This window comes from Kribbella catacumbae DSM 19601 (assembly GCF_000372465.1).
In the GTDB taxonomy this organism is placed as follows: domain Bacteria; phylum Actinomycetota; class Actinomycetes; order Propionibacteriales; family Kribbellaceae; genus Kribbella; species Kribbella catacumbae.
Map to the genome: position 1 here is coordinate 1 of NZ_AQUZ01000010.1, position 56724 is coordinate 56724.

Below are 56724 nucleotides of genomic sequence, written 5' to 3' on the forward strand. Positions count from 1 at the left end.
GCGGCGGAACGGGGCGTCGCTCGTACCGCGGCGGAACGGGGCGTCGCTCGTACCGCGGCGGAACGGGGCGTCGCTCGTACCGCGGCGGAACGGGGGCGATGCGTGCTGCGGGCACCGGCGTCCGGCGTACCGGCTGGCTTGTCTTCGTGGGGGAGGTTATCCACAGGTGGTGGTTGGCGGGGTGCGGGGGCGGGGTGACTTGGGTCAGGGTTGGGGGATGGATCGGCTTGCGGATGAGGTTCGGCAGCGGCTGGAGGTGGTCTGCCGGCTGCCCCACAGCCGGCGTGAGCTGCGCGAGCTCGGGTTGAACGACAACGACCTTCGACGGCTGGTTCGCAATGGGCACCTCCAGCTTGAGCGGAAGCAGTATCTCGATGGCACGGTCGAGCCCGAGATCGCGCGGATCGCCTGCGCCCAAGCGGCGTACCCCAAGTCCGTGATCAGCCACTTCAGCGCTGCCACGCTGGCCGATCTGCGGATCTGGGTCGACACAAAAAGGCGTGATCGCCCACTCGTCGATGCCGTCTGGCTCACCCGCCCTCCGCAGGCCAACAGGAACCAGCGTCGCGACGACGTCGTACTGCGCCGTGCCGGGCTGCCGGCCGCGCATCTGGTCCAGTACGACGGACTCGTGGCCACCTCGAATGCCCGAACGGTTGTGGACCTGGCCCGCGAACTCCCCCTGCGCGAGGCGGTCGTCACCATCGACCACGCTCTCCGGACCGGTACGCCGGTGGAGGATCTCCAGACGATGCTCGACAGCCAGCACCGATGGCCGGGCATCCGCAGAGCCAGGCAAGCCGTCGCCATGGCTGACCCTGGAGCTGAATCGGCACTGGAGTCCATCGCCCGGCTCGCATTTGTCAGCGGCGGGCTACCGGCCCCGGTCCTGCAGGCACAGTTCTGGAACGGCTGGAGATGGCTGTCTGAGCGGGTCGACTTCTGGTGGCCGGCGTACCGCACGATCGCGGAGGCGGACGGACTGGCGAAGTACGAGGCGGACAGTGCGAGCGAGCGGCGGCGCCTGCTGCGACAGAGCTACGAGCGCGATCAGCGCTTGAGTGATCTGGATCTCGAAGTGGTCCGTTTCGGCTGGGAGGACGTCGTCCGCGACTCCAACCGACTCGTCCGGCGCCTCCGCGAAGCCTTCATCCGCGGCGAACGTCGTACCGGCGAACCCCCCACCTGGCGCACGGCCCCTCTCCCCCTCACCCACGCCGCCTGACCCACAGCCCGTCCCCCACCCGACGCACCGCGTCCCCACCCGACGCACAGCCCGTCTCCACCCGACGCACAGCGCGACCGACGACGCCGTCGCACTCGGTTCGGAGTAGTCCCGCCGGTCGACCTCGTCGTGGGTACGCCGCTCGGCCAGGCCCGCCTGCTCGGCCCGGCCGACGCGTTGCGAGACCGCGCCGGCGTGACCGCACACCCGACCCCGACCCACCACCTTGGGCGCCGGTCAGTCACCGCTTCGCCCAGCCCATGCCCACCCCGTGCCCAGAGTCACCCGCACCCTCCGAGGACGGCGACCTTGGGCACGGGGTGGTCAGGCGATCGGCGGGATCGCGGCTGGTGGGTGCTCAAAGTGGGGGGTTGGGGTGGGGATGTTTGTGGATTTGGGGAAGGGGCACGGGGCGCGTTCAACGGAATCGATGCTAGGAGAAGCAGTGCTAACCCTGACTGAGAACGCCACTCTGGTGATCAAGAGCATCACGGGCGTCGAGGGCGCTCCCGAGGGTGCCGGGGTCCGGATCTCGCAGGAGAATCCGGCCGATCCCGCGCTGGCCGTGACGACGACCGAATCGCCGCTGCAGGGTGATCAGGTGGTCGAGGAGGGCGGTGCGCGGGTGTTCCTGGAGTCCAACGCGGCGGCTGCGCTGGACGACAAGATCCTCGACGCGGCTGTCGACGACAAGGGCGGCGTCGAGTTCCTGCTCGTCCCCCAGCCGGGCACGGGACGAGAGAACGGTTCCGCCCAGGCCAAGTAGCTGGGGCGGGCTCTGGCCGGCGTACCAGCTGAGGTGCGCGGGCCGGTGGGCTGACTGCCCCTTTTCGCCCGCCGGTCCGTGCCCTTGCGGGCGCCCATCCGCCGATCCTCCCACGGGTGGGCGCCCGCAAGGCGCCGGTTCTCGCCTGTACTACGAAGCGCAGGCGACCTGTACTGCGATGCACAGGCGACCTGTACTGCGAAACGCGCCTCGGCGAAGTCGCGACCCCGGGATTCCTGCGCCGCGCCGGCGCCGTTCCGGTCGACCTCAGTGGCAGACCGGGCCCTGGTGGGGTGTGCCGCCGTGGGCCCGGTTACAGGGCCGTGCGTTGGGCTATCCAGCTGGCGTGCAGGTGGGTGTAGATGCCGTTCGCCTTGACCAGTTCGGAGTGCGGTCCGCGTTCTACCACCTGGCCGTTGTCGAAGACGAGGACCTCGTCGGCGGCTTCGGCTGTGGAGAGGCGGTGGGCGATGGTGACCGAAGTGCGGCCGGCCATCAGGCGTTCCAGTGCTGCGTTCACGCGGACCTCAGTGCCCGGATCCACAGCCGACGTCGCCTCGTCGAGGACCAAGAGGTCCGGGTCGGCGATGTTCGCGCGGACTAGCGCGACCAGTTGGCGTTCACCAGCGGACAGCGATTCACCACGCTGACCCACAGGTGAGTCCAGCCCGTCCGGCAGCGACTCCAGCCAGTCCGTTAGACCAAGCGACTCGAACGCGTCCAGTAGTTGCGCGTCCGTCACCTCAGGCCGCCCGAAACGGACGTTCTCGGCTAGCGACGAGTCGAACAGATAGCCATCCTGCGGCACCATCACCACCCGCTCCCGCAGCGACGCGAACGCGATCTCCCGAGCATCCACCCCGTCCAGCAGTACTGCGCCCGCAGTCGGATCCATCAACCGTGTGAGCAGCTTGGCGAAAGTCGTCTTGCCCGACCCTGTCTCGCCGACCACCGCCACCCGCCGATGCGGTTCGAGCCGCACATCGACATCGCGCAGTACGAGATCGCCGTCGGGATAGGCGAAGTTCACGTCGCGGAACTCCACCGTCACCGGACCGCGCGCCTGATGCACGCCCGCCTCGCCTGGGTCGACCACGTCTGCCGGTGTCGCGATCACGCCGAGCACACGCCGCCAGCCGGCGAAGGCGCTCTGCGCATCGGTGAGGACCTGCGTCGCGATCTGCACCGGATCGGAGAACAGCGCGACCAGGAACATGAACGCGAGGATCTCCCCCAGCGTCGCCTTCCCGTCAACGCCGAGCAGCACACCCGCGGTCAGTACGCCGGCATTGGCGAGCCCAGCCGCGAGGCCACCGATCGAGAACGTGATCCCGGTGATCGCCTGCGCCTTCGTCGCCGTCTTGCGGTAGTCCTCGATCGAGGCGTCGATCCGCTCCTGCGTGCGCTTCTCGATCGCGTACGCCCGCACGACCTGCGCGCCGACGACCGGCTCGGCGATCGCGGACAGCATCTCGCCGACCTTCGCCCGCACCACGCCGTACGCCGCGGACATCATCCGTTGCAGGAACTTGAGGCTCGCGAACAGCGGAATGAAGCAGATCAGCACGACCAGCGCGAGCTGCCACGAGTAGACGAACATCACCACGGTCGCGAGCACCATCTGCCCGATGCTTACCAGGAAGATGAACCCGCCGAACTGCAGGAACTGCGACACCGTGTCGACGTCGGACGTCACCCGGCTGACCAGCGCACCCCGGCGCTCGGTGCTCTGGGTCAGCACCGGCAGGTCGTGCACGTGCCGGAACGCCTTGATCCGCATCGTCGCCAGCCCGCGCTCGGAGTTCGTCGCGAGCCGCACCGTCGTCAGGTACGACGCGAAGGCCGTCACGAGTACGCCGCCCACACACGCCAGGCACATCCACGCCACGAACGACATGTCCGGGCCAGCAGGACCCGACAACCCCTTGTCTATGGTCTGCTGCACGGCGATCGGTACGACGATCCGCCCGCCCGTCATCGTCAGCGCGAGCAACCCCGTGATCCACCAGCCGCGCGCGAGCTCGGGTGAGACCCGAATCCCCTGCCGCAGCGTCTCCATGCCACCGGCGTTGTCTCCGGCATCGAGCCGGCTGGCCTCTGCGGCGCTCACGCGGACGCTCCTTCTGAATCCAGATCATCAAGCTCTGCTTCCAGCGCGGCCTCTTCCTCACGCCGCGCCGCGTCCTTCTCGTAGGCGTCGACCAGATCCCGGTACGCCGCCGACCGCTCCTGCAACTCGAGATGCGAACCCTGGTCCGCGATCCGCCCCTCATCGAGGAACAACACCTCGTCCGCCAGCGCGATCGTCGCCTTGCGATACGCGATCACCAGCACGGTCGTCGCAGCGTCAGCCCCCTGTACTGCGGTCCGCAGCCCGGCCAGGATCCGGGCTTCGACCTGCGGATCCACCGCGCTGGTCGCGTCGTCGAGGATCAGCAGTCGGGGCCGCCGGACCAGCGCCCGGGCGAGCGCGATCCGCTGCCGCTGGCCGCCCGACAGCGTCGTACCGCGTTCGCCGACCTTGGTGTCGAGCCCATTGGGCAGCGACTTCACGAAGCCGTCGCCCTGCGCGATCCGCAAGGCGTCCCAGACGTCCTCGTCGGAGTATTCCCCGCCGAGCGTGATGTTGCCGCGGATCGTGTCGTCGAAAAGCCAGGCGGTCTGGGCGACCAGCGCGACCGAGCCGGCCAGCTCATCGCGTGCCAGCGTGCGCAGGTCGAGCCCGTCGACCGCGACCGAGCCTTCTTCGGGATCGACCAGCCGGGTCAGCAACGTCGTCAAAGTCGACTTGCCGGAACCCGTCGGTCCCACGAGAGCCACAGTCCGGCCAGGCTCGACAGCGAAGTCGACCCCGGCGAGCACCTCGCGGTCCGGGAGATATCCGAAGCGCACATCGGATACGTCGAGCCGAGCGGCCGATGACGCCGTGAGCCGCTGGTCGCCGTACTCGATCCCGCCCTCGGCCGTGAGCACGCGCTGCACGCGATCCCAGCCGACCACGGATCGCGGCAGCTCGCCGAGCACCCAGCCCAGCGCCCGGATCGGGAACCCGATCAGCGTGAACAGGAAGGCCACCTGCACCACGTCACCGGCATCGGCGGCGCCCGAGCGGACCCGGCCGACGCCGACGAGCAGGACCGCCAGGACGCCGACCCGCGGCAACCCCTCGATCACCGGGTCGAAGGCGCCGCGGGCCCGCATGACCGCGATGTTCGCGTCGCGCAGCGCGTTGGTCGGCTTGCGGAAGCGCTCGGTCTCGGCGGCCTCGCGGCCCAGCGTCTTGACCACCAGCGCGCCGTCGAACGACTCGTGGGCGACCTCGGAGACGTCGGCGCGGAGTTCCTGGGCGCGGGTGGCGAGCGGCTGCAGGGTGCGCTGGAAGATCACGTTCGCGATGAAGACGAGCGGGAAGACCAGGCAGCCGACCAGCGCGAGCCAGACGTCCGCGGCGAACATCGCGGCGGTGGCGAAGGCGAGCATCGCCAGCACGCCGATCGCCATCGGCAGCGGAGCGATCACGAACCAGATCGATTCGACGTCCGCGTTCGCGTTGGACAGCAGTTCGCCGGTCGGGTGCTTGTGGTGCCAGCTCAACGGAAGTCTCAGGTACTGCCGGGTGACCCGGCGCCGGTACGTCGCCTGCAGCCGGTACTGCATGATGCCCGCACCAATCCGCCGGCCGACCACGCCGATCGCGCGCAGGATCGCGATCCCGAGGAACAACGAGACCAGCGCCGCGATCGCCCCGAAGGTGGTGTCACCACGCTCCAGGGCCGGCCGGATCACGTGGTCGGTCGACCAGCCCAGCGCCCAGCCGTCGGCGACCGTCATCGCGCCGTACAGCGCGCTCGCCGTGACCGAGAAGGCGAACACCCACGGCTCTTCCCAGATCGCCACCCGCAGGACCGCGAACCCCCGCCGGGTCACACTCCCCTTGCTGGGAACTTTCGGCTGCGGCACGCAAACATCCTTAGGACGACACTGTCAGGGGCGTAGCCAGCCACGAGACTGACAACGATTGACATTCTGCCACTGGTCTCCGACAGTTACGATCGAGTTGTGACCGACTACGGCAAGGTAGAACGACTCGCCCTGTGTGATCTGTTCGACCAGGTCGGGCCCGATCAGCCCACGCTGTGTGACGGGTGGACGACGTATGACCTCGCGGTCCACCTGTATGTCCGGGAGGCTGATCCGCTCGCGGGGCCGGGCATCATGATTCCGGCGTTGTCGGACACCACCGAGCGGCGGATGGCGCAGGCGAAGGCGAAGTACAGCTTCACCGAGATCGTCGGCAAGGTGCGCAACGGACCGCCGACCTTCTCGATCTACTCGTTCCCGAAGCTCGGGCACAACCTGAACACGACCGAGTACCTGGTGCACCACGAGGACGTCCGCCGGGCTCAGCCGGACTTCACCGTCCGCGAACTGCCGACCGACCAGCAGAAGGGCTTGTGGAAGGCCGTCAAGCTCGCCGGGAAGTCGATGACCCGCAAGGCTCCGACCGGACTCGTACTTCGCCTGCCGGGCGGCTCCGAGTCCGTCGCCAAGAAGCCGACCGAGCTCGGCTCCGTCACAGTGACAGGCGAAGCCGTCGAGCTGGTGCTGTTCTGCTTCGGCCGCCAGGCGGTCGCCCAGGTCGAGTTCGACGGCGACCCGGCAGCGGTCGAGCGGCTGCGCTCCGCCTCATTCGGCGTCTGAAAGCTGAAACCTCACTCGGCGTCTGAAACCGGTTCTCCAGCAAGCTGCTTCGCCGAGGAAGACTTCTTCCGGAGGCGCTGGACCAGACTGCTGATCACCGTCGTCAGCAGCACCAGCACGATCGCCGCGACGACGCCCTGCCACGGCTTGTCGAACAGCGCGTAGCCGAGCAACCCGATCGCCATGTAGACAGCCGCCCATAGCGACGACGCCGCCAGGTCGACAACCGCGAACCGATGCCAGCGATACCCCGCCAGCCCAGCCGCGAGCAGCACCGGCACTCGCCCGCCGGGGATCAATCGCGAGGTCAGCAGCACAGTGATCTCATGCTCGGCCAGCCGCACCCGCAGCGCGTCGAGCGAGGCGTTGTCGCGCAGCCACCCGATCCGTTTGGCGAGCTTCTCCCCGCCCGCCCGGCAACCGGCGTACACGATCAGGTCGCCGAGATACGCCCCACCCGCACCCGCGATCAGTACGCCGACCAGCCCGATCGGGTTGCTGTGAGAAGCCAGTACTGCGCCCGCGGACACCGCTGCGCCCGTCGGCAGCACCGGGAGCACGGCGCCCAGCAGCACGGCCCCGGCCAGCGCCGCCAAGTACACCCAGCCGAAGTCTTCACCCACCATCGGACACCTCGGTCGACTCTCCTGGCATCAGCAGGTCCACCCGCACCGCGGGATCCACCTCGGCCATCACCTTCTTGAACTGCTCCCCCGGCGGCAGGAACAACTCGGGCTTCAGCCAATCGCACCCGATCGGCCAGAACGTCCCGAAGTGCACCGGTACTGCGGCCCGCGCCCCAACCCGCCGGACCGCCTCGGCCGCCCGAACCGGGTCCAGATGTCCAGGCCCCAGCGAAGGACCCCAGCCGCCGACCGGCACCAGCGCCAGGTCGACGGGGCCGGCCTCGGCCGCCAGGTCGTCGTACAGGTCGGTGTCGCCGGCGAACCAGACGCTCGGCGCACCCTCGACGCGGAAGCCGAGCGCCGGCGCACTGTACGCCGACCAGGGCAGCCGGCGGCCGTCGTGGGCCGCGGTCACGACGGTGATGTCGAGACCGCCGACCCGGATTTGGTTGCCGGGGGCAACCTCGATGCAACGGTCCGCGTAGACCGCGCCGCTGTGGACCTGGATCAGCTTCGCGGCGCCCCGCGGGACGACCAGCGCAGCGTCCGGCGCGATCAGCGGCAGCGAGGTCAGATGCAGATGATCAGCATGAAGATGCGACACCAGTGCCGCGTCGCAGCGGCCGGCCTCGGCGGTCGGCGCGGGCCCACGGCGGCGCCGGACGTGCGCGATCCGGGAGGTCAGCACGGGATCCGTCAGGAGCCGCGTGCCGTTCTCCTCGATGGTGGTGGTGCTGTGCCCCCACCAGGTGATCCGCACGGTCAGGCCTCCAAGTTCGCATCCGTCGAAGCGGCGACCCGGGCCGCAGGAGACTCTTCCGTGCGCTGGCCGAGCTGGTCGAGCCAGCTGATCAGGAGGTGGTGCACCGCGTCGGAGCCCACCGGCGGCTCGTCGACCTGCCAGCGGCGCGGGTGCACAAGGACCGCCTCGGTCTGCCAGCCGCCGATCCCGCCGTGGCAGCCGACCAGCTCCTCGAACGCGGCCACTTCGTGCGTGTACTCGTCCAGCCGGCTGATCAGCACGATGTCGCCGTTGTGCGGCATCTCGGCCTGCCGGAGCATCGACGCGGCCGCCTTCGGGCCATAGGTGCTGAGCGGGTCGACGCCCTCGACCCGGCCGGAACGCAGGACGTGGACACCGGCCCGCCCGATCGCGACCGGCCCCTCGGCGAGCGTGTCCACCACGACGAACCCGATTCCCGGGTGCATCGCCAGTCCGGGGATCAGCTTCGGGTGGAGCAGCTCGATCTCCTCCAGCGGTACGCGGCCGGGCGTCCTGGCGAGGTAGATCAGGGCCAGGTTGCCCGAGGCCGTGACGACCATCTGCTCGTCGGCCGCCATCGGCGGCTCACAGTCGGCCGGGCCAAGCTCGACCTCGCCGCGAGCGGCCTTGCCGTGCAGTGCCCGGCGGGTCACCGTGCCGGCCACGCTGCGGCGCAGACTCAGCTCGGTCAGGAACGCGTTGACCGGACCCCAACCTTCAGCCCTGCTGGTCGCCGCGACCGGCTCCTTGGTGGTGTCGACCAGGTCGTCGACGACCTGAGTGAGAGTCCGGCCGAAGCGCTGCAGGAAGGTCGCGCCCTGGCTCTGGCCGTGGTCCGACAGCACGACGATCTCGTACGAGTGCGGCAGCGTGTCGATGATCCGCTTGAGCGCGCCGAGCACGCGGTCGAGGCCTTCGAGCGTCTGGAGCGACTCCGGCCGGGTCGGGCCGGCGTGGTGAGCCACCTCGTCGTAGTCGACGAAGTCGCAGTAGATGACCGGGGTGCCCTTCACCAGCTCGTCGGTCACCAGCGAGACGTTCAGATCGCGCAGCAGGACGTTGGAGATCGCCCGGAGGAAGATGTACGAGCCGCCGCGATTCACTCGCGGTACGAGATTGCGGCGGCGCTGCCGGCGAGCCTGATGCAGCTCCTTGACCATCTCGGCGACGCACAAGATGAGCCCACGGGCGGCGCCCTGCGGGCTGGAGAAGAACCGCACGTACCCGCGGCTGCGGCCGGTCGGCAACGCGGCCCTGCTGAACACGAGCTCCGACTGGGGAGCGTCACCGGACCAGTTGTTGCTGATGCTCGCGCCACCGTCGGCCAGCAGCCCGCGTCCGGTCGACATCCGGGCCTCGATCTCGGCGGCGTCGCGGGCCCGGTTCGTCACCATCACCCGGCCGGCTTCCTTCTCGTACCACCGGAAGGCCGGGATCTGCCCCGATCCACCGTGCAGGATGCCCGCCTGGCTGGCCGGCGTCGTCGCCGGTACGCCGGTATGCCACTCGACCATCGAGTGGCTGCCGTCCCGGATCCAGCCACCCAGGTGCGGCAGGTTGCCCGACATCACCATCCAGTTGAGCAGCGGCGCCGACAGCCCGTCGATCTGGATGATCAGCATCCCGGTCTTCGGGGCGGCCTGGATCTTGCGGGCCCGGCGGCGGACGACGCGCATGATCTCGGAGACATAGGCGTCGTCGCTGCCGGCATACGCGACCCAGCCGACGAACGCGCTCACCGAGGACATCACGATCGAGACCAGCCAGACCGCCTCGACCCCGCCGTGCAGGTTGACCCCGGGATCGAGCGTGACCCCGAGGTAAACGACGCCGAACTGGCTCAGCAACCCGCCCACCAGGACGCCGACCGAGCCGATCAGGACCGCGATCCCGGCCAGGATCCAGCGCATCACCAGCCCGATCACCGCGAGCAGCACCACCAGCCGCAGGATCGGCAGCCGGCCGTCGCTGCTGATCTGCGGCAGCGTCCAGAACGTGATGATCAGCGAGATCAGCGACGCGAGCCCACCGAGGAACATCGCCTGCAGACCCCGGGTGGTCCGGCGCAGGTCCAGCCAGACCGGCCGCCGATGCGGCGGCCGGTCGGCGGAAACCTGTTCGGGTGGTTTTGCCATCAGGTACTTCGAACTCCCCGTTCGCGCGTCGGTGCCACCCCCGAGCCTACGAGCCCCGGCACAGTAGCGGCGTACTGCGCCACGCAGCGAGCGGGTGGATCCAGGGTTCACCCGGACCACAGACCGGGGCAAACCCCATCCGTCGTCCTATCCGTTGTTCATTCGCCCCCTTTTCACCCTCCAACTCAGCGGCTGAGTGAACGCGGCGATCGGTGAGGGTGAAAAGGGGGCGAATGAACACAGGGTTCGGGGGCGCAGGTCCGGGGGACGCAGGATCTGGGGGCGCAGGATCCGGGGCGGCTAGCTCACTGGAGCTCGAGATAGTCCACTTCGGCGTACAGAGTGCCCTTGGTCAGCCGGACGGTGTTCCAGCCGGCGTTCAGCGTGATCGGGACGGAGCTCTGGCGCCAGTTGTCCCAGCCGGTCACCGGGTAGCTGACCGAGCCCTGACTGTTGCCGTTGACAACCACACCGTGACTGGCGGTCGATCCCATCCCGTTCGCATAGCCGACCCAGAGGGTGTAGCCGCCGGCCGACGGCGCGAACACCGAGACCTGGACCCAGGAGTCCGCGTGGTCGATGTAGGCGGCGACCGCTCCTCCCGAGGCGCCGGCGGCTCCAGTGCGGACCACGCAGTGGTTCAGCGTGCCGCGCTCGGCCTCGGTCCGCACCCGGCTACCGCGGACCACCGGGAAGTCGTTGGCCCAGCCGAGATCGGCGACGTACAGGTGCCTCGAGCCATTCACCCAGCCGTGCAGAAAAACCTTGTTGCCGACAAAGTCTGCACCGCCCGGGCCGCAGATGTGGTTGTCGAAGCTCGCGGTCGTCATCAGCGGCCGGTAAGCGATGGTCCACGGGCCGCTGAGGCTCGGCGAGGTCGCGTACGACGTCAGGTAGTTGCAGTCGTTGTAGCCGCCGCCGGAGTAGAAGAGCACGAACTGGCTCCCCCGCTGGACCAGGTCGGGCGCCTCGATCACGCTGCTCGAGGTGAGCATCGCCGTGTTGCCGCCGGTGAGGCTCGTGCCGTTGTTCGCCGTACGGGTCAGCCAGAGAGTGGATGGCTGGCCGAACGCGTTGCCGTCGTTCTTCCAGGTCAGGTACCGGGTGCCGTCGTTCGCGACGAAGGTGTTCGCGTCGATCGCGCCACCCTGGCTGAGCGGGCAGATCAGTGGCTGGGTGCCGACCGGGGCGAACGGCCCTAGCGCCGAGCTCGCGGTGGCGACGCCGACGCATTGACGACCCGAGGCCTTGTGCCAGGCGGTGTAGGTGAGGGTGAAACTGCCATCCGGGTTCGGGTGGACGTCGGGAGCCCAGGTGCGGCCGGACTGCGCCCAACTCGCCGACGGACCGCCAGGCATCGCGTCGCCGCGGATCGTCCACGGACCGTTGGCGCTCGGCGCGGAGGCGACCGGGACGTGGCCGCGGCCGTTGTTGGTCGAGTACGCGTACCAAGTGCCGTTCTTCTCGAACACATCCGGATCGGGGAAGTCCTCGCCGATGATGTCGGCTGGGAACACGGCGGCTGTAATGCGCTGGACCTCTGCCTGGGCGGGTGCGTTGAGCAAGGTGAAAGGCAGGACCAGGGCAGCGACAGCCGCCAGGATTTTGCTGCGCATGGTGTCTCCTCAGGTGGGGCGGTACCTGTGCGCCCCACTTTTACATCGATTCACCTGAGAATCGAGAGCTGGACCGAAAGGGCAGTGGGATGGAGACTCCTGGGTAGTTGGTTTCCGCCTGAGGGTTGAGGGGTTCTTGTGAGAAATTTACCGAGAGTGTCGGGCCGGGGGTTGGTGGCGTTCGCCGCAGCGATGGCGGCGACGGCCGGGCTGGTGGGGCAGTCGGCCGGTGCGCCGGCCGGAGTACAGCAGGTGCAGTCGACTGGGTTGCAGCAGCAGTTGGACACGTTGCTGTCCGATCCGCGGTTCCAGGGGTCCCAGGTGGGCCTGGTGGTCCGGGACGCGACCAGTGGCGAGACCTTGTACGACCGGAACGGCGGAACGCGGTTCCTGCCCGCGTCCAACACGAAGTTGTTCAGCTCAACGGCCGCGATGCACACGTTGGGGACCGGCTTCAGGTTCCACACCGACGTACTGGCGACTGCGCCGGTCAAGGGCGGGAAGCTGCGGGGAGACCTTTATCTGAAGGGATTCGGGGATCCGACGGCACTGGAGGCCGACTACGTCGCCCTGGCCAAGCAGGTCGCCAAGGCGGGCATCAAGCGGATCGACGGCAACCTGATCGCCGATGACACGTACTTCGACCAGATGCGCCTCGGCGACACCTGGGCCTCGGACGACGAGTCGTTCTACTACAGCGCTCAGATCTCCGCCCTCACGCTCGCGCCTGACACCGACTACGACTCCGGTACTGCGATCGTCGAGAGCCTGCCGGGCGCGACGGTCGGGGCGCCGGCGCAGCTCAAGATGATCCCGGCGAACGGCATCCTCAAGCTCATCAACACCGCCACGACCGGGGCCGCGGGTTCGAGCAACACGCTCAGCGTCGAGCGCGACCACGGCACCAACCTCGTCCGGATCACCGGTTCGGTACCAGCCGGCGCCACCGTCGGCCAGGACTGGGTCACCGTCTGGGAGCCGACCCTGTACGCCGCCGACGTGTTCCGCCGGGCGCTCATCGCCCAAGGAGTCCGCATCGACGGTCGCATCCGTACTGCGGCCGCTCCGAGCGCTGCCCGGCAGCTCGCTCGCGACGAGTCGATGACCGTCGGCGAGCTGATGAACCCGTTCATGAAGCTCTCCAACAACATGCACGCCGAGACGCTGGTGAAGGCGATGGGCGCGGTCGCTAAGGCGAGCGGCAGCTGGTCGGCGGGACTCGCGGTCACCACGGAGTACGCGAAGAGCCTCGGCGTCGCGACCAACACGATCCGGCTTTCTGACGGCTCCGGCCTGTCCCGCAAGGTGAACGTGACGGCGAAGAGCGTCAGCGACCTCCTGATCGCCACGCAGAAGGAGCCTTGGTTCCAGCAGTGGTACGACGCGCTGCCGATCGCGGGCAACCCGGACCGGTTCGTCGGCGGCACGCTGCGCAGCCGGATGCGCAACACCCCGGCGGCGAACAACCTGCGCGCCAAGACCGGCTCGCTGACCGGCGTCACGGCGTTGTCGGGTTACGTGTCGACCAAGGACGGCCGCAAGCTGGTCTTCTCGATGATCTCGAACAACTACCTGACCACCACGCGCCCGGTCGAGGACGCGGTCGGCGTCACGCTAGCCTCCTGGACCGATCAGGCACCAGTCGCGGCCGTGCGGGCAGACACCAGCCGGACCGCGCAACTGGCCGAGGAAAGTTGCGGAAACGACTGGCTCAAGGGCTGCTAAACGGTTCGACAGTACGGCGGTCGTTCAGGACTATGTGGGAATGACCGCCGAACTGCCCACCGGGCTCACCTTCCGCCGACCCACCAAGGACGACGCGGAGGCGATCTACGGGCTCGTCGCGGCGCACAACACCGCGGTCGTCGGGTGGCCCGACTTCACCTTCGACGACATGGTCGACGAACTCACCGAACCCGGTTTCGACCTCGACCAGGACGGCTGGCTGGTCTTCGCCGGCGAGACCCTGACCGGCTACGGCACTGTCTTCGGGCAAGGCGATCATGAGCTGCTCGACATCGATGTCTACGCCGCCGACCGCGCCGTCGCCGATTGGCTGCTGGCCAAGATCATCGCGCGGGCCCAGGAACTGGCCGGCTCCCACGGACAGACCGAGGTCAAGCTCGACACCGGCACGTATCGCGAGGACGTCGCGAAACGCGAACTCCTCGCCGGCAACGGTTTCGCCGCCGGTACGACGTACCACCGGATGCGCATCGATCACACCGATGCGGTGCCGGCGCCCGAAGTACCGGAGGGCGTGGTGGTCCGTCGTGGTGCGGCTGACGAAGAGACTCGGCGCGTGCTGCACGCGGTGTTCACGGAGTCGTTCACTGGTCAGTTCGGATTCACCGCACGCTCGTACGAGGAGTGGTTCACGGCGCGCGAGTCCAAGTCGACGTTCGACTGGTCGCAGGTGACGCTGCTGGAGCTGGACGGCCGGGTGGTCGCGTTCCTCGAGGACACCAACGAGTTCATCGAGGACGAGAACTGCAACTACGTCAGCCGGCTCGGCGTGCTCGCGGAGGCGCGCGGTCGCGGTCTGGCCAAATTCCTGTTGCGTGACGCCTTCGCCGCCGGTGCCGCAGCGGGCCGGACCGGCACGATTCTGCACGTGGACACCAACAACCCGACGCCGGCGCTCGGGCTCTACCTCTCGGTGGGCATGAAGCCGACCCTCGTCATCGACGTCTGGCGACGCACCCTGCCGGTCAGCTGATGGCCGGTCAGCCGGCGGGCGGTCAGCCGCTCGGCGGTCAGCCGGTGGATGGCCAGTCGATGGGTGGTCAGCCGATGGGCGGCCTCCCGGCCGGCGCGATGGTGCGGCCGATGCGGCTCGACGACAGCGCTGCGATCCAGGCCCATCTGGCCGGCCACAGTGTCTCGCTGATCGGCATCCACCAGTACAGCCCGGAGGGCGTTGCGAACTTCCTCCGCGATCCAGCACTTAACCTCGACACCGACACCTGGCTGGTCAGCATCGGCGACCAGGTGGTCGGGACCGCCGCCACCGTTCAGGCCAGCGACCGAGCTGGCATCGAGGTCACCTCGGCCGACCGAGCAGTCGCCGACTGGCTGCTGGGTACTGCGATCGAGCACGCCACCGAACGCGCCCGCGAAGCCGGCCAGACCGAACTGAAGGTCAGCCTCGGCATCCTCCGCTCGGACCGCCAGCTCGCCGAACTGGCCGAGTTGCACGGCCTTGCCCTCGACACGTCCACCGATCGGATGAAGATCGAGCACACCGCCCCGGTGGAGCCGCCGGCCGTGCCCGCCGGGGTGACCGTGCATCGAGGCGCCTCGGACGAGACGACCCGGCGAGCCGGTCATCAGGTGATCGCCGAGTCGTTCGCCGATCAGCCCGGCTCGACGCCGCGCCCGTACGACGACTGGGTGGAATCGCGGGAGAGCCGGTCAACCTTCGACTGGTCCGGGCTGACCGTGCTCGAACTGGCCGGGCGGCCGGTCGCCGTCCGCGAGTGGGACCGCAATTTCGTGAGCTCTGACAACTGCGGGTACATCGGGCGGATCGGCGTACTGGCTGAAGCGCGCGGCCGAGGGCTGGCCAAGTTCCTGCTGAGGGATCAATTCGCCCTCGACTCAGCCGCGGGTCTCGCCGGAACGCTGCTGCACGTGGACACCTCGAACCCGACCCCGGCAGTCGGCCTCTACCTGTCCGTCGGCATGCGGACAGACATCGTCACCGACATCTACCGGGCCCGGCTGCGTCCGTAGCCCTCCTCAAAGGATTCTCGCCGGAACCTGAGGCGGACCTGGCCCCCGATCACGGCGAAAATCCTCCGCACCCCGACCAACTCGCGTCCCACCTCGGCCCCTTGTCGATGGCTGCCCTCGACCACCCCGTCGGGCTGGGCCGGGTGGACGTCCATGCATGCCTCGCCTTGGCGGCAATCGTTTGCCTTCGGCGTGTCGACGGGACGGCGCGGGGTTGTGCATGCGTGGCGGTCCAGGCGGTAGCTCGCATCGAGAGCTTTCGCTGCGCACCGGCATGGGCAGCGAGCGTTGCCGCCAGGTTGACAGTCGCTGAGGTCAGGGGGTGGGGATCATGCCAGGTGTGCGCAAGCTCGTGGGCCGTTCAGCCAGGCTCTTTCCTTGCTCGCTTCTGGGGCGATCGGCTGGCGCGTTTCGTCGGACAGTTCGGTGAGGATGTGGTTCCGCTCGACTGCTGTGCGTCGCGGCCAACGGCGTTGCGACGTACGCCCCGGCCGGCGTACGGGCCAGCTCTGGCGTACTGGCCGGCTCTTGCTCCGGCGCACAGACGGGCTCTTGCTCTCGAGAGATGTGAGAGATTACTCTCGAAACATGTCTCTCAGAAATCCGTACGGCGATTTCGAGATCACCGACCCGCAGGCAATGCGTGCGTTGGCGCATCCCGTCCGGCTGGCCGCGCTCAGCTATCTGCAGAAGAACGGGCCGGCCACCGCCACCCAGCTGTCCGTGCACGTCGGCGCCTCGCCCTCGGTGACGAGTTGGCATCTGCGCCACCTCGAATCGTTCGGGCTGGTCAGCGACAGCCCTCCCCCGGAGGGCGGCGCCGACAAGCGGCAGCGTTGGTGGAAGGCGGTCGCGCGCGGATTCCGCTTCGAGATGCCCGAGACGTCCGAAGGCGCCGAGGCGGGCCGGCTACTGCGGACCGAGATGATGAGTCAGGCGCTCGACCACGTCCAGCAGTGGATCTCCGACACCGAGCCATCCCTCGATCCCGAGTGGAGCCGGTCGGCCGGTTCGTCGAACACGCTGCTGACCGTCACCCGCGACGAAGCCGAGGCGCTGGAGAACGCGATCCAGGACCTCCTGGCCCCCTATGTCCAACGCGGCCAGGGTGGCGCCCCGGACGACGCGAAGCCGGTCCGGCTGATCCGCATGGTGTTGCCCGAGGCAACTAACTGAGCTGGTGAGGAACCCGTCATGACAAGTCGTGCCCTCGCCCCGCCCGCCACCAGCCTGTGGCGTGACCGCCGGTTCCGGACGTTCTGGTCCGCCCAGGGCGTCTCGGAGTTCGGCGACCGGATCAGCGAGCTCGCCCTGCCGCTGATCGCGGTGACGCTGCTGAACGCCTCCCCCAGCCAGGTCGGCTTTCTGACCGCCGCGGTGTGGCTGCCGAACCTCGCTTCGCTGTTCATCGGCACCTGGGTCGATCAGCATCGCGACAAGCGTCCGTTGATGATCGCGGCCGATCTGAGCCGTACCGCGCTGCTGTTGTCGCTGCCGGCGGCGTACTGGCTCGACGTGCTGAGTCTCGGCCACCTGTACGCGATCGCGATTCTGGCCGGTACTGCGCACGTCGTTTTCAACACGGCATACGCGTCCTTCTTCGTGCGGCTGGTCAGCCGGGAGCAGTACCTGGAGGCGGGCAGCAAGCTGTCGGCGACAAGGTCGATCTCCTTCATGGCCGGCCCGGCCGTTGGCGGTCTGCTGATTCAGTGGCTGACGGCACCCATCGCACTCATCGTCGATGCGTTGTCGTTCGCGTTCTCCGCGGTACAGGTGAGCCGGCTGAAGGTCGCGCCGGGGGACGCCGATGGCGGTGAAGAGTCGTTGCTGTTCAGGGCACGAGCGGGGATGCGGTACCTGTTGCGGCATCCGTATCTGCGGGTGAGCCTGGGCTGCGCGACCACCGTGAACTTCTTCACCATGATCGGGATGGCGTTGCTGGTGCTGTTCGCCAGTCGCAACCTGGGCCTGCCCGCTGGCGTCATCGGCATCGCCCTCGGGATCGGCGCGTCCGGCGGGCTGATCGGAGCACTCGCCGCCAAACCGCTCGCCGAGCTGATCGGCGCCGGCCGGCTGATCGCGATCGGCTCCGTCGTTTTCCCTGCGTCACTGGGGATCGTGGCTGTGGCCGACGGACCGGTCTGGATGCGGGCGGGCATCCTTGCCGCTGCGGAGTTCGTGGGTGCGTTCGCGGTCATGTGCTTCGACGTACCGCTGAACTCGCTGCAGGCGGCGGTGATTCACGACCACATGCGAAGCCGGGTGGCCGGTGCGTTCAGCAGCATCAACTACGGCGTACGGCCGCTCGGCGCGTTGGTTGGTGGCCTCCTCGGTACCTGGCTCGGTGTCCGGGAGACCTTGCTGATCTCCGCCGCCGGCGGCCTGTTCGCCGTACTCTGGCTGGTCCGCTCCCCCATCATCCACACCCACGACCTGGCGGGCCTGGAACCTCCGGCGATGTAGTTATTCGCCATCGACGTCGGTGAATCCCGTGACGACGACGCAGGAGCGGCGTGCTGGGGTGGGTGGGTCGAGCCTCGACGGAGGAGGGGCGATGCGGGATCGCCATACCCGCAGCCGGTCACCGACGGCCACCGCCGCTGCTCTTCCGGCCGCGCACGCCATCATGGGCCGCGGGACTGTCCCGACCGACAGGACATAGTCCCCGAATCGGTCCGGGCAAGCGTTTGCGCGGCCCGATAATCGCACTATGTCCTGTCGGTCGGGACGGCATCCGCGACTCGCTCACCTCATCAGGAGCGGCGTCCTGGGGTGGGTGGGTCGAGCCTCGACGGAGGAGGGGCGATGCGGGATCGGGGCTAGCTCAGGTCCAGGTTCAAGCGGGTGAGCAGTCGGGCCAGGTCTGACAGGTCTTGGGGTTCCCAGCGGTCGAGGATTGCTCGGAATTCTGCCTGGCGTTGGGAGCGCATGGCGCCGAAGCGGGTGGCTCCGGAATCGGTTAGGCGGAGTAGGCGGGCTCGGCCGTCGTCTGGGTCGCCTACTCGTTCGATCAGGCCGAGGGTTTCCAGCTGGGTGAGGCCTCGGCTGACGGTGGATTTGTCGAGGCCTAATGCCTGCGCCACATCCGACGCGCGGACGCCGGGGCGGCTTCCCGTGGTGCCCAGGTCGATCTGGGAGATCAGGGCGTAGCCGGCGGCGTCCATTTCTGGGTGGACTCGGCGGGCCAGTTGCATCTGGGCGGAGCGGGAGCGGCGGAAGAGGTTCGAAAGCTGGTGCTCGACGTCGGCGACCAGCTGCGGGTTGTCCTGCGCCACCAGGTCGTTCATCGGACCACGATGCCGGCGTCGCGTAGAGCCTTCTTCACATCGGCGATCCGCAGTTCACCGAAGTGGAAGACACTCGCAGCCAGTACTGCGTCCGCGCCCGCCTCGACAGCCGGCGGGAAGTGCTCGGGTAGCCCGGCTCCCCCGCTGGCGATCAGCGGTACGTCGACCACCGCGCGGACCGCCCGGATCAGCTCCAGGTCGAAGCCCTTTTTGGTGCCATCGGCATCCATCGAGTTGAGCAGGATCTCCCCGGCGCCGAGCTCGGCACCCCGTCGCGCCCACTCGATCGCATCCAGGCCGGCCGACTTCCGGCCGCCGTGGGTCGTCACCTCGAAGCCGCTCGGCTGGTCGGCGGATCGGCGTACGTCGAGGGACAGCACCAGCACCTGGTTGCCGAAGCGGTGCGCGATCTCCTTGATCACGTCCGGTCGCGCGATCGCGCCGGTGTTGATGCCGACCTTGTCCGCGCCGGCCCGCAGCAGCCGGTCCACGTCACCCACCTCGCGCACCCCACCACCGACGGTGAGCGGGATGAACACCTGCTCGGCCGTCCGCCCGACCACCTCGTACGTCGTCTCGCGCGACCCCGACGACGCGGTGATGTCGAGGAAGGTCAGCTCATCGGCGCCCTCGGCGTCGTACAGCCGGGCCATCTCGACCGGGTCACCGGCATCGCGCACATCGACGAAGTTGACGCCCTTGACCACCCGGCCCGCGTCGACATCAAGGCAGGGGATCACACGCACGGCGAGGCTCACACAGCCAAGCGTACCGAGCCGGGGATCCCGGCCCCGTACGCCGGTCCGTCCATTCTCAGAGCAAGGTCGTCACGATCGGCCAGGCGATCAGGACGCCGACGGCCACGGCGCCCACCAACACCGCCGTGTATATCACCGGGCGTTGCTTGAACGCCGGGTCGACGCCGAACTCGCGGAGCAGTTCGAGTTGACCGGCCGACGGCCGGCGTTCGAGCGCAACCCGATCATCGGCGACGGCGGCGACCACCTGATCGAGGACGCCCTGCCCCCAGAGCCAGTGCGCGGCCCCCAACCGCGAGCCGTCCGCGGCGACGAGCATCAGCACACCGCCGGGCAACGAACCTCGTAGCCGGTCGATCGCGATCATCCGCACCAACTGCGAACGGTTCAAGACCGCCGACCGCCGTGAGGCGTTGATGTAGGCAACTGTCTCGCTGCCGACCAAGATCCGGGTACGCCGGAAGGTCCGCGCGAACACGGCGGCGATCACCAGCACCAATACTGAGAACAGCACCGCCGCGGCGACCCAGCTGATCGCCCAGGTCGCCAACGAGCAGCACAAGGCGGCAGCGAGCACCCCGTACGAGCCCGCCAGCACCCAGAACGGCAACCCGGCCAAATCGAGCCGCGGCCGGAACTCCAAGGGTGTCACTTCCAGGCTCGGTGTTTCTGGGCGGAGGACTTGATGGGGGTGGTGGATTCCCAGACTCGGCGCCAGCGGGCTGCGTCGGGGCCGGACTGGGACGGGGATGCGCCCGTGGCGACTCGGCGGCGGGCTTCCCACCAGGTGGTCGACTCTTCGTCGAGCAGGGCCGACACGGCCGCGGAGATGCGGGGCGCGAAGTCGCGGGCGCTTTCGCCCTCGGCCGGGTACAGCGGGTCGCCGTACCGTACTGCGACAGTCGGGCGACCGGGCACCGGCCAGCCACGGCCACGCGGCATCGCGGCGAACGAACCCTTGATGCCAACCGGCACCACCGGTACGCCGTGCTCGACCGCGATGTACGCCGCGCCCATCCGGAAGCGCTCCATCCACCCGTCGGGTGAACGCGTGCCCTCGGGGAAGACGACCACGTTCCAGCCGTCGTCCAGCAGGTCGCCCGGCGTCGAGCTGAGCTTGCCGCCCCGGCGCTCGATCGGGAACGTGTTGAACACGATCGCCGACGCGGTCGCCCGCCACCAGGTGTCGAAGAAGTAGTCGGCAGCCGCGGCGACAGCGGTCTTGCGGCGCATGTCGTCCGGCAGCGTGCAGAGCACCAGCGGCGTGTCCAGGTGCGACGAGTGGTTCGCCACGATGACCGCCGGCCCGTTCACCTTCCGCAGCGAGTCGATCCCGCTGACCTGCGGGTTCACCTCGAACCGCAGGACCGAGTTGAGCGCGCCCTTCTGCAGTACCTCGCGGACCGCGATCGCCGCCGGCGTGCGGGCCCACTTGGTCGGGAAGACCGAGGACTCCTTCTTGATCACGTACGGCTCGGCCGACCGCGGTACCTGCGGCCGCCGGCCCCAGCGCCAGCCCCGGGCCACCACCCGGACGTCCCGCGCGGTGTCCCGGCTGAACTTGACCAGGTTCGTCCCCATCAGCGGACGTCCGCGAGCAGGTGCGGCGGGTTGTGCAGGTAGGTGATCGACGGCGACCGGCCGACCGAGTGGCTGACCATCTCGAGCGCGTCCTGCAGCGTCGAGGCGGACCGGAAGCCCATCCGCTCGACCGTCTTGCGGTTCCCGCCGACCCAGACGATGTCGCCGCAGTGGTCCAGCGCGTGAGAGATCCAGTACCACATGTAGAACGGGTGCACGCCGTGGTACGCGTACGACGTCCGGTACAGGTGGATGTACCACGGATCCTCGGCGTACTGCTTCTCGAACTTCGCCTCGATGGTGGCCGGGTCGGTCGACTCCGACAGCACCTCCTCGAAGAAGTCCACGTACGACGGGTGGTGCAGCTGGCTGAACTCGTAGTCCACCGGGTGGTACAGGATCACCGCGCCGTCCTTGCGGACGATCGGGTTGCCCCGGTAGGAGTTGAAGTAGTAGCCCAGTCCCATACAGGCGGCCAGGATCGGGTTCATCACCGAGTTCACGTTGTACGGGCCGACGAACGGCACGCCCATGATCGCGACGTCGGACTGCCCCTGTACTTCGACCAGGTGCTGCTTGTGCACGTTCTCGATCGTCTTCTCGTGCACCGGCTCGATCGCGCCCGCGTGGATCCCGGTCAGGCCGTAGTTCGACCGGACGTCGGTGAAGATCTTGTGCCGTACCTTGGCCGGGGCCAGGTCGAGGCCGCGCTTGGTGGCCAGCATCGAGGCCTGGTCCTTGATCGACCACTCCCACTCGCGCTTCTGCAGGAACTCCAGCGGGCCGCCGAAGATGTCGTTGTTCAGCGTGGTCTCGATCTGGAAGACCTTGACGTGCTCGGTCAGCACCGCGCCCATCCGCCAGGCCGAGTGGTGCATCTTCGAGGCCTTGTGGTCCATGAAGGACCGCGAGTGGATCATCGTGTGGCTGTTGTGGTGGTGCTTCAGCGACTTGTACGACGCCAGCCCGATCGACGTCGACTTGTGGCCGCCGTCCATCGCCACCAGGTTCACGTTCACGTAGACCAGCAGGTCGGACTCGGCCGCCCGCTTGGAGATCTCGACGTCCTCGCCGTGCTTGGTCTGGCCCAGGTGGGTCAGGTTCTCAGCGTCCTCGGCGTCGAAGTTGTAGAGCTTGCCGTCGGGGAAGAACGACCGGAAGACGCGCTCGCCGACGATGTCGCGCAGCTCGTTCGGGGTGAGCCGGCGGTGCAGCGCGTTCGCGGAGATCAGCTCGACGTCGTCGACACCGGCGTCGGCGGCCATCGTCAGGACGGCCTCGATCACCCGCTGACGGATGTCCGGCTTCTTCATCGGCGGCAGCGGCAGCGAGATGTCGTCGAACGCGATGGTCAGCCGCATCCCTGCGCGCAGCAGTTCCGGCAGGGGCTCGGAGTCGATCGGATTCAGCAGCGCGTTCTGGATCGCCTCCTCCACGTCCCGGACCGGCGGCAGCGCCTCCGGCGGGTACACCACCCGGGTACCGAGCGGGAACCGCTCCAGCAGGAAGCCCTCACCGTTGTGCACGAGCAGCGGCGGCGTCCGGTCGTCCACCTCAAGCACAAACCCTGGCCGAGACATGTCAGAACCTCTCTCGTCGTACGTTCAACGGGCCCGTCATCAGGAAGCCCTCACATCGAAGGCGACCTTGACGGTCCCCAGGCGGCCGGCGGACTGCGCGTGGTCCAGCGCCTCACGCCACCGATACAGCGGATAACGCGCCCCGACGATCCCGTCCAGCGGGGCCTTCGCGGCGATCTCGAGTGCGGTCTCGAAGGCGGGGCGCTCGTTCGGCTCCTCCCGCGAGGACGCGTACGTGCCGGTCAGCTCCAGCTCACGGAACCACACCGGCGACAGGTCCGCACCCGTTGACGGCATGCCGGACAGAACCACCCGGCCACCAGCCTTGGTGACTCGGAGCACGGTGTCGATCGAGTCCTTGCTGCCGACCGCGTCGACGGCGATGTCCACACCGCCGAGCAGGAACTCCTTGGCCATCTCCGGCTTCAGCCGGAAGGCGCCCGTGGCCCGGCGTACGCCGCGGAAGACCTCGTCGGGCGCGACCACATCGCTCGCACCGAACGCCCGGGCCAGCTCACGCTGCTTGGCGTGCTTGGCCACGACGGTGATCCGGCCGGCCTGGGTCAGCTCGCGCAGCGCGAGCGTCGCGAACAGCCCGACCGCGCCGGCGCCGCTGACCAGTACCGACTGCCCCGGCTCGACCTTCGCCTTGAGCGCGGTGTGCACGGCACACGCCAGCGGCTCGGTCAGCACGGCCCGCTCATCCGAAAGACCATCCGGTACGGCGTACAGCTGGCTGCGGTGCGCGACCATGACGTTGCCCCAGCCGCCACCGGTGTCCTGGCAGAAGCCGGTCTGGAGGCCGGGCGCGACGTGGCCGACGGTGATCCGGTCGCAACGGTTCGTGTGGCCGGATACGCAGCCCTCGCAGGGCTCGACGCCACGCGCGGCGCAGGTGAGGACCGAGTCCATCACGACGCGAGTGCCCTTGGGCAGGTCCTCGCAGTCCTCCAGCAGCACCCCGACGATCTCGTGGCCGGGCACGAACGGCATCGACACCATCGCCGAGAAGTACAGCTTGGTGTGGCCGGTGACCATGCCGAGGTCGGAGCCGCAGATGCCGGACAGGATCGGCCGGATCTTCGCCCAGCCGTCCCGGTCGGACCTGGGCTCGTCGATCGTGACGAGTCGCAGCGGCGCGGCCGGGCCGGTCAGGATGCCCGGGATCCGGCTGCCCATCGCCTTCGCGGCCAGGTACTTGGCCGGCGAGCGGTACATCTCGAGCGCGAGCATCATCGGGCACTCACCCCAGGGATCTCCAGACGCGAGGAAGTGGACGGGGTCTTCCAGTCGACGATCTGCCAGCGCGCGGTCCGGGCGGCCCGGAACAGCGACACGTCCGGCGAGACGGCGACGGGATTGCCCACGGTGGTCAGCATCGGCAGGTCCGAGTGGCTGTCGGCGTAGGCGTACGACTTGGACAGGTCGATGTTCGTCCCGCGGGCGCGGTGCTTGATCCACGCGGCCCGCGACTCACCGACCAGCGGCGGCCCGGTCAGGAAGCCGGTGCAGCGGCCCCGGTCGTCGACGGCCAGCTCGGCCGCGACGATCTCGTCGAACAACGGCTCCAGCGGCCTGGTCAGCGGCCGGACCGCGCCGGTGATCAGGATGGTCCGGTGACCGGCCGCCTTGTGCTCGCGGATCCGGCGTACGGCGGCGCCGCTGAGCCGCTCGAGCACGTGCTCGGCCAGTACCTCGTCGACGATCCGGTTCAGCTCCTCCAGATCGGCGCCCTGGTAGCGGCGGTAGATCGTGCGCAGGAAGGTGCCGCGGTCCTTGCGCTCGGCCGAGATCAGCTTCGGCAGCTTGCGCAGCATCGCGCCGATCTCACCGACCCGCTGGTGGCTGTCCAGCTCCGGCAACCGCATCCACAGATAGGTCTCGATCACGTTCGACGACAGCAGCGTGCCGTCCATGTCGAAGGCGGCGATGATCTCGCCCTCGTCGGACGGCTGCACCTTCTTCAGCGTGCCCGCGGTCTCGGCCAGCGCCTTGTTCCGCTTCTTCCGGACGACGTCCAGCCGGCGCAGCGAGTCCGTCACGCTGGGGCAGTGCACTTCCTGCAGGTAGTGCTGCCAGTCGACGATCGAGGTGTCGCACCAGAACTTCTCCCGGTCGTCCCCCTCGAGCGCGTTGTGCAGGGCGAGCACGTTGTCGTCGATGAACTGCAGCTCGGCCTGCGCGTACTCGGAGTACAGGTCCATGTAGCGGCGGAGGAAGTCGATCCGGCGCTTCTGGACGTCGAGTTCGCGCGCGTACTTGCGGGTGCGCTCGCTGCGCGGCACGTGCGTGATGATCTGGTCGGCGATCTTGTGCGCCTTCTCGCCGTACCGCAGCATGCTCTCGACCGAGTCGCCGCCGGGGAACTTCCAGACCGGCAGCCGGACCGCGCCGCGCTCGCCCAGGTCGAAGGGGTGCTTGGAGAAGTACGCGCGTACGCCGGCGTACAGCTGCTCGAAGGTCAGCGGGTTCCGGGCGCCGGAGCTGACGTGGTAGTACTCCGGCTTCGACAACTCGGGCTCGGTCGCCATCACCGCGCAGATCGCGCCGACCACATGGTCGACCGGGATGATCTCGACCACCGAGTCGGGGCTGGCCGGGAACTCCGGCAGCTCGCCGCGGCCGTAGGCCAGGATCAGCGGCTCGGCCATCTTGAAGCCCTCGATCCAGCCCGGGTACGGGCTCTGCACCGCGGACTCGATGATGGCCGGCCGGACGATCGAGGTCGGCAGCTTGGCCGCGAACTCCTCGACGACGCGCTCACCGAGCGCCTTGGTGAAGGTGTAGCAGTCGGTCCAGCCGAGGCTGCGAGCGCGCTCGGTGCCGGTCTCGACAAGCTTCTTGGCGACCCACTCGGTACGCCGGCGCTCGGTGTCGGCCGCCGCGGTCAGGTGACCGGCCCGGCGGTGCAGCTTCTCAGACTCCTTGCGGAACTTGATCAGCATCGCGGCACTGCGCGAGGCCTCTTCGATCCGGGCCTTCATAGCCATCCCGGCCTCGGCCTCGGTGCGCCAGTCGACGTTGTGCTCGACCGGTGCCTCGGGGATCGCGCCGCGGCGACGGCCGGCAGTGTAGGCGGTGGAGATGTGCACGTAATGGACCGGGCGCTCGGTCTCGACGATGCGCTCGAGCAGGCTCTTCGTGCCCAGCACGTTGGTCGTGAACGCCTCGTGGATCGGCGGGTCGAAGGAGACGTCGCCGGCACAGTGCACGACGATGTCGAGATCCCGCGGCAGCGCCGGTACGTCGGACAGATCGCCTTCGACGACCTCGACCCGGGCGGCGGTCAGCTCGGCGGCGTCGGCGTACGGGGTGCCTTCGCCGTAGAACGGCTTGAAGATGTCCTTCTTGAGCATCTGCGCCATCCGGTCGGTGCCCTTGAGGGACCCCTTCGGACGGATGATCGCGACCACGGTGGTGTCGGGCAGATCGCCGATCATCCGGTGCAGCAGGGCCTCACCGACGAATCCGGTGACGCCGGTGACCAGGACCTTCTTGCCTGCCAGCTTGTCGGCAAGACTCACTTGTCGCCTCCACGGGTGAGTTCGAGTGCCTCGGTCAAGGTGAACGCGCCGGCGTACAGGGCCTTGCCGACGATGACGCCCTCGACGCCGTCGCTCACCAGCGTGCTCAGCGCGCGCAGGTCGTCCAGGCTGGAGACACCACCGGAGGCGACGATCGGCTTCTCGGTCCGCGCGCACAGGTCGCGGTACAGATCCAGGTTGGGCCCCTGGAGCATGCCGTCCTTGGTCACGTCGGTGACGACGTACCGCTCGCAGCCGGCCCGCTCGAGCCGCTCGAGCACCTCGTAGAGGTCGCCGCCGTCCTTCGTCCAGCCGCGCGCGGCCAGCGTCCGGCCACGCACGTCGAGCCCGATCGCGACGCGGTCGCCGTACTGCGCGATGATCCGGTCACACCACTCCGGATCCTCCAGCGCGGCCGTGCCGATGTTCACTCGGCGGGCGCCGGTCGCGAGGGCGGCTTCGAGGGAGTCGTCGTCGCGGATGCCACCGGACAACTCGACCTGAACGTCGAGCTTGCCGGTCACCTCCGCGAGCAACTCCCGGTTGCTGCCGCGACCGAACGCGGCGTCCAGATCGACCAGGTGGATCCAGTCCGCGCCGGCCTCCTGCCAGGCCATCGCGGCGGCCAGCGGGTCGCCGTACGAGGTCTCGCTGCCGGCCTCACCCTGTACCAGCCGGACAGCCTGCCCATCCGCCACATCCACGGCAGGGAGCAGCACCAGGTTCTCAGACCGGGGCGGTGGGGTGGGGTTCGAAGCCATTGCTGCCATGGGCCACACCCTAGATGGCCGAGTCGCGTCTTTCGTAACCCACCGCCCTGCTGAGTCGTTGAGATCGGATCTGTCGCAGCAATACCAGTACCCATAGTGGTCCTAGCCAGTCGGCGCCTGTTTGTAGGCTGCTCCGCATGACCACGGTGGCTGAACTGGAGCAGGATCCGCATGCGTTCCTGGCTCGGATCCGGCCGGTTGGGTGGAGTGAGGCGCTCGGTGGCTGGGTGGTCTGTGGCCGGGAGTTGGCGATGCAGGTGATGCGGGATCCGGAGACGTTCACTGTGGACGATCCGCGCTTCTCCACCGCGCAGGTGGTCGGGCCGTCGATGTTGTCGCTGGACGGCGGGACGCATGCAGAGCATCGGGCGCCGTTCGAGCAGCCGTTCAGCCTGGCTCAGACGCGGGCGCGCTTCACCGACTTTGTCGCGGAGGAGACCGATCGGCTGGTGTCCGCGATCGAGTCACTCGGCTCGGCCGACCTACGGCGTACCGTCGCCGGGCCCTTGTCGGTGGCGGTCGTGGCCTATTCGCTCGGTCTCACCCGGACTGACGCCGCGACGGTGCTGGACTGGTATCAGGACATCTCGTCCTCGGTCAGCGGTGTCGCGGCCGGTCATCCCGTCACGGCCGAGGGCGCCGCCGCTTTCGCCGAGCTGCACCAACATGTTGCCGGGAGCATCGATCAGGCCGACTCGCTGATCGCCGAGGCGGCGCACGCCGGGCTCGGGACGGATGAGGTGGTGGCCAACGCCGCGGTACTGATGTTCGGCGGCATCGAGACTACCGAGGCGATGATCACCAACTGCCTTTGGCATCTGCTGACCAACCCGTCAGAACTGGCTCTGGTACTAGCCGACCATTCACTGATCCCGAACGCGATCGAGGAATCCCTCCGGCTGGAACCAGCCGCCGCTGTGGTCGACCGCTACGCGACGCGTGACGTCACGTTGGCCGGCGCGTCGATCAGCCGGGGCGACTTCGTCACCGTCTCGCTCGCCGGCGCGAACCGCGACCCGGCCGTCTTCACCGACCCCGACCTGTACGACGTACGCCGCGCCAACGCCCGTCGCCATCTCGCCTTCGCCAGCGGGCCGCACATCTGCCTCGGCATGCACCTGGCCCGACTCGAAGCGGTCAGCGCGATCACCGCCCTGCTGACGCGGCTGCCCGACCTCCGGCTCGACGCGACCTCTCCCCCGCCGTACGGGCTGGTCTTCCGCAAGCCGTCGGCAGTCGATGTCAGCTGGGTCGCCTAGACCTCACCGCCGGGTTCGGGGAGCGTCGAGGAGGGCTATGCCGACCGGGCTGATCTCGTGGATCACGCAGCGGCCGTCGCGCCGGGTGCTGATCAGGCCGGCGTCGCGCAGTACGGTCGCGTGCTGGCTGGCGGCGGCTGGTGATACGCCGAATCGCCTGGCGAGGTCGGTCGTCGTGCAGCCGACAGCCGTGGCTTCCAGCATCGCGCCTCTCGTCCGGCCCATCAGGGCCGCAACAGCAGCGGATGAATCTCCCGGACCAACGGTCGCGTCGGCAGCTTGGAGCATGCCCGGCGCCAGCTCGATCGGATAGACAAGGACCGGGGCCAGTTGGTCATCGCGGAGCTTGGTCGGTGTCTGCCAGCAGAACAGGGAAGGCTGGAGGCGCAGGCCGCGTCCGTTCAGATGCAGGTCGGTGTCCGCGAAGTCCAAGATCTCCAGGACTGGCGACCGCCACCGCACGCGCGGGTTGAGTCCGGACAACAGCCGGTCCGTGCCACCGGCGAGCAACTGGTCCACACGCCGTTCGTGGTCGACACGAACCTGACTGCGGATCGATGACCAGTACGGCGCGATGGCGGCCCGGTGATAGCTGTGCACCGATCGGCCGAGGCGGCGCATGCTGTCCGCACCCCCCTCGGCGAGCTGTCGGGTCCATCGTGAGGCGGCCGTGCGGGCCGCAAGGATTGTCAGGTCGTGCCGGACTCGATGGCGTGGAGTGGTCAGCAGACTCTCGATCGCCGCCCGCAGACCCTGACCCGGCTGAGTCATGGTCGGAGTCAGGAAGTCCGGAGAGTAGCCATGGGCCGGTGTGAGTTCGAGCAGATCCTGGATCGCGCGGCCTCGCAGCCGGCTTCGCGCGTGCTGCCGCCAGCGCCCGTAGTGCAGCGGCCCGAGGGGCAGCTGCAGCAGGTGCAGGCTGAGGAGTACCTCCCAGAGTGGATCCGGCTCCGCCGCGACAGTGATCCGGGCAAGGTCGTCGTTCGTGAAATGAATCCGAAGCATCGTGTCCCCCACGTTTGCGATGTCCTGGACCCAGTCAACCGGTGCCCGCTTTCAGACGGCTTACATTTCCCCACGCCGGCCAGGGGCGACCGGTCAGCACCGGCCACCCCTGCCGGGATCACCAGTTGCGCGTGCGGTCGTAGTACGACTGGGCGCCGTTGTCGAACCACCCCTCGGCGAACGACGTCACCCCGGAGTCGTTGACCTGACGGGTGTAGCACGACGTGTTGGTACCGGCCGGGGTGTAACAGCTGTACCGCTGGCCATCGCTGTTGCGCACGATGTCGGCAGAGCCGCAGCGATCTTCACCCGGCACGCACCGGGTGCCGTTCTGGAGGGTGATCCGCGCCCAGGCGGTCCGGCAACCACTGCTGTATCGCAGCTCGATGCGGGCATTTCCGCCGTCGAGGTTGCGGGCGTCGATCGTGCGGGCAGTACTGGCACACCCGGTCGCAGCCGGGTCGGTGCCGTCGTAGGGCGCCGCCACGGCCGACTGGGTGTTCACCACGAGACCGCCTGCGGCCAGCGCGACGATCATCGCCGCCGCTCGTACGACGCCACGTGGCCGTACCCCGAGATTCCTGACCATGAGTGCCCCTATCCATTCACTGGTGGTTCCGCGGCCATGCATGACCGCGGCTGCCCACCAGGCTGGCGTCGCCGGATTGAGGCGCGCGACGGTTTAGGCCCTGCCTGAACAGGTTGCGCGTACGTGCGACCACCAGACGTCGACCGACGAGGTCAGCTGGAAGGTCGCCTGAGCAGCAAGACGCCCGCGGGGACGACCGGGAGCTCACGCTCGGGATCAGCCGCCGCATCCCGCTCGAACTCGGCGAACCCACGATCGAGCTCGTCCTCGGCGAGGTGCTCGAAGGTCGAGAAGGCCCGCAACTTCACCCGCTCGTACGCCGCCCGCAGCGTCCGCGGCTCGGATGCCTCCACCCAGCGCGGCTGCTCCTCGGCGACGAGACCCGCCTGCGCCGCCAAGGCCCGGACCTCATCGAGCGGCAGGTACATCGAAGCGTCGACCTGGCGCGCACTCGGGAAGTACCTGTACCAGTAGATATCCGGCATCCGGTCGCCGAACTGGGTCCGCAGGAAGACCACTCCCCCGGGCCGGAGCACTCGCCTGACCTCGCGGAGTCCCTGCAGCGGGTCCGCCCAATGGTGGATCGTCAGGAACAACCAGGCCAGGTCGCACGACTCGTCGGCCAACGGGATCGACTCGGCCGAACCTTCGAGGTAGGTCACCGCAGGATGCTCAGGTGCCTGCTGCAGCATCCTCGTCGACGGCTCGACGCCGTACACAGGACCGCCGAACGTCTCGGCCAGAGCGGGCGTGAATCGCCCGATGCCACAGCCGAGGTCCAGAACGGTCAGCGGTCGCTCGATCGGCGCGAGGTCCGTGACGGCTCGCATCCAGGTGCCCAGGCTGTCGGCCGGCAGCGCGCGTCCCTCGGCGTACACCTGATGAAGTCGCTCGTCGTAGTCCACCATCAGCCGAGCCTATCGGCCGGAAAGTAGCCGGTCTCCTGCTTTATCGCGGCCGCCTCAACGGTCAGGTTCTCGGCCTCACTGGAGTTTCCGCTCTGGTGGTTCGCCTCGGCGAGCAGGATCAGCGCCCGGCACTCAAGGATCCGGTGGTGCATGTCCCGGGCGAGTTTCCGCACCTGGGTGGCCAACTCCCGCGCGTCGGACAGCTGCCCTCGGGTGAAGGCCACGGTCGCCAGCCCGAGCAACGCTTCGGCTTCGGTCGCCCGATGACTGAGCCGGGCCGCGATCTCGCGGGCTTCGGTGTGATGCCGAGCCGCCTCGTCGCAACGACCGAGGCCGAGGACGGCTGAACCGAGCGCGTTGAGAGAGGCGGCTTCGTGCCACTCCATCCCGTCCCGACGGCTGAGTCTCAGGGCTTCGGCGGCCTCCGACTCGGCTTCGCCGAACCTGGCCAGGTCCGCGTAGAGCCAGGACAGTTCGTAGAACCCCGCGACGGCAGGGCGGTCGGTCATCGTGAGGGCGATGGTGAGGTCGGCTTCCGCCTCGGCGAAATACCCTTGCAGGCGAAAGGCCGCACCACGATTGATCAACGAGATATGGTCGTCGTAGTCCCTCGGCGTGACCTCGAGTGCCTCGTTCGCGACGGCTACCGCGGAATCCAGCTCGCCGAGGTTGTAGTGAACGTTGCTGAGGCTGTGCAGCCCGGGCGCCAGCATGGCCGTCTCACCGAGGTCGCGGAAGAGCTTGATCCCGCGGGTCAGCAGCTCGACCGCTTCCGCCGGCCGGCCGGCGTCGTCGATCGCCATCCCCAGATTGCACAGCAGGGCAGCCTCACCCAGTCCGAACCCGACCGCGGCGTAGCGTTCGCGCGCGATCGTCGACGCCTCGACAGCCCCCTCGAGATCACCGATGGTGTGCAGCAGTGTTGCCAGGCTGTGCCGCATCGCGCCCTCGCCGCCGCGATCGCCGGCGGCCAGCGCGGCCTTCAGGCCGGCTGTCGTGGTGTAGCGCCAGGGCACGACCCGATCGGTCCTCACGAAGTAGCCACGCAAAACGTCCGCCAACCGCCACGCGACGTCGTACGGGCCGATCTCGGCTGCGCTGTTGATGACGGCGACCAGGTTCGGCTCCTCGGCTGCGAGCCAGGCTTCGGTCTGGTTGGCATCGGCGAACGGGTTGTCGTCGAAGAGGCGGCCGGTCAGCCGGACGTAAGGCCTGAACGAAAAGTCAGCGGCTGCGTCGGTAGTGCGCAGGTACCAGCTCGCCAGCCTTAGCCAGGCATCGTCGGCACCCGGCTCGGAATCGGCGCGAGCTGCGGAGTACAGGCGGATCAGGTCGTGCATCCGGTACCGGCCGCGCTCGCGCTGGACGAGGTTGATGCTGACGAGCGCCTCGAGCAGTGCGCCGACCTCGCGCGGCGGGCAGTCGAGCAGCGCGGCGGCCGCGGGAGCGGTGAAGTCGCCGCCCGGGATGACGCCGAGCAAGGCGAAGAGGCGGCGTACCGGTGGCTTGAGCGACTCATAAGACAAGGCGAAGGCAGCTGCGACCGCTGTGTCGGGCTCGTCGCCGATCGCCAGGCCGGCCAGGCGATCGCCGGTGCGGAGTTCCTCGGCGTACTCCGCGATCGACTGATCCGGCCGGCCTTTGAGCAGACCGGCAGCGATTCGGAGGGCCAGCGGCAGGCGCCCGCAGATTTCGGCGAGATCGACTGCGGCGGCTGGTTCGGCCATGACTCGCTCGGCGCCGAGCATGCCCGACAGCAGATCGGTGGCCTCGATCGGGTCGAGCATTGCCAGCCGCGTACCGCGGGCACCGACTGCGACCGAGAGGGCGGTGAGTTCGTTGCGGCTGGTGACCAGGACAGCATTGCCCGCCGTACCGGGGAGCAGTGGGACCACTTGCCGCGCGTCTCTGGCGTCGTCGAGCACCAGGAGGACACGGCGATCGGCGAGGGTCGACCGCAGCAGGGCGGCTCGGCGTTCGAGGTCGGCGGGGGTTTCGTACGGGTCGATACCCGCCAGGCCCAGCAGTTCACCGAGTACGTCGAGAGGCTCGCGAGGTGACCCGCTGGCACCGGCGAGCCGGACATGCCAGTGGCCGTCCGGGAAGTGCGCTCTCAGCTGGTGACCGAGGTGGACGGCGAGCGCCGATTTCCCGACGCCAGGCGCGCCGGAGACGATCGCGACGGGCACGGAGCCGGTGTCCTTCAGACGGGCAATGATCTCGCTGATCACCTGGTCACGACCGACGAAGTCGATCAGGTCCATCGGGAGTTGCCAATGCTGGTGCCAGCCATCGTCCTCCGGTGCCTGCGGCGGCTCCGCTGCCAGGCCGACCGCAGGCACGTCACCGGTGAGGATCGCCCGATGCAGTTCGCGCACCTCGATGGCCGGTTCCACACCGAGCTCCTCGGCGAGGATCTTGGTCAGCTCGCGGTACGCCGCCAAAGCGTCTGCCTGGCGGCCGCTTCGGTACAGGGCGAGCATCAGGTGGATCCATCCCCGCTCGCGCAGCGGATGCTGTTTGGTGAGCAGGGTCAGTTCGGCGATCACGGCCGCGTGTTCGCCGAGCGCGAGCCGTGCATCGACGAGCTTCTCCATCGCGCGCAGGCGGTCCTCGATCAGCCAATCCCGGCTGTCGTCCGCGCTGCCCAACCATGGCACATCACGCCACAGATCCAGCGCCCTGGTGAGGATGTCTGCGCGCTCGCGCAGCTGGACTGTTGCCTCGGCCGCTGCCACCAGCGCCCGGAACTCGGTGAGGTCGAGCTGCTCCTCGCTGACCTCGATCCGATAGCCGCCGGGCACGGTCTTGATCAGCTCGGCCGCGGGTCCCAGCGCTGCCCGAAGTCTCGAAACGGCTGTGTGCAAGGCCGGCTCCGGATTTGCCGGCGGCTCCCCTGCCCACAGTTGCTCGATCAGGTTGTCGATCGTCACAACCGTGTTCGGCTGGACGAGAAGCGTGGTCAGCAAGGCCCGGAGCCGCTTCCCCTTGAGCGGCAGCACCACCCCGTCCACGCGCACCTCAGTGGGCCCGAGCACCCGAAACCGCAGCTCCATACCTCGCCGCCACCTCCCGTGCAGGCGAGACTAAGGCATTGCGAGCGGTGTCACTGCCAGAAGACGTCGTACGCGAGACGGAGAATGAGGGCCGAGACGACGACCAGGAAGATCACCCGGACGAAACGAGAGCCGCGGGCGACCGCGGTACGAGCGCCGAGCAGGCCGCCGACCATGTTCGCCAGGCCCATGATCAGGCCCAGTCGCCACAGCGGAGCACCGTGTGCGGCGAACACGAGGATCGCGCCGAGGTTCGTTGCCACGTTGGCGATCTTGGCCTTGGCGCTGGCCCGGAGAAAGTTGTAACCCATCAGACCGACCAGCGCGAAAATCAGGAACGAGCCGGTGCCCGGACCAACCGCGCCGTCGTAGAAGCCGATCAGCAGGCCGACCAGACTGGCCGCGACGTAGTGGGCGCGCCCGTCGAAGCGCAGTACGGTCGCGGACCCGAGGTCGGGCTTGACCCAGGTGTAGATCGCGACGCCGATCAGCAGGACGAGCACGATCGGCTTGAACCAGGACATCGGGATCTGGGTCGCCACCAACGCCCCGGCCGCCGAACCGATCGCGGCCAGGATGGCGAGCGGGAGCACAGTCCGCCGATCCGGCTTCACCTTGAGGCCGAAGGTGACCGCGCTGGTCGTCGTACCGAAGAGTGAGGAGATCTTGTTGGTGGACAGGATCTGGGCGGGCGAGGCGTTCGGCAGCCCGAGCAACATCGCCGGGAGCTGGATCAGCCCGCCACCTCCGACCACCGCATCGATCCACCCGGCCGAAAAGGCCGCTACCACCAGAAAAACGAGCGTCCACAGGGAAATATCAGGCACAGCGGCACCGCGGGCGGGAATGATCGGACATGACTCCATCATCAGGTAAGGTCATTGTCCCGCTCTACCCTTACATGATCGGTCCGGTTGTGACATTGCCCGCGAAGGAGAGTTCGTTGGAAGAAGCAACCCCGGCCATTCAGGAGCGGATCAGGTCGAGCTTTGAGCGGCAAGGTCTGATGGCGCATCTGGGCGCGCGGCTCAGCCACATCGGACGGGGGCGGGTGCACATCGTCCTGCCCAGTCGGCCCGAAGTGACCCAGCAGCACGGCTACTTCCACGCCGGCGCCACCAGCTCGATCGCCGACAGCGCCGGCGGCTACGCGGCCTTCACGCTGTTCCCCGAGAACACCTCGATCCTCACCGTCGAGTACAAGATCAACCTCCTGGCCCCCGCCGAAGGCGACTACCTGGAAGCCGTCGGCGAAGTCCTCAAAGCCGGCCGCACCTTGACCATCTGCCGCCTGGAGGTCTTCGCTGCCACAGCCTCAAAGCGTTCCCTGATAGCAACCGGCCAGCAAACCCTCATCCAAATCGACGCCCGCCCCGACCGCTGAGGCGCGCCAGCCGAGGTCCACTAGCAGCTTGTACGACCGCTAGCGTCCTACCACCCGCCATCGGTCATACGACCTGCCATCGGGCCGCCCAGCCTGCCCGGCCTCCACCCACCCACCCACCCACCCGCCCGCGATTCGGCTCCAAACCCTTGTGATCATTCGCCCGCTTTTCACCCCGCGCTGCCAGCCATGGCGATCGGCCATCTGAGGGGTAGAGGGCTCGCCTGACCCATCCGTGCGGTTTGGCGAGGGGGTGTGGTGGGGGTGGATTTTCGCTGGACCTGAGGCGGATTTTGCCCCCGGTGCGGGACATTTTCCTCCCCACCTGGCGAGGGACGATCGACTTGAGCGCCTGGCCGGTGCACAAGGTGGCTGAGGGTGGTCAAAGGGGGCGAATGATCAGGTGCTTGTCGGTGGGTCTGGCGAGGACCGGGCTGGTAGGCACGAGACGAGCCCTCAGGTGTTGGGGTGCACTCAGTTCGAGTGCACCCCTTGCCTTTGCGACTGTCGGGGGCTGCCCGGGTGATTTCGCTGGATCAGCCGCGGACGGCTGTGACCAGGTGGTCGACGAGCTGGTCGACCGGTACGTCGGTGCGGTTGCCGGAGCGGCGGTCCTTGACCTCGATGGTGCCTTCGGCGAGGCCCTTGCCGACTACGGCGATGGTGGGGATGCCGAGGAGTTCGGCGTCCTTGAACTTCACGCCGGGTGAGACCTTCTCGCGGTCGTCGTAGAGCACGCTGAGGCCGCGGGACTCCAGCTCGGCGGCGATCGACGCGGCCTTCGCGAACAGGTCCGCATCCTTGCCAGTGGCAACCAAGTGGACATCCGCGGGCGCGATCTCGCGCGGCCAGATCAGGCCGATCTCGTCGTGGTTGCCCTCGGCGATCGCGGCGACGGCGCGGGTCACGCCGACGCCGTACGAGCCCATCGTGACCGTGACGAGCTTGCCGTTCTGGTCCAGCACCTTCAGGTCCAGCGCTTCGGCGTACTTCTTGCCGAGCTGGAAGATGTGGCCCATCTCGATCCCGCGCGCCGCCGCCAGCGGACCCGAACCGTCGGGCGCCTCGTCGCCATCGCGCACCTCGGCGGCCTGGATCGTGCCGTCGGCGGTGAAGTCGCGGCCGTGCACCAGGTTGATCACGTGGTAGCCGGTCTTGTCCGCACCGGTCGCCCAGGCGGAACCCTCCGCGACCCGGGGGTCGAGCAGGTACCGGATCTTCGCCGCGTTCTCCAGACCGAGCACGCCCGGGCCGAGGTAGCCCTTGGCCAGCGCCGGGTTCTTCTCGAAGTCCGACTCCTCGAACGCGACCACCTCGGCGGGCTCGACCTGCGCGCCCAGCCGCTTCTCGTCGATCGCCCGGTCCCCCGGCACGCCGATCGCCAGCGGCTCGCGCGTGCCGTCGGGGTGGACGAGCATCACGAGCACATTCTTCAACGTGTCCGCAGCGGTCCACTCGCGACCGTCGGTGCGTGCGTGCTTCGCGTTCAGCGCGTCGACCAGGGTATCGATGGTCGGCGTGTCCGGCGTGTCCACGACCTCGGCCGCGGGGACGTTCGACGCGTCGACGGCCGGCGACTGCGGAACCACGACAGCCTCGACGTTGGCCGCATAGCCACCCGGCGAGCGGACGAAGGTGTCCTCACCGTTCTCGGCGATCGCGAGGAACTCCTCGGACCGCGAGCCACCCATCGCGCCGGACATCGCCTTGACGATCACGTAGTCGAAGCCGAGCCGGTCGAAGATGTTGATGTACGCCTGGCGATGCAGCTCGTACGACGCGGCCAGGCCGTCGTCGTCCACGTCGAACGAGTACGAGTCCTTCATCACGAACTCGCGCCCGCGCAGCACACCGGCCCGCGGCCGCGCCTCGTCGCGGTACTTGTTCTGGATCTGGTAGATCGACAGCGGCAGATCCTTGTACGACGAGTAGAGGTCCTTCACCGCGAGGGTGAACATCTCCTCGTGCGTCGGCCCGAGCAGCATGTCCGCGCCCTTGCGGTCCTTCAGGCGGAACAGGTTCGGCCCGTACTCCGTCCAGCGGCCGGTCGCCTCGTAGGGCTCGCGGGGCAGCAGCGCCGGGAAGATCAGCTCCTGCGCGCCGATCGCGTCCATCTCGTCGCGGACGATCTTCTCGACGTTGCGCAGCACCTTCAGCCCCAGCGGCAGCCAGGTGTACATGCCGGGAGCGGTACGGCGGATGTAGCCGGCCCGGACCAGCAGCCGGTGGCTCGGGACCTCCGCGTCCGCCGGGTCCTCGCGAAGGGTGCGAAGGAACAGCGACGACATACGCAGAATCACGGGAGTCTCCAAGCAAGTGAACAAGTGGTGGACGAACTGACCGGGGTGGCGGGGTGGGAGATGTAACTGTACTGACGGCAAAGAGGATATCTGCCCGCGCCTAGTCCTCTCACCACTTTTCCACAGGCCCCCCTCGCAGTACGGCTCAGCGGCCCTCGCGGGACGCCTTCAGCGCGGCCCGGATCAGCGGGATCTGCAGCGGCAGCCGGGCGAAGCCGATCGCCTTCGCCCGCGGCGAGCCCTTCCGGTTCAGGTCGAGCGCCATCTGCACGTTCGCCGGAAAGACGGCGGCCAGCAGGCCCGCGCTGAGCAGGCCTGCCGTCCGCCGCGTCCGTGGGTGCAACAGGCCGGCCGCGCAGGCGAGCTCGGCGGCACCCGAGGCGTAGACCAGCTCCTTCTTGCGCGGCAGCTGACGCGGCACGATCCGCTCGAACGGCTCCGGCTTCACGAAATGCAGCACCCCCATCACGCCGAACATCACTGCCAGCCCGGTGGTGCTCTTGCTCCGTCTGCTCATGCCGGTGACCTTAGCTGATCGTGTTACCCGCGGGTAAGGAGGTTACGGAAGCTTCCCGTACGGCGTCGCGGCCGCGCGCGCGGCGTACAGGAGAGCCGGCTTCTGCGCCGGCCACAGGCTGTTCGTGAGGCAGCTGTACGCCGGGAAGAACCCGCCACAGCTCCCCGACTCCGGCCCGATCTCGAACGTGAACGACGGAACGCCGCGCGTCCCGTAGAGCCAGTCGTCCGTCGCACCCGGCGCGAAGTACCCGACCCCGCCGTCACCCGTCGTGACCGGATAGCCGTTCAGCGCCCCCATCTTCTTGCCCAGGGCAACCAATGCGGCCCCGTTCGGCGCGGCCGTGTTGGTATACCCGTACGGCGCCAGGATGTCGCCCCCGAAGCTGTGCAAGGTGAGGAAGACCCCAGTCGTGTCAGCCGCGGCCGGCTCCCCCACGTCACCCTTGGTGTCGCGGAAAAGCTTGTCCAGCAGGCTTTGGATCGCGACCGTCTCCGGCTCCGACACGGCCTTCGTCCCGGGATACGTCTCGTCGCAGGGACCGCCCTGCTGCACGTCCCATTGGAAGCTCGAGTTGCGGTTCAGATCGACGCCCGCATCGCCGGCCGAGCAGCCGCCGGCGGGGTTGACGTTCTTGCGCTGCATCACCGGTTGCGACGAGTTCGACGCGACCACGTCGACGCCATCCGGATTCGCGACCGGGATCACCCACAGCTCGCGGGTGCCGAGCAGCGAGGTGATCTCCGGGTCCGTCCCGTACGACGTGACGAGCAGGTCGATCCACTTGTACGCGATCTCGCCGGTCGCCACCTCACGCGCGTGGATCTGCGCGTGCAGCACGAACTTCGGCTTCTTCCCGGTGCTGTTGAGCGCGCAGTCGCCAGTGGTCAGCTTGGTGATGCACAAGGCCTGGATGTCATGGCCACCCTGGCCCTTCGTCTTCTTCCACGAGTCGCCGACGTCGTACAGCTTCACCAGGTCCGGGTGCGCAGCCGTCACGGCCGCGTTGTGCTGCTCGTGGCCGGCGGAGGTGTGGTAGCCGCCGTAGTACGTAGTACCGGCTATGTCTGAGGATGAGCGGATCACTGGCTGGTAGACGTTGCCGGTCTTGCCGACGATCACCCCGCGGTCGCGAAGGCGATCCACTTCGGCGGAGGTCGCGACCAGGGTCGGGCGCGAGCCGTGGCCGTGGCTGATGTCGTAGCCGTCGCGGACCAGGTCGGCGACGGTCAGGCCGGCGGGCAACTTGAGCGAATAGTAGGAAGGTGTGGTGTCAGCTTGAGGCGCGGCGGCCGAGGGCGCGAACCCGGAGACGGCGATCGCGACTGTGGCCAGGCCGGCCAATGACACAGCGAGTCTTCTTCGCATTCAATTTTCCTTCGGCTGGGCGGGGCGGCGCTGCCGATCAGCAAACCTCACCAGTGGTCACTGGAGCATCACAGTGAGCGCTCAGCCTTAGAACAGGATGGTCGCGAAGGTCTCGATGGTCCGGAAACCGACCCGCTCGTACGCCGCTCGCGCGGGCGTGTTGAACGCGTTGACGTACAGCGTCACCACCGGCGAGATCCGCCGCGCGAGGTCGACCACGGCCGCCATGCCCGGTGCGGCCAGCCCTTCGCCCCGTCGTTCCGGATCCACCCAGACGCCCTGGATCTGGCAGACACCGCTGCCGACCGAGCCGATCTCGGCCTTGAAGACGACCTTGCCGTCCTCGATCCGCGCGAACGCCCGGCCGGTCCGGATCAGCTCGGCGACGCGGGACCGGTAGAACGTGCCATCCGGTCCGGTCTGCGGCGGTACGCCGACCTCCTCGGTGTACATCGCGACGCAGGCCGGGTACAGGATCGACAGCTCGACCGGCTCGACCTGACGGACGAGTGGGTCGGGAGCGATCGCGGGCGGGTCCTCGATCACCATGAACGGCTGGTTGTCCCGGACTTCGCGCGCCGGCCCCCAATGCGGTTCGAGCGCGGCCCATAGTTGCTCGACCGACCGGGCCGGCCCGAGGATCTGGAAACAGTTGCGGCCACGACGCAACGCGTACGCCGCGAAAGATCGCAGCGCGACCTCGCTCGCCCCGACCGGCACCATGTTGCCGCCCGCGTGACAGAGCGCCTCGAGTTCGCCCTTCTCGACGTACCCCCAGACCTCCGCGCCCCGACGTGGATCGAGCCCGGAAGCCTGCACCAGGCTGTCCACGAAGACGTTGACGACCGGATCACGGGCGATGACGGCCCTCGCTGCTGAGAGGTCGCGAGGACCCAGTACCCGTACGCCCACGCCGCAGAACCTAGCTGATTACGGCCGCTCAAGCGCGCAATGGGTCGTGAGCCGCCGCGATTGCCCGCAACGGCGAGGTCCACGCGACCACCACGGCAACAAACCCGAGCAGCCCCATCACGACCATCGCGGGCCGTACTCCGAACTGGCTGCTGACCACCCCGGCAACGATCGAGCCGAGCGTCCAGCCCACTCCCCACGACAACATCCGGCCCGCCGTGTTCACCCGGCCGAGCAGTTGTTCCGGCGTCACCTGCTGCCGATACGAGATGGCGTTGACGATCACCAGCACGTACGCCGAACCCCATGCCAGCAAGGCGATCGCGGCAAGCGGCCAAGTCGGCATCAACGGCGTGACGACCCCCAACGCGGCCGACACCGGAAGCGCGTAGAGCGTGATCGCTGCCGCGGGCAACCGCTTCAGCAACCGGGGCAGTCCGACCGCGGCGGCCAGCCCACCGATGCCCCAGGCCCCATAGATGAGCCCGAACCGAAGCCCCGAAGTACCGACATGCAGGACGCGGTCGCACCACACAAACCATCAGCGCGACGAACCCGCCGCCGGCGAACGACTGCAGGCTCCCCACGATCGTCATCGTCCGCACTCCGGCGTGGTGGACCAAATACCGAACGCCTTCCGCGATCTCGGTCAGGAGCACTCGCGGCCGCAATGGCACCTGATCGGCTCGCTGCTCCGACATCGCCCGGACGATCCCCCGTACTGCGGTCGCCGACGCCACGAAGCTCAACGCGTCGAGCGCCAGCAGACTCGCCGGGCTGAGCACCGCCAACGTGAGACCGGCCAGTGGCGGTACGAACAACTCGATCAAACTCGACGCGGTCCACACGGCCGCATTCGCCTGCGCCACGCGGGCCCGGCCGACCAGCACCGGCAACGCACCGAAGTTGGCGCCGTCGAAGAACGTGTAGGGACTTCAACACCACTAGAGGTCAAGACTCATCCACATCAACTCGCCACCAAGGTCGCGCTGCGGCAGATCGCGCGCCTCGACGAAGCCGTGTTTGCGGTAGAAGCGGATCGCGGGCTCGTTGGTGATCAGCACATCGAGCAGGAGCTGGGTGGCGTCTGCCGGAAGTGCCGAGATCGCAGCCTCCAGCAAGGCTTTGCCAACGCCTTGGCCTTGATACTCGGGCAGGATGTAGAGCTTCCACATCACCCAGAGCTCGTCCTCCCGCCCCACCCCCACCATCCCGACAACTCGCTCGTCGTAGATGCGATCGCCACCGCCCTGCTCAGCCTCATCGACGGCGATCAGGGTGATCCCGTTGCTGATCCCCCGCTCGACCATCTCGGGCGACCACCAGGCGGCCAGCCCCTCCTCGATGAACTCGGGCGACGCCAACCCGTCGTACGCGACCGGCCAAGTCCTCAACCCGACCTCCCGCACCGCCGCCGCATCCGCGACCTCGGCACGCCGTACCCGGATCACCCGCGGACTCGCACGGTCTGTCCGTCCGGGTCCACGACCGAGAGACCACCGGCAACCGGCTCTGCCTGATAGCCGGTCGCCGCCAGACGCCGGGCGACCTCATCCAGACTCTCCGTCGTCGTCAACTCGATCCGTACTTCGAACTCGGCCGCCGCCCGGAATCGCACCAGCTCAGGATTGTCCCCACCCAGCGCATCCAGAAGTCGCTCCCAGCCGGCCTGGTCCGCGACGCCGAGCAACGGCGTCACCGACCAGCGTGCGTCCGGGTGAGCGTCATGGAGCTTGTAGCCGTAGAGATCTTTGCTGCGTTCATCGATCCAGAGCTTCGTGCCATCGGGACCGCTCGCCGTCAGTACCCGCCCGAACGCCTCGTCGAAGATGCTGGCGTCCGCAAACCCGGCCGCCTCGAGCCGCTCCTTCAACTCCTCGATGTCGTCAGCCTCGAAGGCCAGCCCGGTCTCACCCGCCTTGGCGCCCGAGGTATTGCCGGCGGCGTCATGGAGGGCGACCATCCCGCGGCCCGCGACCATGTCGACCCAGACGCCGCGCTCCGACTCGATCCGGGATCGCAACCCCAGCGTTTCCAGGAACGCGCGCATCGCCTGCACGTCGTCCGTGAATCTCAACGGCCGAACCACTACGTCGTTCATCCTCGGGCCTCCCCGTGGGTGTCCAGGTATGTCGTCAGCGCCTGCTCGACGAGGGCGGACAGGCTCGCGCCCTCGTCGATCGCCTGGTGCTTGATCCGGCGGATCAACTCCGGCGGCAGATAGACGTTGAACTGCGCCTTCTTGGCGACTTCTTCGCTCATACCTAGAATGCTAGCAAAGTAGCTAGCTACCAACCAGAGGCCGCAGGCTCAGACCGCGGTCAGCAGGGCGTCGTCGAGTTCTTTCAGGAGTTTGGCCTTGGGGCGGGCGCCGACGACCGACCAGATCAGTTCGCCGTGGTGGAACAGCATCAGGGTCGGTAGTGCCATCACCCGGTACTTCGAGGAGATGGCCGGGTTCTCGTCGGAGTTCAGCTTGACCACGGTGAGGCGGTCGGCGCGTTCGGTGGCGACCTGCTTCAGGATCGGCACGATCTGGTGGCACGGCGGGCACCACTGCGCCCAGAAGTCCACGAGTACGGGCTTGTCGGCACGCAGTACCAGCTCGTCGAAGTTCGACTCGTCGGCGATCAGCAGTTCGGTCATACCTTGGTCCTCCAGTTCTCGGCATCGGTCAGGAGGTCGGCGAGCTTGGCCCGCAGTTCGGTGAGTTCGGCGATCCGCCGATCCACCTCGGCGATCCGCGCCCGGTACGCCGTCAGCGACGCCGGGCAGACGTCAGCCCGGTCGTTGCCGGCCCGCAGGCACTCGATGAACGGGTAGGTCTGCTCCGCGGTCAGCCCGAGCGACAGCAATGCCTTGACCTCGCGAACGACGATCACGTCCTCGGCGCCGTACGTCCGGTACCCGTTGGCCTCCCGCTGGGGCTTCAACAGCCCCTGAGACTCGTAGTACCGCACCGCCTTGACCGTTACTCCGGCCGCAGCCGCCAAGTCACTGATGTGCATCCCGCCTCCTCGTCCCCGACGCTAAACCCTGCCCCCAGGGTCAAGGTCAAGCCAGGATAGGCGACTACCTCAAGCCGGGAGCCGGACGCCCATCACATGCCAAAGGCCAGGTCAGCGAGTAGCGACCCACCTGCTGAGCGTGCGCGGTGTAGCTCGGCGGGGGTTGGTGTGTGGTGGCGGTGCGGACCTAGGCGAGTTCGGTGCGGAGCCACTCGCCGAGGACCTTGGCACTCGCGTCCACGAGCGCGGGCCAGTCCTTCGCGGCCTCATCGGCCGAGTCGGAGACATGCTTCACGAGCCGCACCGGTACGCCGTACTGACGGCAGGCGAACACCACGCCGTACGCCTCCATGTCGACCAGGTGAGCCCGCTCGGCCAGCCGAGCCCGGACCACCGGGTCGGTGACGAACACGTCACCCGACGCGAGCACCGTTCCATCGCCGCCGTCGATCTGCAGGGACTCTTGCGGGTCCAGGCCGATCGCCCGGATCGCCTCCGCGTTGAGGTCGTGGTTGACGACCTCACTCGGCAGGTAGATCCCGGCGAGACCGTCGCGCAGCGCACCCGTCGTACCGACGTTCAGGACCATCAGGTCGCTGGTGTCGCGGCCGGCCAGCGCCTGCGCGGTGATCACCGCCGCCGCGGTCTTGCCGACCCCGGTGATGACCACCGGGATGCCTTCCGGAACGTACCGAGCCTCGCCACGCGTCGCGCTGACCACCATGTACTCCGTCACGCGGCGAAGGCTATCCGGTTCGCCTGGAGCAGGCCCTTGCGGACCGAGGAGGTCAGGGCAGCGCTACGTACGGCGCGAGGAAGTTCCGGGCCGACGGCGTGTCGACGCGGTAGACCACATTCGTCGCGTAGCACGGGCTGTCGCCGGTGATCGTGGTTGCCGCCAGCACCCGCTTGCCGCCGAGCGTGACGAAGTTCGGGCCGCCCGAGTCGCCGTAGCAAGCGCCGCCGTTGCCCTGAGGCGCGGTCATCGCCAGCCGTACCCAGGTCTTGTTCAACGCGTTGAAGTCGACCGGAGCCTTCATCCGGACGCCACCACCCGGGTGGGTGTGACCGCCCGGCCCACGGACGGCTTCCTGGGTGCCGTAGCCGACCACGAGCCACGAGGCGGCATCCAGTGCGCGGCTACCCAACTGGTCCAGCTGTCCGGCCGTCGGCAGCGTCGCGGGAGTGAAGCTCCAGACGTCCGCAGGGTCGGTCTGCCGCGTCGCGAAGTCGATGACGCCGATGTCGTGCGAGTCCGCCGAGTTCCCCGGGAACGCGGGATCCTGGTGCGGGTCTCCTTCGACTGCATGACCGGCCTGGACGAAGGCTGCGGCCGTCTGTGCGGGGGTCAGGCCTTGAGCGGCGGCCTGGTCGAGGAGCGCCTGCACGTCCTGCTCGAGCGACACGTAGAAGCGGGTGCCGACAGGCCAGTCGTCGGTGCAGTGAGCCGCGGTGAGGTAGGTGTCGCGATCGATCATCGTCCCGCTGCACACCCAGTCGAACCGGTCCGGCACACCGTCATCGGTGGTGTCCCACAGCGCCATGAACGCGCCGACCTCGGTCCGTTCGGGCGCCGGCGAGGCGTTGTAGGAGTTGATCGCCGCGGCGGGCAGAGTGGCCGCACAGACAGCGACACCAGTCGCGAGTACGGCGAGCAGCTTGGTTCTCATGATCAACCTCCCGGACCGGCCCATCACCAGGCGGGTGGGCCGCTGGCACCATAAAAGCCCAATCCGGGAGTCCGGGGAAGCAGTCGCTCTTCAGCCAACGGCTGACGGCAGGTCAGCCGATGTGACGGTGGGTCAGCCGACGGTGACGGTGGGTTCGCCGCCATCGATCGACTCGCCCATCTCCTCGGCGATCCGCATCGCCTCTTCGATCAGGGTCTCGACGATCTGCGACTCGGGCACCGTCTTGATCACCTCGCCCTTGACGAAGATCTGGCCCTTGCCGTTGCCCGAGGCAACCCCCAGGTCGGCCTCGCGAGCCTCGCCCGGTCCGTTCACGACGCAGCCCATCACGGCGACGCGGAGCGGGACCTCCATCCCTTCGAGCCCGGCGGTGACCTGCTCGGCCAGCGTGTAGACGTCGACCTGGGCGCGGCCGCAGGACGGGCAGGAGACGATCTCCAGCTTGCGCTCGCGCAGGTTCAGCGACTGCAGGATCTGCAGGCCGACCTTGACCTCCTCGACCGGCGGCGCCGACAGCGAGACACGGATCGTGTCGCCGATCCCCTTGGACAGCAGGGCGCCGAACGCGACCGACGACTTGATCGTGCCCTGGAAGGCCGGGCCGGCCTCGGTGACGCCGAGGTGCAGCGGCCAGTCGCCCCGCTCGGACAGCAGCTCGTAGGCCTTGACCATCACGACCGGGTCGTTGTGCTTGACCGAGATCTTGAAGTCGTGGAAGTCGTGCTCCTCGAACAGCGACGCCTCCCAGACGGCCGACTCGACCAGCGCCTCGGGCGTCGCCTTGCCGTACTTCTTCAGCAGCCGCGGGTCCAGCGAGCCGGCGTTGACGCCGATCCGGATCGAGGTGCCGTGGTCCTTCGCGGCGGCGGCGATCTGCTTGACCTGGTCGTCGAACTTGCGGATGTTGCCCGGGTTGACCCGGACCGCCGCACAGCCCGCCTCGATCGCGGCGAACACGTACTTCGGCTGGAAGTGGATGTCCGCGATCACCGGGAGCTGCGAGTGCTGCGCGATCTCCGCCAGCGCCTCGGCGTCGTCCTGGGACGGGCAGGCGACCCGGACGATGTCACAGCCGGCCGCGGTCAGCTCGGCGATCTGCTGCAGCGTCGTGTTGACGTCCGAGGTCAGCGTCGTGGTCATCGACTGCACCGACACCGGGGCGTCGCCACCGACCAGCACCTTGCCCACCTTGATCTGGCGGGTCTTGCGGCGCGGAGCGAGGGTCGGCGGAGGCAGCGCTGGCATGCCCAGGGAGATGCTCATTTTTCCTTTAATCGTTGGAGAGTTAGCCGTTGAACAGCCTGATCGGATTCACGATGTCGGCGATGACGAGCAGCACGCCCATCACCACGATGACGCTGGCCGCCACGTAGGCGATCGGCAGCAGCTTGGCCACGTCGACGTACCCGGGGTCGGGCCGGCCGAACAGCTTGGCGAAGCCGCGCCGGATGCCTTCCCAGATGGCGCCGATCATGTGGCCGCCGTCCAGTGGCAGCAGCGGGATGAAGTTGAACAGCGCGAGGAAGAGGTTCAGCGAGGCGAGCAGGGAGATCAGGAAGGCGATCCGCTCGCCGCCGGTCAGCTCCTGGTTCGAGGCGACCTCGCCGGCCACCCGGCTGGCGCCGACGACGCTCATCGGGCTGTTCTCGTCGCGCTCGCCGCCGACGATCGACTTGGCGACGCCGACCAGCTTCTCAGGGAAGTTGCCGAGCGCGTGCACGGTCGCGACGGTCAGCTCGCCCATCTTGTCGACCACGAACGGGAAGTCCTGCCGGACCACCTTCTGCTCCGGCGAGACGCCGAGGAAGCCCACCGAGACGAACTTGTCCGAACCGGGCTTCTCCACCACCTGGTTGAGGATGGTGTTGGTGGTCAGCGTCTGCTGCTGCCCCTCGCGCTCGACCACGATCGTGGCGGGCTTGTCGGTGTTCGAGCGGATCAGCGGGGTCAGGTCGTCCCAGCTGTTGATGGCGGTGCCGTTGAAGGACAGGATCTTGTCGCCGACCTTGAAGCCCGCGGCCTTGGCGGGCGACTCCTTGTCGGTGGGCTTGCAGGTGCGGTCGGCCTTGGCCGCCTCCGACGCGGGAATCACGCAGTCGGTGACGGTCGCGATCGTGGTCTGCGCGACGTTGGCGCCGTAGATCATGAACAGGCCGCCGAACAGGACGAAGGCGATCGCCACGTTCACCAGCGGACCGGAGGCCATCACGATCAGCTTCTTCCACCACACCTTCTGGTAGAAGAGCCGGCCGTTGTCCGCCGCATCGATCGTCTCGTACTCCGCGGCCCGCGCGTTCTCCACCATCGACTGGATCGGCCCGGTGTTCGCCTTGCGCACCTTGGTCGGGTCCTGGCCCTTGGCCGGCGGCATCATCCCGATGATCCGGACGAACCCGCCCGCGGGGATCAGCTTGATCCCGTACTCCGTCTCACCGCGTTTGGTCGACCACACGGTCCGGCCGAAGCCGACGAAGAACTGGGTCACCTTCATCCCGAACGCCTTCGCCGGCAGCATGTGGCCCATCTCATGCAGCGCTACCGACGCCAGGATGCCGATCACGAACAGCACCACGCCGATGAAAGTGAGGAGTGCGCTCATACCTGTGTGGTCTCCTGGGCCTGGTCGTTCGTAGTGCCGGTCAGTTCGCGGGCCCGGGCGCGCGCCCAGGCGTCCGCGGCGAGTACGTCGTCGATGGACAGTTCCTCGTACGAGGGTACGTCGTGTTCGGTCACGATCCGGGCCACGGTGTCGACGATGCCCAGGAACGGGAGCCGACCGTTACGGAACGCGTCCACACAGACCTCGTTCGCGGCATTCAGTACCGCGGGCGCCGTACCGCCGCGCTCCCCCGCCTCGCGGGCCAGTTGCACCGCCGGGAAAGCCTTGTTGTCGAGCGGCTCGAACTGCCAGGAAGCCGCCGTGGTCCAGTCACAGGCCGCCGCGGCGTCCGGTATCCGTTCGGGCCAGCCCAAGGCGAGCGCGATCGGCAACCGCATGTCCGGCGGCGAGGCCTGCACCATGGTCGAGCCGTCCACGAACTCGACCATCGAGTGCACGATCGACTGCGGGTGTACGACGACGTCGATCCGGTCCATCGGCAGCCCGTAGAGCAGGTGCGCCTCGATCACCTCGAGCCCCTTGTTGATCAGGTTCGCGGAGTTGATCGTGATCACCGGACCCATGTCCCAGGTCGGGTGGTTCATCGCCTGTTCAGGCGTCACGTCGGCCATCTCGGCCCGGCTCCGGCCACGGAAGGGTCCGCCGCTCGCGGTCACCAGCAGGCGTCGTACCTCGTCGGCGGTACCGCTGCGGAGGCATTGCGCAATGGCGCTGTGCTCGGAGTCGACCGGAACGATCTGGCCAGGCTTCAGCCGCTTGACGACCAGCGGACCGCCGATGACCAGAGACTCCTTGTTGGCGAGCGCGAGCGTCGTACCGGCGTCCAGGGCGGCCAGGGTCGGCTGCAGGCCGACGGATCCGGTGATGCCGTTGAGAACGACGTCACACGCCATCCCGGCGAGCTCGGTCGAGGCGTCCGGCCCGGTGACGATCTTGGGGATCTTGAACTGCCCTTGCGCGTAGTCACGCTTCTGCGCCTCGGCGTAGAAGGCCAGCTGCAGATCCTGCGCGACGGTCGCCTTGGCAACGCCGACGACCTCGACCTCGAACTCCAGCGCCTGCTGCGCCAGCAACGCGACGTTGTCACCGCCCGCGGACAGCGCGACCACCCGGAACCGGTCGCGATTCCGCCCGATCAGCTCGAGCGCCTGCGTCCCGATCGAGCCGGTCGAACCGAGGATGACGACGGTGCGTTGATTCACGCGACCTATTGTCACAGGTCTTTTAGCCCGGCTGGCGCCGGGCAGCCGCTACCTTTGCTTCTATGAGTCTGGAACAGCCGCCGCCCGGCCACCGAGCCTCTGACCAAGACCGTGAGCGGGCCGCCGCGGTGATCCAGGAAGCGCACAGCGACGGCCGGCTGGATTTCGAGGAGCTGGACGAGCGGCTGACGCAGATCTATTCCGCGAAGACCCAGCTCGAACTGCGCACCGCCACCGCGGACCTGGTGCCGGTCGCGCAGGGCGGGGCGGCCGAGGTGACGATCCGCGCCAAGCACAGCGCCCAGAAGCGCGAGGGAGCCTGGACCGTGCCGGAGCGGGTCACGGCCCTTCCGGAGCACTCGTCTCTGCGGCTCGACTTCACCGACGCGGTGGTGCGCTGGCCTGAGATCCACGTCGAGGCCCGCCCGAAGCACAGCTCCATCCTGATGATCGTTCCCGAAGGCTGGAGCGTCGACCTCGACCAGATCGACATGGTCGGCAGCAGCGCCTCGAACAAAGCCGGTACTCCGAAGCCTGGCGGCGTCCGCCTCCACATCACCGGCGAGGCCCGCTACAGCAGCATCACCGTCCGCCATCCCCGCAAGCGCCACTGGTGGTGGCCTTGGTACCGCAAATGAGGTCAACCACACCTCGGGTGTGAGGTCTCCCTCAGGGTGTGACGGGCGTGGTTGCGGATAGCGTGTGGGCATGACGGTTTCGCTGGATCTCGTGGACGTGGATTCGCTGCTCACCGAAGAGGAAGTCGCCATCAGGGCGACGGCTCGCCGGTTCGCGGACGAGCGGTTGCGGCCACAGCTGCCCGAGTGGTTCGAGTCGGCGAGCATCCCGGCCCGCGAGCTGGCGAAGGAGCTGGGCGCGCTCGGGCTGCTCGGCATGCACCTGACCGGGTACGGCTGCGCAGGTCTCGGTCCGGTGGCCTATGGGCTGGCCTGCCTGGAGATCGAGGCGGCCGACTCCGGGATGCGGTCGCTGGTCAGCGTGCAGGGGTCGCTGGCGATGTATGCGATCTGGAAGTACGGGAGTGAAGAGCAGAAGACCGAGTGGCTGCCCCGGATGGCCGCGGGCGACGCGATCGGCTGCTTCGGACTGACCGAGCCGGACTTCGGATCGAACCCGGGTGGCATGCGCACCAACGCCCGTCGCGATGGCGACGACTGGGTGCTCAACGGTTCGAAGATGTGGATCACCAACGGGTCGGTGGCTGACGTGGCCGTCGTCTGGGCGCGCACGGATGACGGCGTCCGCGGATTCGCAGTACCGACTGATACTCCTGGGTTCTCCGCTCCGGAGATCACCCGGAAGATGTCATTGCGGGCCTCGGTGACGTCCGAGCTGATCCTCGATGACGTGCGGTTGCCGGCGTCGGCCATGCTGCCTGAGGCACGGGGGCTGTCGGGTCCGTTGGGGTGCTTGAACGAGGCGCGTTTCGGGATCATCTTCGGCGCGATGGGGGCTGCACGCGACTGCCTGGAGACGGCACTCGACTACGCCGCCGATCGCCAGGTCTTCGACAAACCGCTGTCGGCGTACCAGCTGACGCAGGCGAAGTTCGCGGACATGGCCGTCGAGCTGAACAAGGGCATCCTGCTCGCGGTACACCTCGGCCGTCTGAAGGAGAAGGGCGCGCTGCGCCCCGAACAGGTCAGCGTCGGCAAGCTGAACAACGTCCGCGAAGCGATCGCGATCGCCCGCGAGTGCCGCACCATCCTCGCGGCGAACGGCATCAGCGGCGACTACCCGGTCATGCGCCACGCGAACAACCTCGAATCCGTCCTCACCTACGAGGGCACCTCCGAGGTCCACCAACTAGTGATCGGCCAAGCCCTGACAGGCCAATCCGCCTTCCGCTGAGGCACTAGCGCATGCTGGTCGAGCCACCTCTGGACCGGGCACTTCTGCTCGAGTCGGTGCGAGACCTGTACTCCCTTGCCTTCGACGAGTTGCGGTTCATTCCGCTCGGGTGGGTTTCGGCGGGGTACGAGATGCGAGTTGGCGACGACCGGTACTTCCTGAAGTTGTGGCCGGGTGGCCGGGACGCCTCCGACGCCGTGGTTCGGCTGCCGTTGGCGCTGCGGTTGCACTCGCTCGGTTTTCCCACTCGGGTGCCGTTTCCCCTTGCCACCAAGGACGGTTCGTTGTCCGCGGCGGTCGCGGCTGGGGTTGTTGCCCTGTTCCCGTTCTTGCCCGGGGCAACGCCAGCTGGCTGGCCGCGGTGGCCGGCCGCGGTCCTCGACGAGATCGGCCGGACGATCGCGGCGCTGCACGCAGCGACGCCGGAGTTGGCGTCCGTAGTACTGCCGCGGGAGCGTTTCGAGGTGCCTGTTGCCGATGTACTGCGGCTTCACCTGGCCGATCTCGCTGTCCGCGCCGATCGGGTCGCGGTCATGGACCAGTTGGAACGGCTAGAGCACCTGCAATCCGCAGTACGCCGGCTGCCGTCGCAGTACGTGGTCTGCCACGCCGATCTCCTCGGCAGCAACATCCTCGTCGACGCCGACAACCGGATCAGCGCCCTCGACTGGGACGCCGCGTACCTCGCTCCGCCTGAGCTCGACCTCGCCATGCTGCTGCACGGCGAGCAGCCCACCGACGACCAGGCCTTCCGTCGCGCCCTCGCCGTCTATCCGCGAGACGTGCCGCTCTCCGAGGACCTGTTCGCCTTCTTCCTTCTGCGCCGCTACCTGGACGACTACACCGCCCGGGTACTGCGCCTGCACCAGAGCGACCTGGACCCGGCCGAAGCCGCCGATGCTCGCGACGGCCTCCGACGCTGGGGATCCGTGCAGTGGGAGCAGCTCGACCGCACCATCGGGCTCGTTCGCAGCGCGGTGCTTGACGATCGGCGGATCGGGTACCGAGCGTAAAGAACATCACAGAAAGTTACCTGGAGGTGACGATGAGGATCAACGGGGGCATTGCACTCATCGCGGTCGGGGCGATCATCGCCTTCGCCATCCGCGACACGTCGAGCTGGATCAACCTCACCGTCGTCGGCATCGTGATCATGCTCGGCGGCGCGTTCGGGCTGTGGTTCTCCTACCGCCTGGCGAACGCCAAGCACGACGAGGAGATCACCTTGATCAAGCCGACGGTCGAGGATCAGTACACGACCGAGCCGCACGAGTACGCGATCCAGGAGCACATCGATGTGACTCCCAGCCACCTTCCCAAGGAGGAATAGCTCAGACGAGGCGGGCGCCGCCGTCCAGGTGGAGGACCGTGCCCGTCAGGAACGGGTTAGTGATCGCGCTCAGTACGGCCGTCGAGATGTCCTGGGTGGTCCCGATCCGGCGGGCCGGATTCTTCGCGGCCACGTCGGCGAACAACTTGTCCTTGTCCGCGCCCATCCCGTCCCAGGCGCCCGAATCGACGATGCCGGGCGATACCGCGTTGACGCGCACGGGGGCCAGCTCGAGGGCGAGCGCCTGAGCGAGGAAGGCGACCGCGCCGTTGGTCGTCGCCGTGACGGCCATCCCGGGCCGCGGACGCCAGGCGACGATCCCCGAGAACAGAGTGACCGAGGCCGTCGGCCGCAGGTGCTTGACCAGGAGCAGCGCACCGATCACCTTCGCGTCGAACGCGCGCGTGATGGCCTCGCGCTCCAGCTTCTCCACCGGACCTTTCGCCGGTGCGTTGGCCAGCGAGATCAGGTGGTCGACGACGACGTCCCGCCGCGCGAGTTCGGTGGCCAGTTCGGCGATCGACTCCTCGTTGCTCAGGTCAACGACTGCCGTCGCGACCGATCCCTCGATCGATTCCGCCACGGCCCGTACTGCGTCGTCGCTGCGACCGGTGATCGTCACCTGTGCACCTTGGTCGACGGCATCCTGAGCCAGCTGTCTGCCGATGCCCGAGGTGCCCGCCACGATGACTACCTGCCGGCCGTTGAGTTCTGCTGTTGTCATGCGTCCAGCCTGACCACTTCAAGCCATCAGCACAAAGACCAGTTCTCGATGCTTGCCATAGAATGTTTCTATGCCTACCTTGCGAGCCCTGGAGTGCTTCGTCGCCACGGTCGAGGCCGGGTCGATCACCCGGGCCGCCGCGCAGCTGCATCTTTCGCAGCCCGCGCTCTCGCACCAGATCGCCATGCTGGAGAGCGAGTTGGGCTCACCGCTGTTCGAACGGTTGCCCCGCGGTATCCGTCCGACCGCCGCGGGACGCGAAGCTCTGCGGCACGCGCACGGAGCACTGGAGGCCGCCGACCGCGTTGTGCAGGCCGGTCACGCGGTCGCCGCGCTGGACGCCGGCCAGCTCCGGATCGGCTGCGCGGGCTCGATGACCGCCGGGCTGCTGGCTCCGCTGCTCCGCGCCTGGCGAAGGCGTCACCCCGGCGTACGGCTCGTCCTGCAGGAACGGTCCAGCGCCGACGCGCTCGCCGCGATGATCACCGCTGACGAGATCGACGTCGCGATCAGCCCGCGTCCGACCCGCTGGGACGGCGCCGTCGAGTTGCTCGCAAGCGAGGAGATCGTCATCGCCTTCTGCACCGGCGACCCGCTCGGCGACCAACCCGGCCCGATCCCGATCAGCGCCCTGCACGGCTACCCCCTAATCCAGTACGCCGGTCCGCATGGCCTCGCCGGCTGGCTGGACGGGCTCTTCGCCGAGCACATGGTGGCGCCTGAGGTCGTCATCCGCACTCGGCAAACCACCTCCGCGCCTGCCCTGGCAGCGGCGGGCCTCGGAGCGGCCGTAGTACCGGTGAGCGGGGTTCCGGCTGGGTTCGCGGGGACCGTGCATCGACTCGATCCGCCGCAGTCCCGGGATGTCGTCGCGCTGGCGGCCGGGCGGGGCGACGTACTGGTCGAGCAGTTCATCAGGACTGTGAAGGCGACCGGTCTGCGGGTTCCGGCGGCCCTGGTGCGTCAGCTAGAGGCGGTTTAAGACTGGCTGAAGGCGGCGGCGGACACTGGCTCGAGAAAGGGCAGGTGGTCCCGATGACCGACAAGAACCGCGAGCTGCTGGAACGCCTCTGGCCGATGGACGGGCAACTCGCGTTGTCGGCCGAGGCCGAGCACGAGTTGCGCGCCGAGGACTACGTGCTGGAGATGCCGCAGTCGGGCGAACGGATCGTCGGCCGGGACAAGATGCGCGCGATGCAGCAGGAGTACCCGGCGCCACCGTCCATCGAGGTGCAGCGGATCACCGGCGCGGGCGACCACTTCGTCCTGCTCGGCCGGTCGGACTACGGCGGCGACGTCTATCACGTAGCGAACGTCGTCGAATTCGCCAACGGCCGGATCGCCCGCGAAACCCGCATCTACGGCTCCCCTTTCGAGCCGCCGGAATGGCGCGCGAAGTACGCAGAGTAGGTCGCCGCGCAGCACGACCCTGTGGATAACTCCGCGACCGAACGGACCCTGGCGGATACACTCAGTTAGGAAGGACAGGGGGCGTGGTGGTGGACGCGGACAGCGAGTTGGGCCGAATGATCGCCTGCCCGCCGGAGCTGTGTGCGCTTACTTGGCGACCTCGGTTGCGCGGGACTCGCGGACCACCGTGACGCGGATCTGGCCGGGGTAGGTCAGCTCCTCCTCGACCTGCTTGGCGATGTCGCGCGCCATCACCTGCGCGGCGATGTCGTCGACCGCGTCCGGCAGCACCATCACGCGGATCTCCCGGCCGGCCTGCATCGCGAAGACCTTCTCGACGCCGTCGTGATGCATCGCGATCTCCTCCAACCGCTCCAGCCGCTGCACGTACGCCTCGAGCGACTCGCGCCGCGCACCCGGCCGCCCACCACTGACCGCGTCCGCCGCCTGGGTCAGTACGGCCTCGACGGTCCGCACCTCGACCTCGTTGTGGTGCGCCTCGATGCAGTGCACGATGTCGTCGTCCTCGCCGTACTTACGAGCAAGCTCGGCGCCGACAATCGCATGACTCCCCTCGGACTCATGCGTCAACGCCTTGCCGATGTCATGCAGGAACGCGCCCCGCTTGCACCGCTTCGCATCCAGCCCGAGTTCCGCCGCCATCATCCCCGCGATGTGCGCCGACTCGATCAGGTGCTTGAGCACGTTCTGCCCGTACGACGTCCGATAGCGCAGCAGGCCCATCGTCCGCATCAACTCCGGATGCAGATCGGTGATCCCGACCTCGGCCATCGCGTCCTCGGCCGCTCGCTCGCACAGCTCGGCGACCTCGCCCTTGCTGCGCTCGTAGATCTCCTCGATCCGGCTCGGGTGGATCCGGCCGTCGAGTACCAGCGAGTCCAGGGTCAGCCGCGCCGTCTCCCGGCGTACCGGGTCGAAGCAGGACAGCAGCACCGCTTCGGGGGTGTCATCAATGATCAGATTGACGCCGGTGGTCTGCTCGAAGGACCTGATGTTGCGGCCCTCGCGCCCGATGATCCGGCCCTTCATGTCGTCGCTGGGCAGATGCACCACGGAGACGACGGACTCACTGGTCTGCTCCGACGCGAGCCGCTGGACGGCGCCGGTGATGATCTTGCGCGCCTTGATCTCGCCCTCATCCTGCGCCTGGCGCTCGATGTCGCGAACGATCATGTGCGCGTGCCGCTTCGCCTCCGCCTCGATCGCGGCGACCAGCTCGGCCTTCGCCTGCTCGGTGGTCAGGTTGGCGACGCCTTCCAGGATCCGGCGCCGCTCGTCGTCGAGATCGCGGATCTCGGTCTTGCGAAGGTCCAACTCGGCGAGTTGCGCGGTCAGCTCGGACTGGCGCTGGTCGATCCCGCGGTGCTGCTCGTCGAGACGTTCCTCGCGCTCGGTCAATCGGTGCTCGCGCCGCTCCATCTCCAGCCGCTGCTCGCGCAGGTCCTCGCGGATCGACTGCGCCTCGGACTCGGCTTCCCGGCGTACGTCGGAGGCACGCAGCTCGGCCTCCCGCCGTACTTCGGACGCGCGTCCTTCGGCATCGCGGCGGATTTCCTCGGCGCGTTGCTCGGCCACCTCGGCGCGGACGCGCAGTACGGCGGCTGCTTCTTCTGCCTGCCGGGTCACGAGTTCGGCGGCGGACTTCGCGCCGGCCGTGATCGTGGCGGCCTCGAGCTTCGCGTTCGCCTCAGCGGCACTGGCGGCCGCGGACAGGTCAGCGACCTTGCGGCGGGACAGCGTCAGGCCGATCCAGGCCAGCAGGCCGACAATCAGCAACCCGATCAGGACGAGCCCCACAGATGCCGCCGTCGGCATAGCCGCGAGTGACATCGGCGTCTCCCCTCTGCAGGTCGCGCCCAGGGGCGTGACGTTGTCGGCGTCGAAGGGAGCTTCACAGCGATCAGCAGGACGGTACGACGAAGAGCACCACCCGGTTCGGCGGTGCTGCGAACCCCCGGCCGTGCCGGGTCGTCCTCTGCGGCAGCTCGGTCGAGCGTTGGTCTCTTGTCCCCCGCGCCACGGTCATGGCCCGGGTGTCCGGCCGGTCCAGCCGGCCGCTGCTATGTACGCCACCTTGCGATGGAGTGATCCCTTACTGAATCCGAGGCTAAGCGCGGCTATCCACAGGGTCAAGACGAACACCCACCGACCAGAACCCCGGTCAAATCGAGACCTTGACCGCAGATCACCAGAAGGTCAGCACCCGATCACCGTACGCCGCACCCGCCCGACCAAGCGCCGTCTCTCCCCGACCCCCATCCCGTTGCCCACCACAACCCACCCCCCCACCGTTGCCGCCCACATCCATCCCGGCCAGCCGGTTCCCGAGCCCGCCACAGCCGGTGGACACGTGGTTCAGCAGGACGCGCACTCGCCCCGGCCCCGCACTCAACTGCCTTACGGCCACCGTCGCCTCCAGCGCGCTTTCGTAGTACGGGAAGGTGCCGGACATATGTCATCGACCCGGGCTCCACCTTCTGC

At 68.2% G+C, this 56724-nt stretch carries 53 protein-coding genes; 17 read left to right on the top strand and 36 right to left on the bottom strand.

Annotated features, from left to right (window positions below; translation table 11 throughout):
* Positions 1–217 precede the first annotated feature (217 nt).
* The gene (locus A3ES_RS51225) at positions 218–1225 is read left to right on the top strand and encodes a hypothetical protein (RefSeq protein WP_020387195.1); all 1008 of its coding nucleotides are present in this window, start codon (positions 218–220) and stop codon (positions 1223–1225) included.
* Positions 1226–1670: 445 nt separating this feature from the next.
* Positions 1671–1991, top strand: a complete 321-nt coding sequence (locus A3ES_RS0112710) for a hypothetical protein (protein ID WP_020387196.1) — start codon at positions 1671–1673, stop codon at positions 1989–1991.
* 313 nt (positions 1992–2304) lie between these two features.
* Here A3ES_RS0112710 and A3ES_RS0112715 read toward each other — a convergent pair whose 3' ends face one another.
* Positions 2305–4101 carry an ABC transporter ATP-binding protein gene (locus tag A3ES_RS0112715; RefSeq protein ID WP_020387197.1) on the bottom strand — a complete coding sequence of 599 codons (1797 nt, stop codon included), beginning with the start codon at positions 4099–4101 and terminating at the stop codon, positions 2305–2307.
* Positions 4098–5951: an ABC transporter ATP-binding protein gene (locus tag A3ES_RS0112720; protein WP_020387198.1), complete on the bottom strand. Its 1854-nt coding sequence runs from the start codon at positions 5949–5951 to the stop codon at positions 4098–4100. The genes A3ES_RS0112715 and A3ES_RS0112720 overlap by 4 nt, the downstream gene beginning before the upstream one ends.
* A gap of 99 nt (positions 5952–6050) precedes the next feature.
* Here A3ES_RS0112720 and A3ES_RS0112725 point away from each other — a divergent pair, with 99 nt between their 5' ends.
* Positions 6051–6692, top strand: a complete 642-nt coding sequence (locus A3ES_RS0112725) for a TIGR03085 family metal-binding protein (RefSeq protein WP_020387199.1) — start codon at positions 6051–6053, stop codon at positions 6690–6692.
* Between the two features lie 11 nt (positions 6693–6703).
* On the opposite strand, the gene A3ES_RS0112730 is transcribed toward A3ES_RS0112725, so the two are convergent.
* From A3ES_RS0112730 to A3ES_RS0112745, 4 genes are all read right to left on the bottom strand, one after another.
* A complete protein-coding gene (locus A3ES_RS0112730) occupies positions 6704–7318 on the bottom strand; it encodes a DedA family protein (RefSeq protein WP_020387200.1) in 615 nt (204 codons plus the stop codon).
* The gene (locus A3ES_RS0112735) at positions 7308–8078 is read right to left on the bottom strand and encodes an MBL fold metallo-hydrolase (protein WP_020387201.1); all 771 of its coding nucleotides are present in this window, start codon (positions 8076–8078) and stop codon (positions 7308–7310) included. Before A3ES_RS0112735 ends, A3ES_RS0112730 begins: the two co-directional genes overlap by 11 nt.
* Positions 8079–8080: 2 nt before the next feature.
* Complete coding sequence (locus A3ES_RS0112740) at positions 8081–10216, bottom strand: alkaline phosphatase family protein (RefSeq protein WP_020387202.1); 2136 nt, start codon at positions 10214–10216, stop codon at positions 8081–8083.
* Between the two features lie 305 nt (positions 10217–10521).
* The gene (locus tag A3ES_RS0112745; protein ID WP_020387203.1) at positions 10522–11832 is read right to left on the bottom strand and encodes a family 43 glycosylhydrolase; all 1311 of its coding nucleotides are present in this window, start codon (positions 11830–11832) and stop codon (positions 10522–10524) included.
* A 156-nt stretch (positions 11833–11988) separates the two neighbouring features.
* Between A3ES_RS0112745 and dacB the strand changes: the two genes are divergently transcribed.
* The 5 genes from dacB (at position 11989) to A3ES_RS0112775 (ending at position 18030) form a co-directional block, all read left to right on the top strand.
* Positions 11989–13557, top strand: coding sequence for a D-alanyl-D-alanine carboxypeptidase/D-alanyl-D-alanine endopeptidase (gene dacB, locus A3ES_RS0112750; protein ID WP_237744940.1), 1569 nt, complete (start codon positions 11989–11991; stop codon positions 13555–13557).
* A gap of 40 nt (positions 13558–13597) precedes the next feature.
* Positions 13598–14551, top strand: a complete 954-nt coding sequence (locus A3ES_RS0112755; RefSeq protein WP_020387205.1) for a GNAT family N-acetyltransferase — start codon at positions 13598–13600, stop codon at positions 14549–14551.
* Complete coding sequence (locus tag A3ES_RS0112760) at positions 14551–15567, top strand: GNAT family N-acetyltransferase (protein WP_020387206.1); 1017 nt, start codon at positions 14551–14553, stop codon at positions 15565–15567. Before A3ES_RS0112755 ends, A3ES_RS0112760 begins: the two co-directional genes overlap by 1 nt.
* A gap of 588 nt (positions 15568–16155) precedes the next feature.
* On the top strand, positions 16156–16743 hold the full coding sequence (locus A3ES_RS0112770; protein WP_020387208.1) for an ArsR/SmtB family transcription factor: 588 nt from the start codon (positions 16156–16158) through the stop codon (positions 16741–16743).
* 18 nt (positions 16744–16761) lie between these two features.
* A complete protein-coding gene (locus A3ES_RS0112775) occupies positions 16762–18030 on the top strand; it encodes an MFS transporter (protein ID WP_020387209.1) in 1269 nt (422 codons plus the stop codon).
* 356 nt (positions 18031–18386) lie between these two features.
* Here A3ES_RS0112775 and A3ES_RS0112780 read toward each other — a convergent pair whose 3' ends face one another.
* From A3ES_RS0112780 to priA, 8 genes are read right to left on the bottom strand one after another with little or no spacing between them, the layout of a single operon-like run.
* Positions 18387–18854: a MarR family winged helix-turn-helix transcriptional regulator gene (locus A3ES_RS0112780; protein WP_020387210.1), complete on the bottom strand. Its 468-nt coding sequence runs from the start codon at positions 18852–18854 to the stop codon at positions 18387–18389.
* Positions 18851–19612, bottom strand: a complete 762-nt coding sequence (hisF, locus tag A3ES_RS0112785; RefSeq protein WP_020387211.1) for an imidazole glycerol phosphate synthase subunit HisF — start codon at positions 19610–19612, stop codon at positions 18851–18853. Before hisF ends, A3ES_RS0112780 begins: the two co-directional genes overlap by 4 nt.
* Positions 19613–19667: 55 nt before the next feature.
* On the bottom strand, positions 19668–20264 hold the full coding sequence (locus tag A3ES_RS0112790; protein WP_157630482.1) for a hypothetical protein: 597 nt from the start codon (positions 20262–20264) through the stop codon (positions 19668–19670).
* Positions 20261–21193 (bottom strand): lysophospholipid acyltransferase family protein, encoded by a 933-nt coding sequence (locus A3ES_RS0112795; RefSeq protein ID WP_020387213.1) that lies wholly within the window; start codon positions 21191–21193, stop codon positions 20261–20263. Before A3ES_RS0112795 ends, A3ES_RS0112790 begins: the two co-directional genes overlap by 4 nt.
* Complete coding sequence (gene larAH, locus A3ES_RS0112800) at positions 21193–22773, bottom strand: NPN-dependent hydroxyacid isomerase, LarAH14/15/16 family (protein WP_040454603.1); 1581 nt, start codon at positions 22771–22773, stop codon at positions 21193–21195. The genes A3ES_RS0112795 and larAH overlap by 1 nt, the downstream gene beginning before the upstream one ends.
* A gap of 39 nt (positions 22774–22812) precedes the next feature.
* Complete coding sequence (locus tag A3ES_RS0112805; RefSeq protein WP_026162818.1) at positions 22813–24009, bottom strand: zinc-dependent alcohol dehydrogenase; 1197 nt, start codon at positions 24007–24009, stop codon at positions 22813–22815.
* Positions 24006–26297 (bottom strand): HAD-IB family hydrolase, encoded by a 2292-nt coding sequence (locus A3ES_RS0112810; protein WP_020387216.1) that lies wholly within the window; start codon positions 26295–26297, stop codon positions 24006–24008. The genes A3ES_RS0112805 and A3ES_RS0112810 overlap by 4 nt, the downstream gene beginning before the upstream one ends.
* Positions 26294–27067 (bottom strand): bifunctional 1-(5-phosphoribosyl)-5-((5-phosphoribosylamino)methylideneamino)imidazole-4-carboxamide isomerase/phosphoribosylanthranilate isomerase PriA, encoded by a 774-nt coding sequence (gene priA / locus A3ES_RS0112815; RefSeq protein ID WP_083933401.1) that lies wholly within the window; start codon positions 27065–27067, stop codon positions 26294–26296. Before priA ends, A3ES_RS0112810 begins: the two co-directional genes overlap by 4 nt.
* A 137-nt stretch (positions 27068–27204) precedes the next feature.
* Here priA and A3ES_RS0112820 point away from each other — a divergent pair, with 137 nt between their 5' ends.
* The gene (locus tag A3ES_RS0112820; RefSeq protein ID WP_020387218.1) at positions 27205–28326 is read left to right on the top strand and encodes a cytochrome P450; all 1122 of its coding nucleotides are present in this window, start codon (positions 27205–27207) and stop codon (positions 28324–28326) included.
* 3 nt (positions 28327–28329) lie between these two features.
* Here the strand turns inward: A3ES_RS0112820 and A3ES_RS0112825 are convergent, their stop codons facing one another.
* The 5 genes from A3ES_RS0112825 to A3ES_RS0112845 form a co-directional block, all read right to left on the bottom strand.
* Positions 28330–29331, bottom strand: coding sequence for an ArsR/SmtB family transcription factor (locus tag A3ES_RS0112825; RefSeq protein WP_026162819.1), 1002 nt, complete (start codon positions 29329–29331; stop codon positions 28330–28332).
* Between the two features lie 118 nt (positions 29332–29449).
* Complete coding sequence (locus A3ES_RS0112830; RefSeq protein ID WP_020387220.1) at positions 29450–29920, bottom strand: DUF2690 domain-containing protein; 471 nt, start codon at positions 29918–29920, stop codon at positions 29450–29452.
* Positions 29921–30072: 152 nt separating this feature from the next.
* Entirely contained in the window at positions 30073–30828 is a 756-nt protein-coding gene (locus tag A3ES_RS0112835) for a class I SAM-dependent methyltransferase (RefSeq protein WP_020387221.1), read from the bottom strand.
* A complete protein-coding gene (locus A3ES_RS0112840) occupies positions 30828–33884 on the bottom strand; it encodes an AfsR/SARP family transcriptional regulator (protein ID WP_020387222.1) in 3057 nt (1018 codons plus the stop codon). The genes A3ES_RS0112835 and A3ES_RS0112840 overlap by 1 nt, the downstream gene beginning before the upstream one ends.
* Before the next feature lie 50 nt (positions 33885–33934).
* The gene (locus tag A3ES_RS0112845; protein ID WP_026162822.1) at positions 33935–34711 is read right to left on the bottom strand and encodes a sulfite exporter TauE/SafE family protein; all 777 of its coding nucleotides are present in this window, start codon (positions 34709–34711) and stop codon (positions 33935–33937) included.
* A 116-nt stretch (positions 34712–34827) separates the two neighbouring features.
* Between A3ES_RS0112845 and A3ES_RS0112850 the strand changes: the two genes are divergently transcribed.
* On the top strand, positions 34828–35268 hold the full coding sequence (locus A3ES_RS0112850; RefSeq protein WP_026162823.1) for a PaaI family thioesterase: 441 nt from the start codon (positions 34828–34830) through the stop codon (positions 35266–35268).
* A gap of 536 nt (positions 35269–35804) precedes the next feature.
* Here the strand turns inward: A3ES_RS0112850 and A3ES_RS0112855 are convergent.
* The 5 genes from A3ES_RS0112855 to A3ES_RS0112875 all read right to left on the bottom strand — a co-directional run bounded on the left by A3ES_RS0112855 (position 35805) and on the right by A3ES_RS0112875 (position 40900).
* Complete coding sequence (locus tag A3ES_RS0112855) at positions 35805–37568, bottom strand: proline--tRNA ligase (protein ID WP_026162824.1); 1764 nt, start codon at positions 37566–37568, stop codon at positions 35805–35807.
* Positions 37569–37713: 145 nt separating this feature from the next.
* Positions 37714–38085: a DoxX family protein gene (locus A3ES_RS0112860; protein ID WP_020387226.1), complete on the bottom strand. Its 372-nt coding sequence runs from the start codon at positions 38083–38085 to the stop codon at positions 37714–37716.
* A gap of 42 nt (positions 38086–38127) precedes the next feature.
* Entirely contained in the window at positions 38128–39453 is a 1326-nt protein-coding gene (locus A3ES_RS0112865) for a M14 family zinc carboxypeptidase (RefSeq protein ID WP_026162825.1), read from the bottom strand.
* Positions 39454–39540: 87 nt separating this feature from the next.
* On the bottom strand, positions 39541–40365 hold the full coding sequence (locus A3ES_RS0112870) for a GNAT family N-acetyltransferase (RefSeq protein ID WP_020387228.1): 825 nt from the start codon (positions 40363–40365) through the stop codon (positions 39541–39543).
* 28 nt (positions 40366–40393) lie between these two features.
* Positions 40394–40900, bottom strand: coding sequence for an MFS transporter (locus A3ES_RS0112875; protein WP_020387229.1), 507 nt, complete (start codon positions 40898–40900; stop codon positions 40394–40396).
* Between the two features lie 257 nt (positions 40901–41157).
* Here A3ES_RS0112875 and A3ES_RS53970 point away from each other — a divergent pair, with 257 nt between their 5' ends.
* Positions 41158–41295, top strand: a complete 138-nt coding sequence (locus A3ES_RS53970) for a hypothetical protein (RefSeq protein ID WP_020387230.1) — start codon at positions 41158–41160, stop codon at positions 41293–41295.
* Between the two features lie 14 nt (positions 41296–41309).
* Here the strand turns inward: A3ES_RS53970 and A3ES_RS47075 are convergent, their stop codons facing one another.
* The 10 genes from A3ES_RS47075 to dxr form a co-directional block, all read right to left on the bottom strand.
* Complete coding sequence (locus tag A3ES_RS47075; protein ID WP_020387231.1) at positions 41310–41816, bottom strand: GNAT family N-acetyltransferase; 507 nt, start codon at positions 41814–41816, stop codon at positions 41310–41312.
* Positions 41813–42466, bottom strand: coding sequence for a VOC family protein (locus A3ES_RS0112890; RefSeq protein ID WP_020387232.1), 654 nt, complete (start codon positions 42464–42466; stop codon positions 41813–41815). Before A3ES_RS0112890 ends, A3ES_RS47075 begins: the two co-directional genes overlap by 4 nt.
* Complete coding sequence (locus A3ES_RS0112895; RefSeq protein WP_020387233.1) at positions 42463–42627, bottom strand: ribbon-helix-helix domain-containing protein; 165 nt, start codon at positions 42625–42627, stop codon at positions 42463–42465. The genes A3ES_RS0112890 and A3ES_RS0112895 overlap by 4 nt, the downstream gene beginning before the upstream one ends.
* 48 nt (positions 42628–42675) lie before the next feature.
* The gene (gene trxA, locus A3ES_RS0112900; RefSeq protein WP_020387234.1) at positions 42676–43011 is read right to left on the bottom strand and encodes a thioredoxin; all 336 of its coding nucleotides are present in this window, start codon (positions 43009–43011) and stop codon (positions 42676–42678) included.
* On the bottom strand, positions 43008–43373 hold the full coding sequence (locus tag A3ES_RS0112905; protein ID WP_020387235.1) for a MerR family transcriptional regulator: 366 nt from the start codon (positions 43371–43373) through the stop codon (positions 43008–43010). Before A3ES_RS0112905 ends, trxA begins: the two co-directional genes overlap by 4 nt.
* A 187-nt stretch (positions 43374–43560) precedes the next feature.
* Positions 43561–44109 (bottom strand): nucleosidase, encoded by a 549-nt coding sequence (locus A3ES_RS0112910; protein ID WP_020387236.1) that lies wholly within the window; start codon positions 44107–44109, stop codon positions 43561–43563.
* Between the two features lie 52 nt (positions 44110–44161).
* Complete coding sequence (locus tag A3ES_RS0112915) at positions 44162–45043, bottom strand: trypsin-like serine protease (protein ID WP_020387237.1); 882 nt, start codon at positions 45041–45043, stop codon at positions 44162–44164.
* Positions 45044–45175: 132 nt separating this feature from the next.
* On the bottom strand, positions 45176–46327 hold the full coding sequence (ispG, locus tag A3ES_RS0112920) for a flavodoxin-dependent (E)-4-hydroxy-3-methylbut-2-enyl-diphosphate synthase (RefSeq protein ID WP_020387238.1): 1152 nt from the start codon (positions 46325–46327) through the stop codon (positions 45176–45178).
* 22 nt (positions 46328–46349) lie between these two features.
* Positions 46350–47663, bottom strand: coding sequence for a M50 family metallopeptidase (locus A3ES_RS0112925; protein ID WP_020387239.1), 1314 nt, complete (start codon positions 47661–47663; stop codon positions 46350–46352).
* Entirely contained in the window at positions 47660–48886 is a 1227-nt protein-coding gene (dxr, locus tag A3ES_RS0112930) for a 1-deoxy-D-xylulose-5-phosphate reductoisomerase (RefSeq protein WP_020387240.1), read from the bottom strand. The genes A3ES_RS0112925 and dxr overlap by 4 nt, the downstream gene beginning before the upstream one ends.
* Positions 48887–48948: 62 nt before the next feature.
* Here dxr and A3ES_RS0112935 point away from each other — a divergent pair, with 62 nt between their 5' ends.
* The 4 genes from A3ES_RS0112935 to A3ES_RS47080 all read left to right on the top strand — a co-directional run bounded on the left by A3ES_RS0112935 (position 48949) and on the right by A3ES_RS47080 (position 52088).
* Entirely contained in the window at positions 48949–49524 is a 576-nt protein-coding gene (locus A3ES_RS0112935) for a DUF1707 SHOCT-like domain-containing protein (protein WP_063745951.1), read from the top strand.
* 70 nt (positions 49525–49594) lie between these two features.
* A complete protein-coding gene (locus A3ES_RS0112940; protein ID WP_020387242.1) occupies positions 49595–50758 on the top strand; it encodes an acyl-CoA dehydrogenase family protein in 1164 nt (387 codons plus the stop codon).
* 11 nt (positions 50759–50769) lie between these two features.
* On the top strand, positions 50770–51771 hold the full coding sequence (locus A3ES_RS0112945) for a phosphotransferase (RefSeq protein ID WP_020387243.1): 1002 nt from the start codon (positions 50770–50772) through the stop codon (positions 51769–51771).
* A gap of 32 nt (positions 51772–51803) precedes the next feature.
* Positions 51804–52088 (top strand): hypothetical protein, encoded by a 285-nt coding sequence (locus A3ES_RS47080; RefSeq protein WP_020387244.1) that lies wholly within the window; start codon positions 51804–51806, stop codon positions 52086–52088.
* A gap of 1 nt (position 52089) precedes the next feature.
* On the opposite strand, the gene A3ES_RS0112955 is transcribed toward A3ES_RS47080, so the two are convergent.
* On the bottom strand, positions 52090–52812 hold the full coding sequence (locus A3ES_RS0112955; protein ID WP_020387245.1) for an SDR family oxidoreductase: 723 nt from the start codon (positions 52810–52812) through the stop codon (positions 52090–52092).
* A gap of 70 nt (positions 52813–52882) precedes the next feature.
* On the opposite strand from A3ES_RS0112955, the gene A3ES_RS0112960 reads away from it, so the two are divergent.
* Together A3ES_RS0112960 and A3ES_RS0112965 are read left to right on the top strand one after the other, a co-directional pair.
* On the top strand, positions 52883–53794 hold the full coding sequence (locus A3ES_RS0112960; protein ID WP_020387246.1) for a LysR family transcriptional regulator: 912 nt from the start codon (positions 52883–52885) through the stop codon (positions 53792–53794).
* A gap of 53 nt (positions 53795–53847) precedes the next feature.
* Entirely contained in the window at positions 53848–54222 is a 375-nt protein-coding gene (locus A3ES_RS0112965) for a nuclear transport factor 2 family protein (RefSeq protein ID WP_020387247.1), read from the top strand.
* Between the two features lie 147 nt (positions 54223–54369).
* Here the strand turns inward: A3ES_RS0112965 and rny are convergent, their stop codons facing one another.
* On the bottom strand, positions 54370–56073 hold the full coding sequence (rny, locus tag A3ES_RS0112970) for a ribonuclease Y (protein WP_040454606.1): 1704 nt from the start codon (positions 56071–56073) through the stop codon (positions 54370–54372).
* Positions 56074–56724 lie beyond the last annotated feature (651 nt).

Excerpts from the sequence above, each read along its gene's own strand:
- trxA (WP_020387234.1), bottom strand. The coding sequence starts at position 43,011 with ATGACCGAACTGCTGATCGCCGACGAGTCGAACTTCGACGAGCTGGTA.
- A3ES_RS0112945 (WP_020387243.1), top strand. The coding sequence starts at position 50,770 with ATGCTGGTCGAGCCACCTCTGGACCGGGCACTTCTGCTCGAGTCGGTG.
- A3ES_RS0112965 (WP_020387247.1), top strand. The coding sequence starts at position 53,848 with ATGACCGACAAGAACCGCGAGCTGCTGGAACGCCTCTGGCCGATGGAC.
- A3ES_RS0112915 (WP_020387237.1), bottom strand. The coding sequence starts at position 45,043 with ATGAGAACCAAGCTGCTCGCCGTACTCGCGACTGGTGTCGCTGTCTGT.
- A3ES_RS0112840 (WP_020387222.1), bottom strand. The coding sequence starts at position 33,884 with ATGGAGCTGCGGTTTCGGGTGCTCGGGCCCACTGAGGTGCGCGTGGAC.
- A3ES_RS0112960 (WP_020387246.1), top strand. The coding sequence starts at position 52,883 with ATGCCTACCTTGCGAGCCCTGGAGTGCTTCGTCGCCACGGTCGAGGCC.
- A3ES_RS0112760 (WP_020387206.1), top strand. The coding sequence starts at position 14,551 with ATGGCCGGTCAGCCGGCGGGCGGTCAGCCGCTCGGCGGTCAGCCGGTG.
- A3ES_RS0112940 (WP_020387242.1), top strand. The coding sequence starts at position 49,595 with ATGACGGTTTCGCTGGATCTCGTGGACGTGGATTCGCTGCTCACCGAA.
- A3ES_RS0112805 (WP_026162818.1), bottom strand. The coding sequence starts at position 24,009 with ATGATGCTCGCGCTCGAGATGTACCGCTCGCCGGCCAAGTACCTGGCC.
- A3ES_RS0112905 (WP_020387235.1), bottom strand. The coding sequence starts at position 43,373 with ATGCACATCAGTGACTTGGCGGCTGCGGCCGGAGTAACGGTCAAGGCG.
- A3ES_RS0112935 (WP_063745951.1), top strand. The coding sequence starts at position 48,949 with ATGAGTCTGGAACAGCCGCCGCCCGGCCACCGAGCCTCTGACCAAGAC.
- A3ES_RS0112830 (WP_020387220.1), bottom strand. The coding sequence starts at position 29,920 with ATGGTCAGGAATCTCGGGGTACGGCCACGTGGCGTCGTACGAGCGGCG.
- A3ES_RS0112755 (WP_020387205.1), top strand. The coding sequence starts at position 13,598 with ATGACCGCCGAACTGCCCACCGGGCTCACCTTCCGCCGACCCACCAAG.
- A3ES_RS0112780 (WP_020387210.1), bottom strand. The coding sequence starts at position 18,854 with ATGAACGACCTGGTGGCGCAGGACAACCCGCAGCTGGTCGCCGACGTC.
- A3ES_RS0112745 (WP_020387203.1), bottom strand. The coding sequence starts at position 11,832 with ATGCGCAGCAAAATCCTGGCGGCTGTCGCTGCCCTGGTCCTGCCTTTC.
- A3ES_RS0112820 (WP_020387218.1), top strand. The coding sequence starts at position 27,205 with ATGACCACGGTGGCTGAACTGGAGCAGGATCCGCATGCGTTCCTGGCT.
- A3ES_RS0112860 (WP_020387226.1), bottom strand. The coding sequence starts at position 38,085 with ATGAGCAGACGGAGCAAGAGCACCACCGGGCTGGCAGTGATGTTCGGC.
- A3ES_RS0112795 (WP_020387213.1), bottom strand. The coding sequence starts at position 21,193 with ATGGGGACGAACCTGGTCAAGTTCAGCCGGGACACCGCGCGGGACGTC.
- A3ES_RS0112925 (WP_020387239.1), bottom strand. The coding sequence starts at position 47,663 with ATGAGCGCACTCCTCACTTTCATCGGCGTGGTGCTGTTCGTGATCGGC.
- A3ES_RS0112775 (WP_020387209.1), top strand. The coding sequence starts at position 16,762 with ATGACAAGTCGTGCCCTCGCCCCGCCCGCCACCAGCCTGTGGCGTGAC.
- priA (WP_083933401.1), bottom strand. The coding sequence starts at position 27,067 with ATGGCAGCAATGGCTTCGAACCCCACCCCACCGCCCCGGTCTGAGAAC.
- A3ES_RS0112835 (WP_020387221.1), bottom strand. The coding sequence starts at position 30,828 with ATGGTGGACTACGACGAGCGACTTCATCAGGTGTACGCCGAGGGACGC.
- A3ES_RS0112895 (WP_020387233.1), bottom strand. The coding sequence starts at position 42,627 with ATGAGCGAAGAAGTCGCCAAGAAGGCGCAGTTCAACGTCTATCTGCCG.
- ispG (WP_020387238.1), bottom strand. The coding sequence starts at position 46,327 with ATGAGCATCTCCCTGGGCATGCCAGCGCTGCCTCCGCCGACCCTCGCT.
- rny (WP_040454606.1), bottom strand. The coding sequence starts at position 56,073 with ATGTCACTCGCGGCTATGCCGACGGCGGCATCTGTGGGGCTCGTCCTG.
- A3ES_RS0112865 (WP_026162825.1), bottom strand. The coding sequence starts at position 39,453 with ATGCGAAGAAGACTCGCTGTGTCATTGGCCGGCCTGGCCACAGTCGCG.
- A3ES_RS51225 (WP_020387195.1), top strand. The coding sequence starts at position 218 with ATGGATCGGCTTGCGGATGAGGTTCGGCAGCGGCTGGAGGTGGTCTGC.
- A3ES_RS0112770 (WP_020387208.1), top strand. The coding sequence starts at position 16,156 with ATGTCTCTCAGAAATCCGTACGGCGATTTCGAGATCACCGACCCGCAG.
- A3ES_RS0112730 (WP_020387200.1), bottom strand. The coding sequence starts at position 7,318 with ATGGTGGGTGAAGACTTCGGCTGGGTGTACTTGGCGGCGCTGGCCGGG.
- A3ES_RS0112890 (WP_020387232.1), bottom strand. The coding sequence starts at position 42,466 with ATGAACGACGTAGTGGTTCGGCCGTTGAGATTCACGGACGACGTGCAG.
- A3ES_RS0112740 (WP_020387202.1), bottom strand. The coding sequence starts at position 10,216 with ATGGCAAAACCACCCGAACAGGTTTCCGCCGACCGGCCGCCGCATCGG.
- A3ES_RS0112955 (WP_020387245.1), bottom strand. The coding sequence starts at position 52,812 with ATGACAACAGCAGAACTCAACGGCCGGCAGGTAGTCATCGTGGCGGGC.
- larAH (WP_040454603.1), bottom strand. The coding sequence starts at position 22,773 with ATGTCTCGGCCAGGGTTTGTGCTTGAGGTGGACGACCGGACGCCGCCG.
- A3ES_RS47080 (WP_020387244.1), top strand. The coding sequence starts at position 51,804 with ATGAGGATCAACGGGGGCATTGCACTCATCGCGGTCGGGGCGATCATC.
- A3ES_RS0112825 (WP_026162819.1), bottom strand. The coding sequence starts at position 29,331 with ATGCTTCGGATTCATTTCACGAACGACGACCTTGCCCGGATCACTGTC.